Genomic DNA, 57,671 nt, shown 5'->3' on the forward strand with positions numbered 1-57,671 from the left:
CTCTTATCTTATTTGCCTCTTCTATGGCATTCGCTGCTGAGAAAGTAAACCCGCTAAAAAACATGAACACAGGGGCCATTATTGCGGTCTATCTAGACGCCACAGCACTGGGCAATGTTGAGTTTAACGAGCGACTATTTGCTACCGATTTCGAATACCACAACACCGCAAGCGACAGCAAACACGGCAAAAAGGCATATACGAAATTCTTAAAAGAAAACAAAGGATTGCAATACAACTGCAAAACGACTTACAAAATACTGGATGAAAGTGGGAAATCTTGTATAGCGAAAGCTACAATGGAGTTCGAGAATTTCACCCGTGTAGACCACATTACACTGAGCAACACCAAAAATGGCTGGCAGGTAAGCAAAGTGGTAACGACATACCCCTAAAACCGGGTATTTTTGTTTCTTAGGGATCTATATGTTTCAAAGGTCCTAAGGATTATCTAATGATAATTCAACCTAGGCCTGCAGGAGTGCAGGCCTTTTTTGGGTTAATACATCTGGTTTACCCAGCCCGAATAAGTGTAAATATCTTACAAAAGACGTTTTTTTAAAAAACATACATTTTTCTTAACTTAGGATTAGTTATTAACTGGAAATCAATTATCTAAAACACACATGAAAGTAGAAAAATTCATTATTTTGATTGTAGGACTATTTGGGAATCTATTCGCTTTTTCTCAGACTGATTCTTCAAATATGGACAATATCTATGTTGGCTTGCTAAGTCAGAACGTAGACAAGAGTGTATATACTGCTATGCAGAATATCTGGTTTGCGAATGAAAAAATTTCTTATCTAGCGATCCCTATTCCCGGAAAACCTCAATATCTTGAACGTGTTAGTCCTACGTTAAGAGACGGAGAAGGAAGGAATGGTTACATTTTCGAAGGTAATATATATCATCAAACTCCAATAATGATGGGCAGAAACCATGGCAAGCACTTTTGGCAAACATCTCGATTGACATTTGACTATGGTTTTAATGTGAGGATGACAAAGGATGGCTCTAGTCCACTTGTCCCGAACAACAATATTTTTGGACTCACAGTCGACAAAATAATCTGGAATACGGAATCTAAATTTCGCATTATATATGCTGACTCAACGCTACCTTTTCAAAACTGGGAAAAACTTGACAAACCGCTGAGCACGCTTTCTTTGAATGTTACCGCTCACCATTTCTCCAATGGACAGCCGGATGGCTTCTTCTATACGGAATCAAATGATGAGACTACAGATCGTAGAAACGACTATCTAAAAGGAGATTTCTCTACAAATTATATACAGACAGGGCTAACGTACTCTCATCTTTTTAGATCCCGAAATATGTTTTCTGCAAAATTAGCGTATCAACACGATGCTACTTGGTTTGGCCCGTTCAAATATTCAGATGAACAACGGAATGCCTACGGCACAGATCGAATAGTTGGATTTTTACAATTTAGAAAACTATTCAATGTATTAAAAAACAGGAAGGTAATAGACGCTATAGAGAAAACGCCTTCTGGGGAAAGGCCAATAAAAGTTCGTCCATATAATAACAGAGAGTTAATCACACGTCTAGAGTATGAATATATTTTCGGTAATATGACCAATTATCCGCATGAAAATAAATACAGAATGAATAATAGTCTCTTTATCAAATACACGCAACAAAACTGGCGGGCATTGGGTATAGTCGCCAGAATACACTACGGCCGGGATTACTCCAATATTAGATATGATTCACCGATATGTATGTTCCTGATTGGTGGTAGCGTAGATTTTAATAAGTTTTTTATTCCCTTGTCGTCTGGTAGAAGGTTTTCGTTGATTGATTAGTAAGTGCATTATGGGCGATGAGACATTTTATGATCGCTATCTACTGAATAGGTACACCAAGCGGTCCCAACTCTCTCCGAGAATAGTCGGCTATACGCTAATTGATATCTGGGATGAGTTTGGTCTAGGGAAAGGTACTGGAGACAGTACCTATATTATAGACTGAATGTAAATGGTGAGAAGGATCCTGGAACATTCGTTCCAGGATCCTTCTCACCATTTACAAAAACAATCAGATGATAATTATTTCATTGAAAAATAAAGTCCATCTCTGGTAAATATCCGTTCTTCTTTTTCAATTCTACCTTAAACTTCTCAAAATTAACTTTTGAAAGTGAAGTGGAAAGTAAACCTTTACTCTGCATCAAATGATCAAATTTATTTTCGGCACAATCGAATCTAACCAGTATTAAATCTTTAATTCCTTCTTCAAAATATGCCTTTTTTAATGCTGACAAATAGGTATTGTAATCACTGTCCGATTTCGTTTTCAGATACTTTCTCTTTAGCTTATCTAACGAATTCGTATCTGTCATAATCCCCCTAACAATATTAAGCCATTTTTCAGCATCCATGGTTGAACCTCTTCTATCCATTACTTCTCCTTCGTTATTTATAAAAAAGAAGGTTGGATACGAATTGACATAATACATATTCCTGAACTCTTCCGCTGCAACACTTTCCATATCGAATTTTATCGAAATGAAGTGATCATTAAAGTAGTCTCCGACTTCTTTCAACACGAAAATATTATCAGTCATGTATTTGCATGGTCCACACCAGACCGTATAACAATCTACAAAGACACTTTTTTTTTCTGCTTTAGCTAATGCCAACGCTTCTTTGTAACCTATATTTTTAAAATTGATACCTTGTGCGTTAACCATAAAGGAAGTACACAGCATCAAAACGAATGCTATTATGGTTCTCATTATATATTTTTCTTAAAATAGTCATTTAATCCTGTTTCAAAAGCTGTTATATACTGCTCTGGCATCCCTTCAATGGATTTGAAGAATTTGATCATATAGTTTCTATCAGCCTCTTCAAGTGAGGCCACCTTCTCCGCGCTTAGATAAGAGGCTATTCCTTCGTAAGCGGACTCCTTAGCACCTTGGAACTGCATATTCCTCTGATTGAATAACTTGAAAGCGATATTTATATAATGACTACTTGCACTATTATCATCTACTATCGCTAACCAGCTAACAATCGGCCCGGCTATTTGAATAGGATCTTTCCCTTTACCTGAAACATATTCTAATGCATAGTTACGAATTGATTGTGCGATGACCTTATCCAACGATGATTTACCAATGTAACTATTCGCTATGTATTTATCACTTAAAACGGCATAAAAGATCCTTGAATTTGCCTTTCTCATTGCAATTTTCAAGTATTTCCATGATTGCTCAGAGTACTTGTCCACAGGCATAAATGCGTAGAGATAGGACTCTACAAAATCTGTCAATTGGTCATATTTTAACTCTCTATGCAATACTTCGGCATAGTCACAGTAATTTTTGAACGAGTGGTCATTATCAAAAGCTTCTTTCTTTACTTTAGCTGAATTGTCCGGATCCATCACCACTTTGGTCTTCTCAATGAAATTATATGCTTCTGAGTATCCCGAAAAACGACTTATCTCAGCTCCTTTTGAATCCAGTATGATGTAAGTAGGCAATACGCTAATTCTATATTCTTTCAATACACTATTGTTGGAAATATCCGCAACATCGACATTCACACTCGTAAAGTTGTCGTTAACAAAATTAATCACCTTGCTTAACCTGAAAGTTAAGTTGTTCATCTTACTTGAACTTTCCTCTTTACTATTATTGACATAAAGTAAAATTGGAGTGTTCTTTTTATTGCTTTGTGCAATTGCAGTGTTAAGATCTTTCGAATAGATAATGGTGCTTGCTGTTTGTGCATAGGTTATATAGGACACAAAAATGCTTAAGGCTAAAATCAATGATATTCTTTTCATTATTCTCTATTTAATTATATGTTATTAAGAATTTAAAAATTTAATACGTAAATGGAAAGCTCGTCCCCATTATAGCTGGAAACACAAACGCAATATCCCCAGCTATCCCCTGACCGCTCAATATTTTTTCTGGCGTGCTACTTATAGGAAGACCAAGTGTATTTAATGGATAAAAATAAATTTTATAATTCCCGTCGATGCTTGTGCCAATCAATAGATAATTATATCCATTCATGGGATAGGTTAAATGTTTGATAAAGGTAGGCGTTTCTCCTGTTGGGATTTTTGCGGTGGTCATTTCGCTAGTCCCGGGAAAGCCGGCGACGCTCCTCGTGTATACATTCGTGCCGGAAATAAAGTACATCATTTTTAAGGCACTATGATTTAACGTATAAAAACTCGCTGTATTTGCGGGATCATTGGCATCCAACTTATCCACCATTATCTTGAGTCTCCGCGTACCTTTTATTTCCGCAATTAATTTTTCACCTGATGTCTTATTTTGCATGACTGCATAATAAGTATCATCAAAGACCGCCTTTGCTCCCCCGAACAGTAGCTGCATGTTATTATTTTCTACACTTAATTCATTGCTTGGGTCATTTTCCGTTGGGGCCAGATATGAACCATTTGTTGGGAGATCAAAAAATGTGCTACTCATTTCATCAAACCCCATAGGTGTATATATCCCGTTACAAAATATAAATTTAGACAGTTTATAATCTGTAAAATCGCTCTTAGTAAGCTGTGGTCCAAACCTACTTAACAGCGAGCTATAATTGAAAAAGAAATAGGCCTTACCTGCATTTGTGATATATTGACCACTTCCTGTCGCAAAGTACATACCTGGCGCAGGTACACCTGAAGGAGCCTCTTGATATAGCTGATCATAGCTGTTTAAAATTTTGCCTGTCGATAATTTAATGGCGACCGCATCCGTATTGGTATTCGGCACGATTACAACCGTTTTTTCAAAGGAATTATATTGTGGTATGAATCGGTTAGGATCTGAATAATTATTATTGACACCTATCCGTTCGGCAATATTTCCGGCAAGCTTCCTCCCGTTTATTCCAAAGATGACATTTTCCGATTTTTCTCCAGCCAAATTAAAATAGTCCATATCCGAACTATCACGGTCACTTTTCAATACATACCAACCATTATTCAACGTAGAGGATACTGTCAATTTGGATGTGTGAAATGCGGCTACACTTGTCGTCTTATTAAACACCTTAAAGACAAGTGTGTACTCTCCTGACTCCAGTGCCACCGGGTAATTCAATAAATCTTTCTCTCCTGTCCCTAGTGTATCCGCAAGCTGGTCTCCCAGCGCATTATTGTACACATAATAACAAAACTCCAGATCTGGATTCGCTACATTGGTTTGCACGTCGGGCGTGATATTCAGCAAATCTTTAAATTGGATAACGGGATACTCCTTTTCTATACCTAGAATTGAAATCTCCTCGGATTCCGAATAATCATAGTTACCAATGTCCTTGGTGCAGGAACTGGATACAGCTACTGCTATATATATTAATATTAAATAAACTCTTCTCATCGTCTAAAACTTAAAATGTAACTACCCTGTTATTTTCGTCCATCAAAGGGGCATCTCCCTTATCGATATTTTCTTGGTTCGTATTGAACTCGTGCAACAGCTGTCTCAATTTCCCCTGCCAGTATAAATTCATCGTGACATCCGTCTTAATCACGTTGAAATAAAGCTCATCCCATTCCATACCTGTCTGTTGCATCATAAAACGATGTTTAACCCGGCTATAGGTACCATAATACCCTACGACCCATGAGCTCGGTACAATCAATACATCGGCTATTATTACTTTCCGCCAGTTCAACCTCGTATCTCCAATTTTAAAATTCTCATTTTCAGCAATCTTAAACCTAAGTTGATAATCGCTCTCTGACAGCGTAGCATCTTTAAGAAGGACAACGGGAACCTTTACATGAGCTTTATTGGCCGGTAATACATATAAATGCTTGATCGACGGATCGTCAAAAGGTACAAAGTGTATCCCTGGAATAGCGTTTTCTACCTCATTTACTTGTGCCTGTTTTAATTGATAGGCCCTGTCTGTACTAGCGACATTGCCCAGCAGATAGAGATCAAAATACAGGGTATCCCGTTCGACATCAGCCGGTCTGGTCAAAAAGGTAAAAGCTTTAACTGTATCATGCAGATTAGCCGACGTGTTATACATCTTGTCCGGCGTAGGTCCAAACTGTAACCTTGCATCATCTTCAAAGTGCAAGTAACTATCTTTACGGCAACTGCTGAAGAGCAGTAAAACCGCGAAAAAGGAATATAATACTTTCATAACGTTAAGATTATTTCTTGATTTCTGTTATTGGTAAAGGCAAAATATAATTGGGCAGCAAGGAAGGATTTGCAAACAGGATGTCAACCCGAGGTGAGTTATACCTTTTATAAAGATAAAATAGCTGTCCTTCCGCATAAAACTCTTTTCTGAACTGCAAAAGTATTTCTTTTCTTAAATCAACTTCGTTTTTGAACACGGGTCTTGCATCTAATGATCTAACTTCCAAAAACTTGTTATACAGAAGTTGCGCCTGACTGGTCGGACCACATTCGATTGCAATCAAATACAGTTCGCTTAACCGTATCATAGGTATCTGCCGGTTCATTCCCGATGCTTTATATTTATTCGTTGTATATCGTGTACTTGCATCACCTAATGTCTTCAGCTCCCATTGATTCAGTTCGCGAATATCCTTCCCTGTATTTCCAAACAAGGTTGTTTTTATATTCGTACTATTTGCTCCCTTATATAGATTTGCATTCGAGAAATACTGTGTAAACTTATCCGACAGGTTATAGTCAAACAGACCAAAGATCTGTTCACATACCAATAAATTATCTGATTTGTCGAGCAATGCTTTACGGATACCGCTAATATCAAACTTAGCTGTTCCATTTTCATTTTTCGCATTGATCACTTCCGTAGCTGCCTCATAGGCTAACTCCTTGTCACCATACCACACCGCAACCCTAGCTTTAAGGGCATGTACCGCATAATAATTCATTTTAACTGTCCGGTTTGCAAAGAAATCATCTAACTCTTTTATTTGTGCAAATTCGGTAGGCGTTCTAAGGGCTTCTATGGAATACTGCCTAATAGGATCGTTACTTAGGTACTTTTCAGCTTCGGTAATATCTTGGTTTATCGCTACTCTGTATTCCTCAAAACTAACAGGCATCTGAATCGAAGAAGTGACCGATTTCATATAAGAAAGCTTTGCCCCGGCACCTTCAGGCAAAGAAGGTATTGGTCCGAAAAGGCGCATCAAGTCAAAATGTAAGTAAGCACGCAAAGCAAAACATTCTCCTCGAATTGCATCGTACAATCCAGGGGTTTTTATTACGTCCTTATTTAATTCAATATATTTCAGAATATTATTCACATTGGCAATCGCATTGTACAGCTTACCGTATATTTGATCGACTTGACCGGTCACGCGTGAATACTGATGAAGATGAAATCCCTCCTCAATAGAAGATGCCGTCACATCCCATAAGCTAGCCATGTTATCGATATAACTGTAGCTTAGGTTTGCCCCATACAGCCCCCCATCTTTCATAAGAACGTACACCCCAGCTAATGCGTCCTTGATACCTAACTCTGTTTTAAAGGTTTCGTCTGCAGACATCTCTGTGTCTGGTGTTACTGTCAACCACTTATCACACGAACCTAAGCTTAGGCATGAGGAGGCAACAAGCAGTGACAAAAGATATTTTTTCATACTAATTTGCTTCATTTTGATTAGAATACTAGATTAAAATTAAGACTAAACTGTCTCGCAAAAGGATAAGAAATCCCTCTTTCCTGCTTGATAGTAGAGATATAAAACACATCGGAAGTACTGGCAGCTACCACACAGTAATCCATGCCTAGATTCGTCAAAAATTTAGGCTTGATATTATATTGAACTGTAATATTTTGACACTTAAACAGGTTTTCTTTTTGTACGAACCTTGACGTTTTATTCGTCGGTGTAAAGTCATCAAGGCCTTTAAACATGGCTTGATCGCCTACATTTTTCCATCGCTCATAGTAGACTCTTGAGTCTACATTCCAACGTATAGCTTCTCTTCCGACCTCGACTTTACTCGCTAGTGTACTGTTGTATACATCCGCACCAATCCGATAACCAAAAGATGCATTAAGTGTCAATTTCTTATAACGCAGCAAAGTAGACACATTACCTTCTATTTGGGGTTCATTCACCCCGGTCGAAACTACATCATTTCCATTCCAAACCAATGTTCGCTCTCCAAACCTATTAATAAACACCTCTCTTCCATCAGCTGGATTGATACCTGCTGACTTTACTGCCCAAATCGTATTGCTCGAATAACCCGGGATGTACTGTTTATTAGGGTTAACCTGATCTGTAGACTCAAGGGCTTTCTGTGCATTTAGCAAAGCAGGTGAAAGTTCAAGCATCTTATTCTTATTATGAATAGATGCAGTACTAATGGACCAATATAAATTTGGGTTGTTGACCACCTGAAAGGACATTTTTAACTCAAAACCTGTATTTTGAAGTGATCCAATATTTTCAATGTAGTATGTAAACCCATTTGCTGCCGGTGATGTAGCCGATGAAATCAGACGTTCAGTCTTTGCACGATACAAATCTAGATTCACACTTACAAAGCCTAAAAACTTAGCGTCAAGTCCGAGATTAATATCTCTTTTCTGTTGCCATTGTAAGTTTTCGTTGCCCAAGGCCATCAAATAGCTGGCATTCGAGTTGTAATACCTATCATTTAAGAAGTACTTGTAGGTCGGTATTGCTTGATAGGCTCTGAAATTTTGAGATCCTGTCGTACCGACAGATCCTCTCACTTTCAACTGATCCAACCAATCCAGCTCCTTCATTATGCTCTCGTTATGGATATTCCATCCAATACCAGTGGACCAGAATGGTGCAAAACGTCTCTTCGATCCAAATTGCGAAGAACCGTCAATTCTCCCGGAAAGGTCCATGAAGAATCGGTTATCGTACGAATAATTGACGGTAGAGGTCATCCCTATCGCTCTAGTTTCTGATTCTCCCCCAGAAGGACGGCCATTCTGCTGATATTGCATAGCATTGGAGATATCATCTAGCCTTTCATTCAAGAAACCTTCGGCCTTAACGCCCAAACCGCTATACTTACTCGTCCTGATGTTATAATCCAGACCTGCAGAAATCACGTTCTTACCGATAGATTTGTTATAGGACAGATTGATGCTTCCCTCCATTCCAAACGTTTTCGTTAATCCATAAGCATAGGAACCTTTACGGTACATATCCTCCTCTGCATACCCCGCAAAATCAGTATGATCGGCAGGTTTGAAGACATCTGTTTCGGAGATATTTTTCGTAACGCCCAGGCGTGCTCTCATATTCAGGTTGTTCATGATGCTATAGTCCATCATAAAGTTATTATTGATAGCCAAACCATTACCTTTATCGAAAGCATTCAATGTGGTATTGTACAAAGGGTTTACAGGCAACTGCCCCCATCGGTAGATATAGTCATATTCTCCGGAATTACCTAAATATTTCAATACGTTTCCATTCAGGTCATGCGTTCTCCAATACGGGTTCATCGATGCGTATGTTCTAAACTCGCCATACTGGGACTCTTGCTGATTATTTGATGTAAGCATGAAATTATTCGAAAATTTAACCTTATTCATAAAATAAGAAAAGCCTAATGAACCATTCCAGGTATCTCTGGAAGAGCCTTTCATCGCTCCTTTAATTTCATTATACTGAACAGATCCCGAATAACGAAAAACCTCATCCCCTCCTTCTAACCTTAGATTCTGCTTATGTCCTACCCCTACCTGCAGCGGCTTAGAAAGCCAATAGGTATCCACACCGCTATTCACCTCATTCATCAGGTAGCTATAGTACCGTTGCAAATGCCAGTCAGCCTCTGGATTATTCGGTCTTCGATACAACCCCACACGATCTTCCAACAACAACTTATCTTTAGCATGCAGTAAATTATAAGCGGTTAAATCCGCGGCCTCCACGCTAACATCACTCCTATAAGAAATCCTCAACTTACCGGGCATCGGTGCTTTCAAGGTGATCACAATAACGCCATTCGCTCCTCTAGAACCATATATTGCCGTAGCAGACGCATCCCTCAAGATCGTCACCATGTCAATCTCATTTTCGTTCATATCCATCAGTCGCTGTAAAGAAGCCTCGAAACCGTCAATGATGACTAGAGGTGTATTGAGTGCTACATTCGTCATATCTTTCAACTCGTTGACGTTGGGGACACTATTTGTCCCGCGGATTTGAATTTCGGGTAATTTGTTCGGATTGGATCCAAACACATTACTTTCGATGATATTCATTGTAGGGTCTATATTGTGGATCGATTGTAGGATATTCCGAGTCCCGGCACTTCTTAATTGATCACCTGTTATTGTAGAAGCAGATCCCGTGAAAGTGCTCATTCTCTTATTAAAAATACCAGTGACTACTACTTCTTCTGTAGTAAGCTGATCCTTTTCAAGCTTGACGATAATTTCAGAAAAGTCTTTAACAATTACCTTTTGTGTCTTAAAACCGAGAAAAGAAAACAATAAGACATCTCCTTTTTGGACAGCAATCGAGAATAAGCCATTATTATTCGTCACCGACACATTTCCCGTGAAGCTATTATCCAACTTGACAGTGACTCCAGCCAATGAAACTCCATTATTATCGAGTACTCTTCCATTGATTTTTTCTTGCTGCTGCAGCTCGGCCGCTTTTATCTTGGCTTCATCCTTCTTCGGCACAATCGTAATGGTCTTATCCACTATAGAATAGATAAAAGGCTGATGCCTGAATAGAATAGTCAATGCTTCGTCAACGCTTTCATTTTTGAAATCAGCGGTTATGAGGTGTGCCTTTTTCAAAAAAGAACTGTTATACAAAAATGCATAATCGCTTTGTCTACGAAATTCCTTAATTACCTTTTCAAGCGAGACATTTTTAACCGACATTGAGATTTGTTGGGCTTTCACATTTGCAGTAACCTGGAAGCTGAAAACCAAAATCAGAATGGTGATAAGTTTCATAATTATTAGGACTCTAAATAGTTCGCCGAAAGATCGTTGTGGCTTACCAGATAAAGCCACAGACTCTTTGGCATGAAAATATAAATTCATACATTTGTTTTAAGTTGTTTACTGATAGTATTAATTACGTAACGGTTTTTTTTATCTGTAAGCTTAAAATTTAGGCCGGAGATGTTGTCGCATCTTCGTCCTTCTTTAAGTTACTCTTTGGTTAATTTCTGATCATATGCATCCTCCTCTTAGTTTTTGATTTTTATTCTCTTAATGTTGCCGGATTAATGGTTGGCTTAGGCAAACCAAGGGCAGCCATCTCCGGATATACGCTTTCTACTCCAACCATCCCCCACTCCTTAAAGAAGTCAGTTAAATCATGTCCCGAAATGGTACAAGCCTTTAGCATGAAATATCTTTTCTTCAATAAATCGGTATGATTATTAGGTAGTTCCTCTCTGGTTTGCTTATGCAATGTCTTATAAAAATTGTCTCCATAGGCCAATGTCAGTTGATGAAACATGGCGAGCTTATCCACATTATCTTTATCAAAATCTCGGTCCGCTAGATTTTTATTCATATATGTATCGATATTATCCCATGCATTGTCTTTCTTATACCTCGGAGTCAATCCTAGCTTTTTCTCTGTGTATAAGCTATAAATATTCACTGTTACCTCCATCATTCCATTCCATAAATAGGCATTTTGCTGGTGATGGTGTCCTAACTCATGCCAAGTCCCCCAGCCACTTATCTCTGTTGCACTAGCAATTAATTGAGCCGCGTCGGTTTTCCTATAGATGGTACCGTAATTCGTAGCCGCCATATAATAGTCATCGCCATCATACTCTGTCATTAAATGATTATGCACATTTTTAATGTGTTTTGGTGAGGAATCATCCAGCCCACTGATTTCTTCTTCGTAATTCCAGATCCTGTTCATGACATCAAGCATGCCGTTCTGGTTCTCTTTTACCTTATCGTATGCCCTATCTCTGTTCATCACAATCATTATTTTATCTTTATACATTACGACATCAGGAACCTGATCAAATTCAACAAGCATTTTACGCCAAATGTCATTTGTCGTCTTACCTCCTTGAAAAAATGGTGCAGGTTTCAGGCCGTTGACAACAGAAACAATACTCTCACTCCCGTCACCTTCATAACGAATAAAAAGAAGTCCTCCTTTTCCTGTATTAATGGTATTGTCCCCGACCACCAGCGAGATGACCTGAGGCTGATATGTATATGGTGGCTGTGTTATTCTTTCCCGATTATAAGTTCCAATGATTAAAACCGGAGTTGTGTTCCCTTTTAGTCTTTTAACATTAACTTTAAACTTAGAATTTGGAGTAGCATACCATCCGATAGGTATAAAATCGGATGGGGCAAAAGACTGGTTTAAACGCACTTTTTCCGATTCGGCAGATGTTTTACCTTGAACAACAAAACTACTATCAACATGATCATATATCGGATTACGTGGGGGCAATACCTGTTCCTCCCCGTCTTCCGCTGGATCCGAGTTAGGAGTATCTCCCTTACTACAGGCAACGAGGCTGAATAGAACAGCTAAACAGATAGGTAAAAAATTTAAAGCTAAGGTTTTCATACTTTTGTTCATATTAGATTCGTAAAATTTGAAAAAAAAGAGACCATTCCCCTTATCAAGGAGATAACTCAAAATGCTCATAATTGATCTTTTTTAGGTTTTAGTTCAGCACCATCAACTTCCTTTCTGTCTCATTCATTTTGAATTTGAGATTACTCGTCAATTCAATCACTTTAAGGACTTCACCAAGCTTGACATTTCTAGGAACTTCTCCATTAAAATACTCTTGTGGAATATTGGTGTAGTCCACTTTTACATCATACCAGCGCTCTATCTCTCTCAAAATTTCTACCAAGGGGGTATTGTCGAAAACAAATAATCCATCTTTCCATGCTATTATGGATGCCGGATCCATAGCCAAAATGGCAAGTTGATTGCTATCACGGGTCATACGGCTTTGTTGATTGGGTTTCAAAATCTTGCGATCCAGCACTTCTCCACCTTTGCTTACTGTCTCCACTTGTACACTGCCTTCCAATAAAGTCGTCAGTATCTCAGGTTGATTCGAATATGCACTAATGTTAAAATGTGTACCTAATACCTGAACACGATGTCCTTGATTCTCAACTACGAAAGTCGACTTTATATTGCTCTGCGTTCTATTGGCAACCTCAAAATATGCCTCTCCCGTGAGCTGTACCTTGCGTTCAGAACCTATAAAACGTGACGGATAAGTCAAAGAAGATCCTGCATTCAGCCACACCTTAGTACCATCGGCCAGTACGACCTGATATTGACCGGCATTGGGAGTTGTTATCGTGTTATAAGAAGTAATTAAAGTCGAATTGTCTGTGTCGCCAATACTATAGATCAATTCTCCATCTGCTGTCTTTCTGATCTCCATTCCTGACTCCTCAGCAAGCTTCCCCTGGGCTACTTCTGATAAACTAATCTTACGGCCATCTGCCAAAGTGAGTACAGCCTGATTTGAGCCCGGTACGATATCTAGTGTCAAGGCCAGATCCTGTGGTGTTTGCTGTCTTTGTGTCACCCAAACCCCCAAAGTGAGCACCGTGATAAGAGAAGCTGCCACCATCCATTTGACGAGTGAGCGTCGTGGTCTAGTGGCCTTCAAGCGAGCAGTGTTCCAATCCTCCAAAATCCCTTTGCTCATGTAGTAATCGTGACGATCTTGTATCTCCCGCCTTCTATCAACACTTTGTTCCATCCACGAACCCAGCTGTGGAAACTTCTTTTTCCACATAACTAGTTCCTCCTTTTCTTCGGGCGTAATTTCCCCGTTGATATAACGGTCTACTAAATATGCTATTCTTATGTAATGTTCATCCATGTTTATGGTACTCAGCTACTGGTTATATCATAAAGACACGTTGAGCGGTAAAAAGGATGAAAGAAAAATTAAAAAAATAAAAAAAAGGATTTCACGGTCCGCATCTTTGGGACAAGATGCTTTCTCAAAAGTTCTACAGCACGTCTTTTATGGGTTTTGACCGTATTAATAGAGGTTTCTGTCAATTCTGCAGCCTCTTGGTTAGACTTCTCTTCCAGAAAAGTAAGTTTACATATCTGCTGACATGCGGCTGGCAAAGTTTCTATAGCAGCATGCAATTCGCGTATCGATTCACCATAGATCAATGCATCTAAGATATTCTCCTCCCACTGCACCTCCTCCGCAACTGTGCGCTCTTGATAACGTTCGGCCACCTCTTCCCTTCTCAGATAATTCAACGAAGAATTCTTGACCATGGTATATAAATAGGATTTGACCCGATGCTCTTCAGCAGGAAGATGATAATTACTCTCCAATAACTTGACAAATACGTCTTGCACAATATCTCGTCCTGTCTCCTCACAACGAACGATTCGCCAAGAGAACTCGATAAGTCCAAAATAATATGCGTCAAATACTTTCTTTATCTCATTTTCTGATATAGACTTAGGCATGAGTAATCATATTTTTGGATTTATTGTTTTTATATTTGATTGCTAAAAGTAAGCCCAAGGTATATATTAATATTGTAATATCCAACACATGTAATAACAACTGACCTCTACCTTCAACCATATCGATTACTTAAGTCTTACAACAAAAACCGAATGAATATTATAGATAAATTGACTAACTGTACCATTCAAGACTGCATGAATTAGAAAACAGAAGTAAAAATTGAACCTGTCAAGTTTTTTCAGGAAGTTTAGCTAACTTTGTAGATTCGTATTCATTTAAATATTCGCCAGTGTCCTTAGATAAATTAAAGCTTAGTAAACGTCTTCATACATCCATGAATGACCTAGGCTATATTACAGCAAAAGAAATCCAGTTAAAATCACTCTCTCGAATAATCGGTGGCCATAGCATTATTGGCATTGCACCTGAAGGAGCTGGAAAAACAACGACATACGTTATCGGGGTATTGATGCGCTTAAAATATACGCAAGATGAGGCTCCCAAAGTCTTAATTTTAGCGCCTAATGAAGAAAGAATTACTGAAATAGTTGATCGTTTTCTGACCATCAGCAAGAATAAGAACCTCCATATTATAGGACTCAAAGCGAGTGGGAGCATAGAAGAAGAGATCGAAAATCTGGTCCGTGGGGTAGACATTGTAGTAGCAACTCCAAACCGTGCTCGGGCTATATACCTAAAATTAGGGCTTAATTTAAATCGTATTCAGACCTTCATCATTGATGATGCAGAAGAAATAGTGAAGCAAGGAATGCAAACTCCTGTAAGAGAACTAGCACAAAGCTGTGGAAAAGTCCAGTATTTAGCATTTAGTACTGTCGACCATGAAAAATTGCATTTGATGATCGATGACTTTATGCCTTTTGCTACACTGATTGAGACAGAAGACCTTGGTGATAAAATATCTGAAACACATGAACTCATGTTATATCAGGTCCCTAATTTTACTACGAAAATCAATTTGTTAAATGTGTTGATGAGAGACGATGATGTATTTGATAAAGTGGCGGTATTTGTGAATAGCCGACTTACTGCACAAAAACTTAGTCAAAGTCTACATGCTAAAGATGGAGAAGTTGCAGTCTTAAACCCTTTACTTCATGAGGATGCAGGTATTGATGATATCAACGATTTTAAGCAGATCCCCGAATGTCGAATACTCATTATTGCAAACGAAGGCACAAATGATATTGATTTAAGTGGGATTCCTTTTATATTTCATTTTGAAGTACCGGAAAATAGAGAAGTGTTTGTGCAACATGTCGAAAAAACTTCAAATGATGAAGTTATAGCGATTACATTTGCGACAGATCTTGAACTTCCGGCACTCAAAAAAATAGAACAGTCTTTGGGAAAGAAAATCCCTGTGATGCCTCTACCGGATGATCTCATTGTCTATCGCCCACCCAATACTCCAAAAGAAAAGATTGAAGTGGACGAGTCGCTAGGTGGAGCTTTTCATAAAAAGAAAGAAAGCAATAGCAAAAATTACAACCTCGGTGCTGGGGTAAAAGCCAAAATGACACGGAAGAATAAGAAAAGATAATATCATAAAAACCAATTTTTCCAATTGTATAAAATTCACCATTCTATAAATCATGTATAATTCACTATTTTTAATTAATTTAGTTGTCTGCCACTTCAATTTTTAACGTTCATGAAAGATAAGTTAATACTTTGTATTGATATCGGAGGTACACATATAGCTGCTGCAGCTGTACAAAAAACGGATGAAAAAATTTCACCTGTAGCTGACGCAAAGGGAGAAGTAGATAGCTCCGCTGACCGAAATGCTATACTAAACCAATGGGAACAAACGATCAATCAAGTTTGGGATTCAAGCTTGCATAAAATAGATGCTATACTCTTTTCCATGCCCGGCCCTTTTGATTATAAAAACGGAATCTGCTTAATGGATGGTATGCATAAATATCAGGCATTGCTCAACATGGACATCAAATCTTATTTTGCAAAGAAATATGATGTTTTGCCTAACAATATACAGTTTGTGAATGATGCTGAGGCTTTTCTCTTAGGAGAAATACATCATTACGGTTTGCAAAAGAAACAAATTGTCGGGCTAAGTATAGGAACTGGTCTGGGATCAGCCTTTTACAACGGAATCGAGGTAAAGGGGCTAAATTACGGATCGGCCCCCTTTCGTGAGGGAATCTCTGAAGATTATATGTCGACTCGGGGTATTTTGTCCTTCCTTCGACATGAGGGTGTGGATGGAATTCCAAATGTCAAAGCTTTAATAGAAACTGAAGATTTAAAACAACAAAGCGATGCGGCCTTCTACTTTCTGTCGGAAGCTTTGCTGGAGTTTATAGAAATTTATGTTCTGCCACTAAAACCTGATGCCATTATCTTAGGGGGAAATATAGCGAAATCGCATAACAGATTTCTACCATCGGTAAGGAAGGGAATTGATATTCCTATCCTCGAAGCATCATTTAACGAATGGAATTTATTTTTTGGATTAGCATCCACTATTCCTGTTCATCTTGCCTAAGGCGAGATGAACAGGAATAGTGGATTTCAGTCTTAATGCTTTCCATATTTTGATTGTAGAAAATAAATGGTTTCTTTTATCATCATTTTCAAAACGGCTTGATCAATGTCAGATAATTTTTTAACATAAATACAGGCTTTCCCCATTTTAAACTTTCCGAGATCTTTAAGCAGGTGTGCATGTTCCTCCCCCCCCAAAGAAACATATAGAGAAATTGCTGCTTTTCTTGGAGAAAAGCCAATAAGAGGAGCATCGCCTTCGTGCCCACTTTGATATTTGTAATGATAGTTCCCGAATCCAATAATAGAGGGACCCCACATTTTGGGTTCATAGCCAGACAAATCCTTCATCAGCTTTATAAGTTCAAAACTATCTTTCCGTTTTTGTTCAGTATCCGCAAAAGAGTGAATAAACTCTTCAACATCTTTATCGGTTTCTGTAGTTTTATTTTTTGCCATTGTTTATTTGTATTTATCATTCGATCCGACACCTTGCAATATCCACATGGGTTTTATTTCTTCAACATGCTTTATTTTAAGCAACGAAAATGATTATTTTTATCCTTATTTTATTCTTTCCATTACTTCGTAAACGCACAAACTCGGTCATCAAGACGTGTGGAGAAATTAACACCATACCCGGCTTATCTTCTCTTGTCTAGTCCATTATTATGCTTGACTTTGTTTTCCTGCTTATCATACTTTCTTTTAGCATCATACCGGCGATTGTCTCTCTTATGATCATCTCTCCTATATTCGCGATCCCTATGCGAATCTCGAAGTATTGCCTGCGAGTAATTATTGGCGTATCTCGAATACGTAATACGGTGTGTTCGGTGATGTTGCCATGGACTGCGATCGTTTATTACAACTTTATACGTGCGGTATAAATTAATTTTTTTGTACCTAGCAGGAAGCTTCGACTTGGTAACCCATCTATTACCCTGATAATATGTATACCTTCTATGTACCACATCATAATACACATCCATTTCGGGTATGTAATAATAACGGGCATAAGCGTGCCCTACAGGACCCCAAAGTGGTTGGCTGCCTATATTGATGCTGACATTCACCTGAGCTTTACCGACCTGAACAAAACCAATTCCTAAAAATACGAGTACAAAGTAAACCACTTTTTTCATAATAACCTCCTTTAAATTAAATGCCCCTAAGAGAGCGTACATTTTTAACTAAGTTTGTTATTATGACTACATCGTATCACAAAGGGATTAACAGGTTAAATATTAAAATATGTAAAGAAAATGCGACAATTAGAAGGTAAATCCGACTTTAAGCCCCCAATTAAACAGATGCAATTCTTCCCTACGCTCAACCGCCACATCTCCAGCACCTAACTCAAAAATTTGTCTTTCAGTGTGTTGATATTCAAGGTACGGACCTGCAACGAGCCCCAATCTATTTTTAACACGAATACTTACGCCAGTGGATACATCAGCGATAAAGCCCGATTTGAATTTGGGGTCATCTGATTTGAAATTAATTTTGTAAAAATCTTTAACGTCAGAATTCAAATTCACCCCAAACGCATACCCCAAAGATGTACTAATAAAAGGTGATGCTTTCTTATCTAAGAACCGAACATTAAGATGCCCATATAACGGGATCATTAATTCTTGATTAAAGTCGATGTCGAACCAATTATCTTTGGAGCTAGAATAATCAAAATCCAGGTAATGCCGAATACCTGTACCGGCTCCTATGGACACATACGGACTTAGTGTAACCTGACCAACGTAGTCAAACTTTAGTTGCATCATCTCTATCTCCTCATTCAAAACTGTAAACGCTGAACCAAATGTTACTTTACTCTGAAAGCCAGGTTTATAGCCAGTCTGGCCAAATGCTGTAAAAGAAGCAAAGGTCAATAATAAAAGGAAAAATTTCTTCATAATTTTATTTTTTTTGATAAAGATAGTTTTAATTGAAGAAATATCAAATACACTTATTCCTATTTAATTAGCATCATTTTCCTATCTTTGTAGAATTTTAAAATTATCAGCAAAAACTAATGGCTTTACAATGTGGTATCGTTGGTCTACCAAATGTAGGTAAATCAACATTATTCAACTGTTTGTCTAATGCAAAAGCGCAGGCGGCTAACTTTCCTTTTTGTACTATAGAACCTAATGTCGGTGTCATCACTGTTCCTGATGCCCGCTTAAATAAATTAGCCGAATTGGTAAACCCACAGCGTATTGTACCCAATACGATCGAGATCGTGGATATAGCAGGCTTGGTAAAAGGAGCTTCCAAAGGAGAAGGGTTAGGTAATCAATTTCTAGGTAACATCCGGACGACGAATGCGATCATACACGTACTACGTTGTTTTGACGATGGCAATGTCATCCATGTTGACGGATCAGTAGATCCTATCCGCGATAAAGAAATAATCGATACGGAACTTCAACTGAAGGATTTGGATACTGTGGTAAAACGTATCCAAAAAGTGGAGAAAATGGCAAAAACAGGTGGGGATAAGGATGCAAAAAAAACGTTTGAAATTCTTTCTATTGTAAAGGAACACCTAGAAGCTGGTAAATCGGCCCGCACGGCTGCTATATCAGAAGAAGATTTTGTGTATATCGAGGATCTGACCTTACTAACTATCAAACCGGTACTGTATGTATGCAATGTGGATGAAGCCTCTGTAAACACGGGAAATGATTATGTAGCGCGCGTGAAAGAAGCTGTAAAAGAAGAAAACGCAGAGGTATTGATTATTTCTGCTCAGATCGAATCTGAAATTGCACAGCTGGAGAGCTATGAAGAACGTCAGCTATTCTTGGATGACCTAGGCTTGACCGAATCAGGAGTACACAAGTTAATTCGTGCAGCCTATTCGCTGTTGGATTTAGCCACCTACTTTACTGCCGGGGTACAAGAAGTACGTGCCTGGACGATAGAAAAAGGATTTACAGCACCTCAGGCAGCTGGTGTAATCCATACCGATTTTGAAAAAGGTTTTATCCGTGCCGAAGTAATTAAATACAACGATTTTGTAAATTTGGGTTCAGAAGCAGCCGTGAAAGAAGCTGGAAAACTCGCTGTAGAAGGAAAGACATATATCGTTGAAGATGGCGATATCATGCATTTTAGATTTAACGTATAAGGATAAAGGATTATATAAGGGGGGATATACCCCTTTATATAATTGGTTCTTTGCAAATTAATTTTGAGTTTGTTTAGAACGAATTTCTAAATTGATAATAATATCACGTTTACGGCCTTCGATCACCGATAAGTTTCCGGCCACAAATACGCCCTTATGACCTGAAATTGTATTCCGTATCCCATACACAGATGACTCATCGCCGGGATCAGTTATCCCTTCATACCGATACAGATAATCAATCGTGAAATCATCAGATTCTGAAAATAATTCATCAAATTCTTGGTTGTAATCGATTGTATAACCCTCCTTATTTAATTTTGCTAATGCTATGACAGGTGTGTCATAATTGAAAACAGTCTCCATAAAATTTAATTCTTGTTATACATTTATAACAAATAATGGTGCATTAGGTTTCTATGATTTATATTTTTAAAAATTGCTGTACCTTTGTACTTCAATAATACGTATATCATGCCACATACTCCACCCGAAACAAAACATACCTCGTCAGAAGCTTTTGATCGATTGTTACAGGTTCTGCATACACTACGCGAAGAATGTCCTTGGGATAAAAAGCAAACGATGGAGAGCCTACGGCTTCTTACAATAGAGGAAATGTACGAATTGACGGATGCTATATTGGATAAAGATACAGAAGAAATCAAAAAAGAACTTGGCGATGTCATGATGCACTTGGTCTTTTATGCACGTATTGCAGAGGAACAAAAGCAATTTGACATTGTGGATGTGCTAAACGCCGTTTGTGATAAATTAATCACAAGACACCCTCATATCTACGGCGACATCCAGGTAGCCAGTGCCGAAGAAGTAAAGCAAAATTGGGAAATAATCAAGCTAAAAGAAGGTAACAAATCCGTATTATCCGGTGTTCCGAACGGATTACCTGCCCTAGTAAAAGCGTACCGTATACAAGACAAGGTGCGGGGCGTAGGATTTGATTGGGAAGATAAAACACAGGTATGGGAAAAAGTAGAAGAAGAGCTTGCTGAATTTAAAGCCGAATTTAACCTCGAAAACGAAGCCGAAATAGATTACGCTAAAGCCGAGCAGGAATTTGGTGATCTGCTTTTTTCATTGATCAATTACGCCAGGCATATCGGTATCAATCCCGAGAATGCTTTAGCTCAAACAAACAAAAAATTTATATTCCGGTTCGCCCATCTTGAAAAAAGAGCAAGTGAAAATGGGCAGCAACTTAAGGATATGACGCTAGCTGAAATGGATGTATATTGGAACGAAGCGAAAATGCTGAAATCGTAAAAAGCACACAGTTCATCCACAAAAACAACCGACTATTCTTATGCATCGGCAAAATTAATACATAACGCTAAATCACGCAGTGTATATAAATTTCTTCCCCATTACACTACACTTTGCCGGTACACCTAAATAAAGTAAGATTAATAAATTAACGAATTAATATGTAAATTCGCAGGTATATGGAAACTGTTGTCAGCGGTATCAGAAGTACCGGAAAATTACATTTAGGAAATTATTACGGAGCGTTGGGGAATTTTGTTAAGATGCAAAATGAATACAATTGCTTCTTTTTTATAGCGGATTTGCATTCTTTAACGACCCACCCTACTCCACATGACTTGCAATCTACCGTTCGGCAAGTGGTGGTGGAGTATTTAGCCGCAGGAATCGACCCCGAAAAATCCACTATATACGTTCAATCAGATGTACCGGAAGTTGCGGAACTGTACCTCTATATGAATATGAATGCTTATCTAGGTGAATTGGAGCGCGCAACCTCCTTTAAGGATAAAATCCGTTCAAATCCGAATAATGTAAATGCCGGATTACTGACTTATCCGGTATTAATGGCCTGTGATATCTTGATACATCACGGTGTCAAAGTACCTGTAGGAAAGGATCAAGAGCAGCACCTCGAAATGACCCGGACATTTGGAAATCGTTTTAATCGCATGTATGAGGTGGATTATTTCAAAGAAGCATTTGCGTTTACCTATTCCGATAAATTGGTGAAGGTGCCGGGATTAAGCGGACAGGGTAAAATGGGTAAATCTAATGGTGAAGGCGACTGTATTTATTTATCGGACACACCGGATGTGATACGTAAAAAAATCATGCGTGCACAATCTGATTCCGGGCCTACGGAAATGAATCAGGTAAAACCGGACTCCATTCAGAATCTATTTGATCTTATGAAAGTAGTGTCTACTCCAGATACGCTCCAACACTTTGATAATCTCTACAACAACTGTGAGATACGTTATGGTGATTTCAAAAAACAATTAGCGGAAGATATGGTTTTAGCTACAGAGCCGGTGAGGTCTCGCATAGAAGATATATCTAATGATAATGAATATATTAAGAAAGTACTTAGATCAGGAGCTGAGAAAGCACAGGCTAGTGCACATAAAACGATTAAAGAAGTAAGAGAGATTATTGGACTAAAAAAACTATATTAAATTTAGATATGCATATAGCGATAGTAGGAAATATAGGTGCTGGAAAGACTACATTGACCAAATTGTTGGCACATCATCTGAATTACGAGCCTCAGTTTGAAGCCGTAGACAATAATCCCTATTTGGAAGACTTCTACAGCGATATGAAACGATGGGCGTTCAATCTCCAAATCTTCTTTCTAAATAGTCGATTTAGGCATATAGTCGAATTACAAAGTAAGGGGATTAAAATGATTCAGGATCGTACTATATATGAAGATGCTTACATCTTTGCAGAAAACCTATACGATATGGGATTGATGAGTGCCCGTGACTTTGAAAATTACAGCAATATTTTTCAAAGTATCATACACTATATCAAACCGCCGGATCTCTTAATTTATCTGAAAGCTTCTGTACCTACGTTGGTAAATAATATACAACTTAGAGGAAGAGACTACGAATCCGGCATTCGCCTCGATTATTTATCCAAATTAAACGACAAATATGACAAATGGATAGACAGTTATGACGATGGTAAATTGCTGGTATTGGATAAAGACAATCTAGATTTTGCTAATAATCCGGAAGATCTGGGAACTATCATCCGAAAAATCGAAACAGAACTGTTCGGACTTTTTTAATACGTATTTTTTCAATAAATAATACCCCTAAAAGGCAATTATTGAATAAATAACTTTATACAGATGAAAATAATAGGCATAATTCCCGCTCGATACGATTCTTCCCGCTTCCCGGGTAAGCCTTTGGCAGATATCGGAGGTACATCCATGATCCGGCGGGTGTACAATCAGGCAAAACATGCTTCTGCACTTAGTGAAGTAATAGTAGCTACAGACGACCAGCGTATCTATGACCACATCAAAAGCACTGCTGGTAATGTCGTGATGACCAGAAAGGATCATCAATCCGGAACTGACCGCTGTGCCGAGGTAATAGCGTCACTTGAGGGGTTTGATATTGCCATCAACATCCAGGGTGATGAGCCTTTTATTGACCCTCAGCAAATAAATCTATTGGCTTCTTGTTTTGAAAATCCGACAACCCAAATCGCTACTCTCGTACATAAAGTATCATCGAATGAAGAATTATTAAATGAAAATAAACCAAAAGTGGTATTGAACAAAAATGGAGAGGCTATTTATTTTTCCAGACAAGCTATCCCTTTTTTAAGAGGTGTAAAAATCGAAGATTGGTTAACTAAGAGGCCATTTTATAATCATATAGGTATCTATGGCTACCGAACAGAAGTTCTAAAAGAAATTAGTGCCCTGCCTGTATCTCACCTCGAACAAATGGAAGCTTTAGAACAGTTGCGTTGGCTGGATAATGGATATAAAATTCAGACGGCAGTATCTGCACATACTAACGATGCCATAGATACACCGGAAGATCTAACATATATTATGAACAAATACTTTAATAGCTAAACGTCTATAACAACATCTCCGAAACTTATTATTTACACCACATTCTTCACTTTGATTTCTAAAAGTTCGACCTCAAATATCAAGGTGCTAAAAGCAGGTATTTGCCCCGTTCCACGCTCGCCATATCCTAGATGCTGTGGAATGTAAAACTTGTATTTTGAACCAACTTTCATCATCGGTATACCAATCTTCCATCCTTCTATTACACGGCCAAGATCCAAACTAAGAGGTTGGCCACGGTCGTGTGTACTATCAAACTGATTGCCATCAATCAATGAACCTATATAGTGTACAACGACTTCATCTTCAACAGTAGGTTGTGCGCCCTCTCCCTGCACCAAAATTTCATATTGTACACCTTCAGGTGTTACCTTTATATTGGGATTGGTTTTATTTTTGGCTAAAAACTCTTCACCTGATTTCCTCAACACCGCATTACGCTCGTCCGCTAACTTTTTGATGGTTCCTTGAATAATTTGTAAATTTTGCTCTTTACTAAACAAACCTTCTTGCTCTACTAAAGAAGAAGAAATAGCCTGACTAAGTATCTGGATATCTATATCAAAACCTGCTTTTTTCAGTGAAGAACCAATGTCCCTTCCAAGTGCATACGACAATGAATCTTTAGGTGTCACAAGACTTTGGGCATGAGCCGCAGAAACAGCCAGGGAACTTATAAAAATCAGGTTCAAAAATTTGTTCATATTAATTCTATTGATGTTTATTGATAATTTGTTCAACGATCTGTAGCGTATTGTCTTGATAATCCACCTGAACAGTAGCTTTGCTATTAAGCCAAAGCGCTATATCGTATTCGTATTTCTTTTTTAAGCTCTTTATCACTGGTACGCCCATTTCCTCCAATGCGGCAGAATTCAGATGCTGTTCGTATTGATTCTTCATGGGAATGACAAGTAATTTTTTTCTAAGATACAAAGCTTCTGCCGGAGTTTCAAAACCTGCCCCACACAATACCCCTTCCGAAGAAGCCATACTTTTCACAAAGGCCTCACTATTAATAGGATTGATGGATATATTTTTATAATGAATAGCCTTCATATTATGCTTTGAAAATACTTCCCACTTAATATTTTGGAACTTCGAAAGATGTTTCAGGATATGTGCATCATCATAAGAAGGCAAGTACACCGTATAATGTCCTTCATTTGTCGGTTTCAACTCGCGAATAGGTTTACGGATAACGGGAGTAAAAATATCGTCGTGGTAGCTTTTAAAATGAAAACCATACGAGTGTGTACAAGGAGCATAGTTTTTCATAATAAACTTCCCCATCATATCACTATCTTCCGGTTTCGGACTACTTTTATGCATGGCTCCGATCTGATGGCTCAATCCGATGCAGGGTATATCCCGTGTATGACAGGCCCAGGCAGTAATGGGTTCAAAATCATTAATCACCAAGTCATACTTTTCTACCGGAATAGAATTTATTTCCTGAATGAATTTACGCAAAGTAGAACTCATAAATGTTTTCCAAATATCTACGCCTCCGGATTTACCAAAAATAAAACTCATTCCATGAAGGCGATATCTGATCTCAAAAGGAAGACAGATGTCCGCTTGAATACCACTGATAAGTACGTCTACCTCACCAAATTTTTGAAGACAAGGTATAACATCCATTGCCCGACATAGATGTCCATTTCCAGTACCTTGAATTGCATAAAGTATCTTCATGTGGTTTAATATATTCATCCGAAAGTACGCATTTTTTTAAAATGATTCTGTTAAACCTGATTTAATAAAATTTAGTTAACTTTAAGTTTACAATCAACTAATTATAAAGTAATCATATACACATGAAATTCATTGCGACTACACTTCTTTGTTTAACCCTTTTTCTACTCCTTACCTCTTGGGGATTCTATGCGCACAAACAAATAAATGAGAACGCAGTCTATACATTACCCACCTCATTAGCCCGATTCTATAAAAAGCATCTTAAAACTATAACTGAAAAAGCAGTAGATGCCGATAAGCGCTGCTACATCGATACCTTAGAAGGTCCCCGGCACTATATCGATCTTGATAAATACGACGAAGGCACGGATTCTATTCCCATACACTGGAGCAAAGCAGTAGCAAAATTTACAGAACGAAAATTACTCGCTAATGGGATGGTACCGTGGCAAATTTGGAGAACTTACCTAAATCTAGTGAATGTGCTTAAAGAACGGGATTATAACCGCATCATTCAGTTCAGTGCTGATCTTGGCCATTACGTGGCAGATGCACATGTTCCTTTGCATACGACTAGCAACTACAATGGTCAATTTTCAGATCAAATAGGAATCCACGCATTCTGGGAAACAAGATTGCCCGAGATGTTCGCCCATGAGTATGATTATTTTGTGGGTGCCGCGACCTATATCAATGACCCATTACAATTGGGGTGGCAGATTATAAAGGAAAGTAATGCCTTAGTCGATTCTGTCTTACATATCGAAAAGGAACTTTCAAACACCATAAAGAAAGCCGATCAAAAAAGTTACATTACACGCAATAATCAACTGACATTAAACTATTCGGACACCTATGCGACCTCCTACCACCGCGCCCTAAATGGCATGGTAGAGAGAAGATTCAGGTCTTCTATCTATTATGTCGGATCATTGTTGTATTCAGCGTGGATCGATGCCGGTCAACCTAATCTTGTTCGTGAAGCGGGTTCAACAGAACCAGTAGAAGATAAAATAGAATACACTGACAAAAAAATATTAGGCAGGGAAGAATGGCACTAAGAAAAAGGGTATAAAGCATAAAAAAGAGCGAATATTCGCTCTTTTTTATGCTTTTAAATAGGCTAACTACGACAATTGCTTGTCTAGCTTTTCTACCAATACAGATTTAGGCACCGCTCCGATTTGCTTATCTACAATCTCACCATTTTTGAAAAACAATAATGCAGGAATGTTTCTGATCCCAAAGCGCACAGAAATATCCGGATTATTATCCACATTAACTTTTCCTACCACTGCTTTGCCTTCATACTCATTTGCAATTTCGTCAACCAATGGCCCTACCATACGACATGGTCCACACCATTCAGCCCAAAAGTCAATTAGTACGGGTTTATCTGATTTTAATACAACTTCTTCAAAGTTGCTATCTGTAATTTCTAATGCCATAATATACTCTCTTTTTAAAATTGATCAAACTTATGTACAAATATAAATAAATCCAGACAAATGAATTCTAATCGCGATGTAAAATATCTAAACCTTATCAATTTAATCTATAATTGACCCCCTCCATCTCCTCCAAGCCGTCTAGTAGTTCGTTAGTAATATGTATTTTTGTTGTCTTGGCTGGCATCTCTACTACAAATTCGTCCTGAACATCCATTACTTTAAACTTCAACTGGCAGTTAGCGGGGTTGGCTTCGTCGATAGTAGACTGCACCAGATTGTTGATTTCGTTTACCATCTCATTATTCAATTTATGCAATGCGATCTGAATGGTGAAACTCTTCGCCAACTTGTCACGGAGATCAGATAATAACTGAATACCCTTTAACTCGAATCCCCAATTCCCAACCTGTTTAAAGCGTTCCTGAACCAAACCCCTTATCTGCACAAAATAACCTTCCTGCAGGTAACCTTTAAATTTGACGTAGTCTTCTCCAAAGACGGCAATTTCATAGGAATCGTAATAATCTTCAAGAATAAAAGAACCAAATGGTTTGCCAGATTTAGCTACTTTGTGGGCTGCACTGGCAATAATACCCCCAATGATAACTTCTTTATTCTTGATCCGGTTGAAATCCAATAATACCTCTTGTTCAACCTCAGAGGCTTTCACCTTATTAATAAGCTGCAAATCAGTCACATTATTCTGACAGAAATGTTTAATTTCAAACTTATAATTGTCCAATGGATGGCTAGTCAAATAAATTCCGATAACATCCTTTTCGTATTTCAATTTTTCGATCAAGCCCCATTGTGGACAAGGTGTCAAAATAGGTTCCGGCAAGTCGGCCGCCGCTCCTCCACCAAACAAACTGGCCTGCGCCGACTGCTCATTTTCTTTGAAACGCTGACCAAATTTCACTGCTTTTTCTATACCCGTCGAACCATCTCCGTCCCTAAAGAAATATTGTGCACGGTGGGTATCGGTAAATCCGTCAAATCCACCTCCATAGGCTAGGCTTTCGAAGGCTTTTTTATTCGCTGCACGAAGATCAATCCGTTTAGCAAAATCAAAGATCGATTTGTACGGACTTGTCGCCCTAGTCTGTACGATAGTATCTACCGCCCCTGCTCCAACACCTTTTACGGCCCCTATTCCAAATCGTATCGCACCTTGCTCATTTACCGTAAATTTGTAGTGAGATTCATTTACATCGGGGCCCAGCACCTGTAATCCCATCCTTTTACATTCTTCCATAAAAAATGTAACCTGCTTGATATCATTCATATTATTTGAAAGTACCGCAGCCATATATTCTGCCGGATAATGGGCTTTCAGATACGCAGTTTGATAAGCGACCCACGCATAGCAGGTAGAGTGAGATTTATTGAACGCATACGAAGCAAAGGCTTCCCAGTCTGTCCAGATCTTTTCCAATACTTTTGGACTATGCCCTTTCTCCGCTGCTTGCTCAACGAATTTGGGTTTCATCTTATCCAACACCGCTTTTTGCTTCTTTCCCATCGCTTTCCGCAACACATCGGCATCACCCTTTGAAAAGCCTGCTAATTTTTGAGACAAAAGCATTACCTGTTCTTGATATACCGTGATCCCATAAGTTTCTTTCAAGTACTCTTCACATGCGTCTAAATCGTAGATGATTGGCTCTATCCCATGTTTACGTTTAATGAAAGATGGAATATATTCAATAGGCCCCGGGCGATACAGCGCGTTCATCGCTATTAAATCGGCAAATACCGTAGGTTTTAATTCCTTCATGTATTTTTGCATACCCGGGGATTCGTATTGGAATACACCTATCGTCTCTCCTCTTTGAAATAACTCATAGGTCAATAAATCATCAATCGGGAATTCATCCGGATTCAATTCTACACCATGTCTCAGTTTCACATTCGTAACCGTATCTTTAATAAGAGTCAATGTCTTCAGCCCCAAAAAGTCCATTTTCAACAAACCTGCACTTTCTACAACCGAGTTATCAAACTGAGTGACATATAAATCTGAATCTTTGGCAAGCGATACGGGCACGAAATTGGTGATGTCGCTCGGTGTAATAATCACTCCGCAGGCATGGATCCCCGTATTACGCATTGAGCCTTCCAACACCCTAGCTTGTTTGATGGTCTCGGCTTCCAAACCTGCACCTTCTGCAATTGACTTCAATTTGTTGACCGCCTCTAATTCTTCCGAGCGTAGTACTTCCTTAAGTGCTTTTTCTTCCATGGAGAAAATTTTACTCAGTTTGAGATTCGGAATAAGCTTGGCAATTTCGTTGGAATCTTGTAAAGGCAAGTCCAATACACGTGCCGTATCTTTAATGGAAGATTTAGCCGCCATGGTACCGTAGGTAATGATCTGCGCAACCTGAGATGCACCGTATTTATCAATCACGTACTGCATTACTTTTCCACGGCCTTCATCATCAAAATCGATATCTATATCGGGCATGGATACACGATCGGGGTTTAAGAACCGTTCAAAAAGTAAATCATATTGAATAGGATCCAGATTGGTAATACCTAAGCAATAGGCTACCGCGGAACCTGCTGCAGATCCACGACCAGGCCCAACTGAGACACCCATACTTCTAGCAGCAGCTATAAAATCCTGCACAATCAAGAAATATCCGGGATACCCTGTACGTTCGATTGTCGCGAGCTCAAAGTCTAATCTTTCCCGAATTTCTTCGGTTATCTTTGGGTATCGTTTTTCGGCACCGACATAGGTTAAATGTTTTAAAAAAGCGTTCTCTCCGCGCTTACCGCCATCTTCATTATCCTCGGCATGCTGAAATTCTTCGGGGATTTCAAATTTAGGAAGCAAAACATCGCGATTCAGCGCATAGATTTCAATCTTTGCCAATATATCCTGTAGGTTAAAAATCGCCTCAGGCAAATCTGCAAAAGCCTTTTTCATTTCATCCGGAGATTTGAAATAGTACTCTTGATTAGGCATTCCAAAACGAAATCCACGACCTCGTCCTACAGGAGTAGTCAGCTTTTCGCCATCCTTCACACACAGTAAAATATCATGAGCGTGCGCATCGGCTTTGTTTAAATAGTATGTATTGTTTGTTGCAACGAGCTTTACCTCATGTTTTCTTGCAAGTTGGATTAAAGATTGGTTTACCCGATCTTCATCTTCTTGCCCATGCCGCATGACTTCCATATAGAAATCTTCACCAAACAAGTTTTTCCACCAGATCAAAGCCTCTTCTGCCTGATTTTCACCTATATTAAGAATTTTATTAGGAACTTCCCCCTGTAAATTTCCAGACAAGACGATGATATCCTCTTTATATCGTTCTACCGTCTCTTTGTCGATACGCGGCACATAATAAAACCCTTCGGTATAGGCTACCGAAGCCATTTTGGCTAAGTTATGATAACCATTCTTATTCTTCGCCAGCATAACAATCTGGTATCCATTATCTTTACGAGATTTATCCTTTCGATTTTCACAGACATAAAACTCGCATCCTACTATCGGCTTTATAATCTGCTCGGATGGTTGCTTCCCCGCTTCGATCTGCTCTTGATTCCTAGCTTCGACCTCTTTGTTATGACCAATCACTTTACTTACAAAATGAAAAGCTCCCATCATATTTCCGTGATCTGTAAGCGCTACAGCAGGCATATTATACTTTGATGCAGCGGACACCAATCCGCCGATTGAGATTGTTGATTGTAACACCGAGAATTGAGAATGATTATGTAAATGCGCAAATACAGCGTCTTTTAAAGCTTCCGCTGCTTCACGATCTACAACATGAGTTACATCTTCTTTCTTTTTACTTCTTATTGCGTCGGAAGCCGCTTTGAGATTGATATGCTGTAACCCAACAGTCGGGATTACGTCTGGATTTTCTCTTCGGAATTCAATAAAATATCCCGTATCTACCTGAAGTTCTTCAGATGTGAATACTTCCCGACGTACAAGCTCAAAAAAACAGCGTGTAGTCGCTTCCACATCGGCGGTCGCATTGTGTGCTTCGGCAAAAGGCACTCCAAATAAATACGAATGGAGTTCGGTTAAGTTAGGTAACTTATATCTTCCGCCACGACCTCCCGGAAGTTGGAGCAACTCTGCGGTAACTTCCGTACAGGTATCCAATATTGGTTTATCATTCAATGTTGTTTTTACCCCATAACGATAATATTCTGACCCCATAATATTGAGGTCGAAACCGATATTCTGACCGACTACAAACTTGGCTTTAGCTAAAGCTATATTGAATTTATCCAATACCTCTACCAACGGCACACCTTGTTCTATCGCTAATTCTGTAGAAATACCGTGAATTTTTTCGGAATCGTAGGGAATATTGAACCCATCGGGCTTAATTAAATAATCCTGATGCTCGATCAGATTACCCATTTCATCATGCAGTTGCCACGCTATTTGAATACAGCGAGGCCAATTATCCGTATCTGTAATCGGTGCGTCCCAGCGTTTTGGCAGCCCTGTTGTTTCCGTATCAAATATTATATACATGCATTCTTTCTTTTATCGAAAACAAATTTAATGAATATAATTAAGTCGTTTTCCACATTATTATCACAATCTGTAGTGACGTTGATAATGTGGATTATATTTATTATTTTAGAACAACTATAATAAAAATTATGAATGTATTTATAAATCTCGGAAGCCAAGAAATTGTATTATTACTCGTGCTAGGAATAGTGTGGATTATTCCTTTTGCGCTGATCATCTATACACTAATAGATCTCTTCAAAAGGGATTTCACGAATAAATCTATGGAGCGGATTTTAATTATATTTTTAATCGCTTTCGTCCCTATATTAGGATCACTAATCTACTTATTGGGACTTAGAAAAGAGTATCCGCTGAAATAAAACCTACGTGTCCCTTAAACATCAAAAGCTATGAAACACACATGAAGGTTCTTGATGTACCTGTACACAGGCGCTTTTATACAGACACTTTCCTAAAAAAAAACAAGCAGCAACATATTGAACATGTTGCTGCTTGTTTATAAATTTTTTCTTCCGATGTCTATCTAGTCCAGAATAACCACTTCTACTCTTCTATTCTGTTGTCTGCCTTCCGGGGTTTTGTTATCACCTACCGGCTTGGTTTGTCCCAGGCCTTTAATTGAAATCCGTGAAGCGGAAATACCTGAATCTTCTAAAAAATTCTTCACAGAAGTTGCTCTTTTTTCGGATAGCCATTGATTATACCCCGCTTCACCTGTAGCGTCAGTATGTCCATCTACCCTTATTTTTTTCTTACTGTCTTCTTTTAAGATCTTAGCTAATTTACTGATTTCGACTTTCGCTTTATCCGTTAAATACGAAGAATTAGATGGGAATAATAAGTCAGAGGATAACGTAAACTTAATTCCCTCGTTGATACGTGCTGCATCGTCAAATTCTGATTTCACATTTTTTAAACCATCATCTGTACCGTCTTTTGAAATAACTGCTCCTGGCAATGCTGTTATTTTTTGTTGCTTACAGCCAGTAAATCCTAAGGTGATGGCTGCAACAGATAATAAAAGTACTTTATTCATATACATTATGATCATTAATCCGCATAAAGATAAACGAATCTTTTAAATTATTCATTAACCGGTTCAAGATTTATGGCAAATAAACTTTCGCGTACGGCTTTTAATTCAGGAATTTGTGCATATAATTTCCAGATCAAACCCGAACGATAATTTTCCAAAGCAATGGATAATGTAGATTGATTGGTAGCCAAATATTCATCCGAGACGTCATCATTACGCAGGTCCAACCAAGATCTAAATCCATATTCTGTAAACAGCACATTTCCATATTGATGATAGAGTGCTAAAACTGCCTGCAATCCGACCTCTTTATCCACAAAAATAGATGAAGGTGCGATAGACGGATTTATGCGATAATTACCTATACTATCACGGTGTTGATAAAACCCCCATATATCGCTATCGGTGGAACCTACCCCCATTTCATTGTCACGCCGCTTTACAAAATGGACGTAAGAATTCAGTACTTCTTTAAAATCAAGAACCGTATCCTGTACAAGGTCGGGTGATACCGTCAAAAAGGTCTTATACAGTTCCATCAAGCTTCGATTATATTCTCCGAGTTTGAGTGGACTACCATACAAAAGCGTATCTTTCAAAATTGATGTTTGAATAAATGTGTCTATTAAGGTCACCAATTTTTGATTTTCTGACAACAAGAGGGTATCTGAAGCTAAACTATCTGCATGTATATCTACCTCACCCTCTTCTATCGGATCAGGTTTATAAGAACTATAATTGTGATACACTGCATTGTAATAACTTGTTAATGGCAACGGAAATTTGGGAGCCGCCATTGCTAAAAAATAGGTATTGATCGATTCATTAATACCATGCAGTGTAAGTTGCAACGGCGTATTTAGATCCCCGGCCGCTGGCAACGAAGATCTCAATATATCATTAGTCCCTTCCAACGTGAGCTCCTGCCAATTAATGCCTTCATAAAGTTTAGTAATCCGCTTTCTCAAATCCACTTCTTCTACCGAATCGCCTGAAAAATATTCCCGTGCAATCAACAGTGCTTCCAGTATATTGGAAGTGGCCGACACATCATATTGAGGACTATCATTTCGATATTCGGGAACTCCCCCCCTCCCATTAAAATAAGAAGGGAATATACCCTTATTGTTTTGAGCTTTCAACAGGAAATAGACAATTTTTGATATCCGTCCATACACCGCTTGCCGCGAAATAAACTTACGTTCAGCTCCAATCAGTAATGAAATAATAGCCCCTCCCGTTTCTTTTGTAGATACAACGGCTTTATCTTTCATCCGGAAAGGCATATACATCCCACTGTTAACATCATAGTTTTCTACAAAATAATTGACATGCGCCAATTGAATCAAATCCAACAATTGACTCTCTTTCAACTCTTTGGCCATAATTTCCTTTACCGCGGAGAATGGTGATTCTTGATAATTGTAATCAACCCAAGCGATTTTGTAATAGTATTTTCTACCCAAAATCGGCACCATATCCAAACAAGACTGCATTTGAACCGGGCGTATTCCAATTGGCTTAAAATTTTCTCCATCTTCTGAACGATAGATTTTAATGTAATGTATACTTGGTGTCAGGGGCAATTGCCATTTTAAATGTACCTGCCTGTCGTAAGGAACAGCATCAGTAAGGATTGCCGGTGAAGACAATTTTACCTGCGGGTAATTCTTTGCCAAAAATTCGATCTGATCGATAAAAATATGCTGTAAGCGATTAGAGCTTTTGTGTTGTTGAAATCCAATAGCTCCAATGGGCTCGTTGAAATTGATATCCCGAATAGCACTTATCGGAATCTTCACCTGAACCCATTTATTAACCTCATAATCGATAATAAACTTTTCGAGTGAAAATGACATAGAGGTGCTATTGGGTTGTTTTACATATAGCTTTGGTAAATCTTCCACCCCTGTTTCCGTACTTTTTACAAAAATTCGAATGCTTAAAAAATCATCATTATCAAACTTGTAGTGATATTTTTGACGGCTGTATTTAATTTCAGCTTTCCAATTCCCCTCTTCTGCCGAAATATATTTCAACGATAAGGCATTACCGGGTGTAAAAAAGAGTGTGTCGGATACCAACAAATGATGGTTTACATTTTCTACCCAACTCTTTCCACTATAATTTATCGTACTTTTTGCATAAACACCCTTTACCAGACTATTGTCAAAAATGACTTCGGGATAGGTATTTGCCACAAGGAATGTAGGCACAAACACAATAAACGAAAATAACAATTTAAAAATCTTCATACGATCAAAATGACTCAACGGCAAAAATAGACAAAAACAAGACCAAATTCACTTCAGAATGACATAATAGTGTAGAGATTAAAAATTAATTTACACAGATTGAGCATTTTATCCTGACATAGCAAAAAATAAATTGCAATAATTTTAGAATTTAATTTTTCTCCCTATATTTGCACCACGTCAAGCGAAAGTAGCTCAGTTGGTAGAGCACAACCTTGCCAAGGTTGGGGTCGCGAGTTCGAATCTCGTCTTTCGCTCAGTTGCCTAGGTGGTGGAACTGGTAGACACGCAGGACTTAAAATCCTGTTCCCGTTAAGGGAGTGCGGGTTCGATTCCCGCCCTAGGTACTTTAAAAACCTTCTCTATTGAAAATAGAGAAGGTTTTTCTGTTTTAGAGAGTTTTCCAGCTCATAAAATTTTGTGATACCCCCCTTAGCTCAGCCGGTATATTCAATGAGATTATAATTGCGTATGATTCCAAATATCTCTAAGTTTGCGTCATGAATAATTATGCGGTGATCTTTGATATGGACGGTGTAATCGCACATACGAATCCGTACCATGCTAAAGCCTTTGAAGTCTTCTTCAATAAGCACAAAATTCCTTATAGCGATGTAGAGTTTGAGCATCACATGTATGGCAAACATAATTCATATATTATGAGCCATTTTTTCAAAAAACCTATTGTCGGTGAAGAGCTTTTACAACTGGAAAACGAAAAAGAGGGATTATTTAGGGAAATATATAAATCAGAGATAAAATCTATTCCAAATTTTGTAGCTTTTTTGGAGGATTTGAAAGATGGCGGTTTCAAAACTGGCGTAGCCACTTCCGCTCCGAAGGCCAACATGGACCTTGTTATCGACGGATTGAGTATCCGTCCGAAAATGGAATCCTTATTGGCTAGTGAAAATGTTACTAAACATAAACCCGACCCTGAAGTGTATTTAACATCCGCTCAAAACTTAGGTGTAGATCCAAGTCGTTGTGTCATCTTTGAAGATTCGTTTTCTGGAATATCTGCAGCAATTAATGCAAATATGAAAGTTGTGGGTGTATTAAGCTCACATACAAAGGAACAACTTCCTCCCTGCAATCTTTACATTCAGGATTACACAGAAATAGATGCTTCAAAAATCTTGGCCCTACTGACGAAATAATGTTTGACGAAGCACTAGCCCTCCTACCAGACACATCGAGTTGGGTACTGTATTTTACATGTGCACTACTGATAGGGATGTCCAAAACGGGGATTCAAAACATAGGTTCGTTGGCGGTACCTCTATTTGCCATACTTTTTGGCGCAAAATACTCAACCGGTATCGTACTTATATTGCTCGCCTTGGCAGACTTGATGGGTGTGATCTACTACCGAAAGCAGCTGGTATGGGCTGAAGTTCTGAAATTGTTACCGATGGCGTTGATTGGGTTAACTGCAGCTTTAATCATCGGAAAGTATATTGATGACACGGCCTTTAAAATAACAATGGGAGCATGCATTATTTTGGGAATAGGTATTATGTTGTGGATGGAAAAGCTTGGCAAAACCAAACAACTTACCATCACCAATGGAAAATGGTATTCACCCCTTTTTGGTTTTATCATAGGATTTTCGACTATGATCGGTAATGTTGCAGGGCCGGCAGTATCCGTTTATCTATTGACCAAGAACTTAAATAAATATGCTTTAGTAGCCACTGGAGCGTGGTTTATCATGATCTTAAACTACATCAAAATTCCCTTACAGTTCTTTGTTTGGCAGAATATAAGTTGGGCGGGTGTGTTACTGAATTTCATAGCACTTCCATTTATTGTATTAGGAGGAGTGCTTGGCATAAAACTCGTGAAAATATTACCTGAAAAAGAGTTCCGAATTACTATTACGTGTATGGTCATCATTTCCTGTGTCTTGATGATTTTGATCTAGCTACTGCGCGCACCTCTTACATTCGATAGTTAAAATTTAACAAAAAAACTGTGTATCTTTGTTCTAATGGATGTAAATTCTTTATTGGAACGCGCCTTAAATTTTGATTTTTTATCAAAAGAAGAAGGTATTTACTTATATCGTCATGCAGCTACCGCCGATCTGACCTATGTGGCCAATGAGCTTCGTAAAGTTCAGGTTCCGCATGGTAAAGTAACCTGGCAGATAGACCGGAATGTAAATACAACGAACGTATGTATTGCAAACTGCAAATTCTGTAATTTTTTCAGACGTCCGGGGCATGAAGAAAGTTATATTACAGATATAGAGACATACACGCAAAAAATTGAAGAGACCTTTAAATACGGAGGTGATCAACTTTTATTACAGGGAGGGCATCATCCAGATTTAGGCATCGAATTCTATGCTTCGTTATTTAAACAGTTAAAGGATTTGTACCCTACCCTTAAACTGCATTCGCTAGGTCCACCGGAAATTGCACACATTGCCAAGTTAGAAGGCATGAGCCATATCGATGTGCTTACCGTTCTCAAAGAAGCAGGATTAGACTCACTACCCGGCGCCGGTGCGGAGATATTAAATGATCGCGTACGCCGTTTAATTTCTAAAGGTAAATGTGGGGGGCAGGAATGGTTGGATGTCATGCGTGCTGCACACAAAATTAATCTTCCCACTTCGGCCACAATGATGTTTGGGCATATCGAAACAATCGAAGAACGTTTCGAACATTTGGTCTGGATACGAGAAGTACAAGATGAAAAGCCGGAGGGGCATCATGGATTTATCGCCTTCATACCTTGGCCATTCCAAGATGATGGAACGCTCCTAAAGCGTCTACGCGGTATTACCAATGATGTAACAGGAGACGAATATATACGAATGATTGCATTAAGCCGTATCATGTTGCCTAATATCAAAAATATTCAGGCATCCTGGCTCACTGTAGGGAAACAAGTGGCTCAATTGTGCCTGCATGGCGGAGCAAATGATTTTGGTTCCATTATGATTGAAGAAAATGTGGTTTCGGCGGCAGGAGCTCCTCACCGCTTCACTTCGCAAACTATTCAGGATGCAATTGCAGAAGCTGGGTTCGAACCCCAGCTCCGTACCCAGACATATCAATTCAGAGAGATCCCCGAATCAATGGTAGAACAAGTAATTAATTATTAGATTTGAAAGATATCATCTTAAATATTGAAGCGCTGATCTTTGCTTCCGAAGAAGGAATATCTGCTAATGATATTAAGCAAGTATTACAAGATGCGCTTGCTATTGACATCAACAAAGAAGAGGTTTTAGATTTTTTAGGTAAAATAGAATTAAAATATGAAAGCGAAGACACTGTCTTTTCGCTTTCCTTAATTAATAATCAATACCAGTTTTTGACAAAGGAAATCTATCATGAAGCGATCAATCATTTACAGGCTCATCGCGACCGAAAAAAACTGAGTCAATCGGCACTTGAGACACTAGCTATCATAGCCTATCGGCAACCGATTACAAAAATAGAGGTGGAACAGATTAGAGGAGTGAATTGCGATTATTCCATCCAACGCTTATTGGAGAAAGATTTAATCAAAATAGGTGGAAAAGCCGAAAGCATCGGTAAGCCTTTGCTTTACACAACAAGTGATCAATTTATGAATCACTTTGGCATTAACAGTGTCAAAGATTTACCACAGTTAAAAGACATAGTAGCTGAAGAAAACAGTATAGGAGACACGGTGGAATAAAATTTTCCGGGAAGAGTTTTATCTTTTTTAACATACTGAAAAACAATACTATAATTTTTAAAAAAAGTTTATAGTTTCAAATATCTTCTCTAATTTTACGTTTGATATAACAACAGTAAGAATACTATAGCTATGATTAACGAGACTGTAAAAAGTAGTGAAATTGATGAGCGTTTAATCAATTTTAACGGTCCTGAAGATGATTCAGAAGATGTTTATGATGATGATTTTGATTTAGAAATTGATTCTGTAAGCGGGTTTGATGATTTTGATGACGAGGACGAAGATTTCTAGGGAAATACTGTAAATCTAATCTACATAATCATTTTAGAGGTTACAAAAAAGGCAGCGTAAAAATAAACGTCTGCCTTTTCTATTTTTCTGAAAGTTTAAGAATCTTGTTTTCAACACTCATCAATAACCACCATCAAGAGAACCTTCATAAAAGTATTTATTTCTTATGAAGTTGTTCGTAAAGATCAATTACTTTTTTTTGCAATTCGATAACTTCGGCTTCCCGTTGTTGAAGCTTTTTATTGAGCTCATTCACTTCATCAACTTTAGCTTTATCTTCTTCGGAATCTGAAGTTGATAATAACTGGACTAATGTTAAACCAAATAGCTTTGAAATTTGATTCAAACGAGACAAGTTCACATCGGTAATACCTGTTTCGATTTTTGAAAATGCAGGAATAGATATATCTAATCGCTTTGCTACATCTTCTTGGCTCCACCCCTTCTGGTGTCTAAGTAATCTAATTTTTTTTCCTAATGCATTCATCGGCAAAATGTATGTTATTATTTCAAAAGTAAAAAAAATATATTAAAGAAAACAATATTTAATAAATGTTTTAGATCTTTTTTTGAAGAAATTTATCAGCAAAACCTAATAAATTTAAACCAGTATAGTTATTCGAACTCATAAAAAGCATATTAACACCCTCACTATCAAACTGTTCAAGAGTGTCGTATAATCCGTCTAATTCAGTAATGATCTGCAAACCAGAATGATCAAACACCTCCATCACCTTTTCAATAATATTACCCAATAATATATTTTTTTCTTTAATACTGTTTTTATTAATGAATACTATAGAAAAATCAGATTCATCCAAACTTCCATTGTACTGAACAACTTTAGCATCATCGATGACTTCATACGGATTTAATTCAATTACCGTCAGTAATTTGGAAGCAGAAAATTGTTCCTTAATCGCATGGATGCTGGATTTCAGCTTGGAGGGTGTGTGGGCAAAATCCTGATAGACAACGCTCCCATTCTCGCTCGCTACGAATTCCAGATAACGGATAGAACTTTTGAAGTCCTTAATCGCATCATAAAAATCCTCTCGTTTGATCCCTAACCATTCACATACGGTAAAGGCACCGGCAATATTAGATAAATTGTGCTTCCCTATTACTTCCAACGGAATTTCGCGCTCCCCTACCTGCAAAAATGTGACTCCTTTGTTGATGGTGTACGAGGGCAATTTGTATCCATGACGATTTATCTTACAATCCATAGTTTCTTCAACAATCTTACGGAGGTTATGATCGTCCTTGTTATAAATCAGAGTACCTTTAACAACAATGGTATCAATAAAGGTTTCAAACTGTCTATAATATTCTTCTTCAGAAATCAAGGCCTTAAAATTATCCCAATAAATATTGCTGATAAGGGCGATATTCGGATGATAATAGTGGAATTTAGATTGATGATCTATTGATGATGCAAAGAATTCATCACCTTCAATGATGATAATAGGCGCCGAAGGCGTGAGCTTTATCAGTGAATCGAAGCCTTCTAATTTGGCACCAATAAGATAATCAAACTCTTTGCCTATTTTTTTCAATACATGCATTATCATACTGGTTATGGTTGTTTTTCCATAACTACCGGCTATCACTACACGTGTTTTCTGAATACTCTGTTCGTAGACAAATTCGGGGAACGAATAGATTTTAATATTCAGTTCCTGAGCTTTTTTGAGTTCAGGATTATCCGCTGACGCATGTTTCCCCAAAATAATAGCATCCAAATCAGATGATATCACTTCAGGGTGCCAGCCCAATTCTTTCGGCAGCAGTCCTGATTGGCTTAATCTGGATTTAGAAGGTTCAACGATCTGATCATCAGATCCCGAAACCTGATGACCTGATTTGGCTAAGCTAATTGCCAAATTATGCATTACACTGCCACCTATTGCTATAAAATGAATACGCATGAACTATTTCTTAATAAATTTTGCAGAACACCAAGCATCCAGCTTTTTACTTTCTTTAAAGAATAAGTTTAAACTTTCACATTTTTGTCGAATAATCATTAAATCCTCTTCGTAATAGAATCCGCTCATATATAATTCACCATTTGCTGCCAAGGATCCTGCATACACGTCTAATTGATCCAATAGAATATTACGATTAATATTTGCCAATATCGTTTCAAAGGCACTATCACCAATGACTTCTTTCGATCCTAAATACGAAGTAATATTCGAAATTCCGTTCAACTTTTTATTCTCCTCAACACTTTCAACACATATAGAATCAAAATCTACCGCCATAATAGATTCCGCTCCTTTCTTGGATGCTAAAATAGCGAGGATCCCTGTACCACATCCCATGTCTAAAACCCGCTTACCTTCAAAATTGTTTTCTAAAATAAAAGAAAGCATCATGGATGTCGTTTGATGATGACCGGTACCAAACGACATTTTAGGATCTATTACAATTTCGTATGCGTATCCGGGCTGTGCTTCGTGAAAGGTAGCACGCACATAACATTGGTCATCTACGATAATGGGATTAAAGTTGCTCTCCCACAATATATTCCAGTTCTCTTCCCCTAATTCGTTAATTTCATAGTCTAAATGAAATCCGTGCGCTTGCGTCAAAATAAGCGTTTCTAAAACCTGGACATCAAGATTAGCAGAAGGTATATAGGCTACAAACCCATTTTCGGTATCTTCAAAGGTATCAAAACCAATTTCACCTAACTCGGCAATAAACAAATCTTTCTGCCAATCTTCAATATCAGAAGAAATAAAAACTACTGAAGCATACTTCATTTTATGTATTAAAAACTTTTACAATTTCCAAGAAATCACGGGATTTTAACGAAGCTCCTCCAATTAGCCCCCCATCAATATCAGGTTGCGAAAATAAAGTACCCGCATTAGAAGGATTGCAACTTCCGCCGTAAAGGATAGTCGTATTATCAGCAATCTCCGGGCTGTATTGATTAGCCACAGTTTCACGAATAAAGGCATGTACTTCTTGAGCTTGTTCCGGAGAAGCGGTCAACCCTGTACCAATCGCCCACACCGGTTCGTACGCCAATACTACTTTAGCGAACTCTTCGTTTGACAGGTGGAATAACCCTTTTTCCAATTGAGCTTGTATCACATCAAAAAAACGTTCCGATTCACGTTCATCTTTTGTCTCTCCAATACAGAAAATAGGAACTAAATTACACTTTAATGCTGCATTTACTTTTTCTGACAAAAGCTCATCTGTCTCCCCAAAATAAGCACGCCGCTCAGAATGACCTAAAATCACATGGGAAGCCCCAATTGATTTCACCTGAGAGGCTGATATCTCACCTGTATAAGCTCCTGATTCTGCCTGATGAATATTTTGCGCTCCTATAGCCACGTTAGATGATGTAGAAGCCAGTTTCCCTAAACTTGACAAGTGGATGGCCGGACTACAGACAACAATCTCCTGAGTGCCTATTACCTCATCTTTGACCATATTAACGATTTCCGAAAAAAGGCTTACCCCTTCTTCGTAATTCAAATTCATTTTCCAGTTTCCCGCAACAATGTTTTTACGCATGATTATTTATTTAGTATTGATTATTCTGTTTCTTAATTCTCGGGCATCATCAAACACCCATCTATAACATTTTTTATCTAAGGACGTTATATCCTGCTCGTGTTTAACTGCCGCTTTTCGTTCAAGCATCATACCAAAATCCTCAAATCTATAAGCCTCGATTTGTGTATCGGTAAGCCATAAAAAGTCCGGGACAAATTTGGGAATAAATTTTGAAATTGCAACTTGTACCCCAACGCCAATTACCGTTCCGGTATTAATTTTAGATTGAATCCCCAACATACTTTGGTCTCCAATTATAACTCCACATTTCAATAAACCTGTATCCCGAAAATCATCACAAACATAATCATACACCTTTACATTTCTCCAGTCGTTCCTCAGATTTGAATTCGTCGTTCCCGCACCCAAATTACATCCTTCGCCGACTACTGCACAACCAAGGTAGCCTTCGTGCCCTTTTGCAGCGTTACCCCAAATAACAGTATTGCTTATTTCTCCTCCTACTGTACTATTGTCTCCAATTGTCACGTTCGGATATATCCTTGCCCCAGACTTTACCCTACTGTTTCGACAGATCGCTACAGGTCCTTTAATCGTGACATTACCCTCCACTACTGCCCCACTAGCAATATAAATTGGTCCAAAAGAAGAATCTAAATGTGCGTGTTGTACATTCGCGTCCTTTTCAATATATAACTGATCACCAACAATGTGATTCGAGCTTGCTGCCTTCTCCAACTTTTCCTGCTTCTTAATATATCCCAGGTCAAAAATAATCTGATCTGCATTAAATCTAAATATATCTTCCGGATAGCGGATCCTTCGAAGCTCTTTATTAAAAACCACAACATTTTCCCAGTTTCCTTCCAGATCACCGAATACTGTCAGATCCCGTGCATAACTCGCTATCCATTCCCCTTTTTGATCTAACAGACATTCCCCTACCTTAAGATCAAGCAGTGCGTCTATCAGATCTGTATCAGGCAATATATTGGAACTCAATACCAAAACATTAGCCGAAATAGTAATGTTCAACGGAAATTTTTCCTTTAAGTGATCTACCGTCCAATGACTTACTATACAATTAAAGATAATTTTCCACTTATCTTCCAGGGTGTGAATTCCAACCCGTAAATTACCAACCGGCCTAGTGGCTACCAACGGAAATAAATGTCGGCGACTATCCATACGGTCGAATAAAACGAGTTGAGAAAACATAAGGATAAAAATACAAAAAATCCCGATAAGAGACTTATCGGGACTTTGATATACTGAAATATAATCTAAGTGATTATTTTTTGTTGTAACGTGTACGGAATTTATCGATACGTCCAGCAGTATCAACTAACTTCATTTTACCTGTATAGAACGGGTGAGACGTATGAGAAATCTCTAATTTCACTAATGGATATTCATTACCATCTTCCCAAGTAATTGATTCCTTTGTGTCTACACAAGATTTAGTTACGAAAGCATAGTCATTTGACATATCTTTAAAGACAACTAATCTGTAGTTTGATGGATGTAAATCTTTTTTCATTTTATCTTATGATTACTATATATTCAACAATTGAGGTGCAAAGATAATTTATTCCAAACACAAAAGCAAGATAATATTTAATTTATCACCTGTTTTTTGCACCAATATCTTATTACCTTATATTTTAGCAATATTGCTTCACAAAGATAGATAGAATTTGGTAATTAAAACAGCGTTAAAGAATAAAATATCACTACTTTTTTCTATTTTTGTCGATTATTCGAAAAATACAAAATCATGAGTATTGCATTATCCGAACAGGAACAACAACGCAGACAAAATCTTCAAGGCATCATCGATTTAGGGATCAACCCATTTCCGGCAGATGAATTTGAAGTGAACGCAACTGCCGGAGATATATTAGAAAATTACGAAAGAGATAAACTTAATTATAAGAACATACGGATTGCTGGCCGAATTATGAGCCGTCGTATTATGGGAAGTGCTTCTTTCATTGAAATCCAAGACGCTACCGGACGCATTCAGGCCTATGTAAAGCGCGATGAAATATGTCCTGAAGACGATAAAACATTCTATAATACCGTTTTCAAAAAGCTGCTAGACATTGGTGACATCGTAGGTATTGAGGGATATGTTTTTACAACACAGACAGGAGAAATATCTGTTCACGCACAAAAGCTTACTATCCTTACCAAATCTTTACGCCCTCTACCCATCGTAAAAGAAGCCGATGGCAAAACTTTTGATGCTTTTACAGATCCGGAGTTACGGTACAGAATGCGTTATGTGGATTTAATTGTCAATTCGCAAAATAAAGATATTTTTGTAAAACGCACCAAGTTATTCAGTGCAATGCGTAATTTCTTTAATGAAGCGGGTTATATGGAGGTAGAAACCCCAGTACTTCAAGCTATACCTGGAGGAGCTGCTGCCAGACCATTCATCACCCATCACAATGCACTAGACATGCCCTTATACCTTCGCATTGCCAACGAATTGTACCTGAAACGACTTATCGTTGGTGGATTTGATGGTGTATACGAATTTTCTAAAAACTTCAGAAATGAGGGCATGGATCGCACCCACAATCCTGAATTTACAGCGATGGAAATATATGTAGCCTATAAGGACTACAATTGGATGATGAATTTCACCGAGCGCCTATTAGAACATTGTGCGATTGAAGTAAATGGTACAACAGAAGCAATATTTGGAGATAAAGAGATTGACTTCAAAGCTCCTTATCCACGCGTTTCTATGACCGATGCCATCAAACATTTCACAGGTTTTGATATCACCGGCAAATCGGAAGCGGCATTACGAGCTGCAGCTACAGAAATGGGAATAGCCGTAAATGAAACGATGGGCAAAGGAAAATTAATTGATGAAATTTTCGGGGAAAAGTGCGAAGGCAACTTCATCCAACCTACCTTCATTACCGACTATCCTATCGAAATGTCGCCACTTACTAAAAAGCACCGTGATAATCCTACACTTACAGAACGATTTGAATTGATGGTCTGTGGTAAAGAAATTGCAAATGCGTATTCCGAATTAAATGACCCTATAGATCAACGTGAGCGTTTTGAAGATCAATTACGCTTGTCCGAGAAAGGAGACGACGAAGCGATGTTTATTGATCAAGACTTCTTACGTGCGCTTGAATATGGTATGCCACCAACATCGGGCTTAGGGATCGGTATGGACAGACTGATTATGTTCTTAACAAATAATCCGTCTATTCAAGAAGTATTATTCTTTCCACAGATGCGCCCGGAAAAAATCGTTAAAGTGGCATCGGAAGAGGATTATCTTGTGCAAGGTATCCCGGCAGAATGGATTCCGGTACTTCAAAAAATGGGTTTTACAACCATTGAAGCTCTTAAGGAAGCCAATCCAAACAAAGTATTTAATGATTTAGGTGGAATGCGTAAAAAGATGAAACTAGAGATTCAAATGCCAGCTAAAGAAGATGTATTAAATTGGTTTAACTAAATGTATAAAGCGAAAGGTCTGGGAAATTTCCCAGACCTTTCGCTTTATATTTCCAATCAAATACTTTACGCTGACATAGATGTATCGCCTACGTCTTTTAACATCTCTTCTGTCGCATCTTTCTCTACTTTCTGCCATGTAATATAAGAGTGTACCAGCCGACCAGACGCTAGAATAGGATCTAAAGATTTCTGATACAAAATATCTCCTTCAAAATCAATCTTCCTCAGTTGTTCCCCTCCTTCCCAATTGGGAAACAACGAGGTCTGGATCGTATACATAACACTTGCTGCTTTATTATCGACATTGTATTTTCCACTAAAAGCAATATAGCCTCGCATTCTTTCTGCCATTTCAATTTCTGTTGCATTCATCCGATCCCCGGAAACATATTTTTGTACCTGAGAACCTGATATCTGAACAGACATATGACCATCCGGAGCGTAAATTAACAGACCCTTTGGGGACGTTCCCATTGGAAAACCTGAATCTCCGCCATCTAATGGAACTTCAATATAAGATAGTAGACGCCATGTTCCTACAAGTTCATTTTTTAGTGATGTCATATTCTTTTATTTTTACTACAATAACGTTCAAATAGATCAATTAGTTTGTCACAAAATTATGGTATTGTCATTTTCTTTATTTAAAAATTTAGTGCATTTAAAATGGTTTTAACTGTTACGATTGTATCACGTCATAAATGCTGTAACACATATTTCCAAAGAAGATTTTAAAGAAAACTATTTCTAAAACATCAATTTTGATCAAGGGATTAGCAAAGCAATGGGAAGGTTGTGATAAATGGATTTAGAATGGTAATATATAGAACGTATATTAATAAATTAACTGTTAACATAAACTTAATCTTATTTTTATAGCAGCCTAATAATAGCCTCATACATTTGAATAAATAAAAAAATATGTTATGATAAAAGATTTAGAACTAACGCCTTTAGAGATCTTCTTCGAGAAAGCAGAACTGCTGTACGATGGAGATGATTATGTCGTATTAGAAGACTAAAAGGCCTGCTTACTTAAACACATCTGTTTAAGTAATTAAATTTAAAACAAGCACAATCCATATATATAAGAAAGAGGGTATCTCAGTTAATATTACTAAATATTCAGCAAATACTCATAATTTAAACTGTCTACTGAAGATATTAAAATGAAAAGAGGTTGCTTCTACTCTTGAAACAACCTCATTCCTATTGAAATACCTATTTACTAACTACTGAAATATGCACGGACATTTTTACCTTCCATCCAATTCATGAAAGCTTTGTTCACAACCTTGTTTCCACCCGGAGTTGGATAATCGCCTGAAAAATACCAATCTCCTTTATGGCTAGGACAAGCCACATGTAGGTTATCCAACGTCTGGAAAATCACTTCTAACCCTGCTTTCAGATCATGCGGTCTTACAATAGCTGCAATTTCTTTAGAAATTTCATCATCCGTAAAAGGTTCGTAAATCGCCTTAACATAGTTTTCTACTTCATCTTTTGGTTTGGTAATAGAAGCCAAACACTTTTGGTATACTTCCTCAATAATATGAGACATCCCTTTTTGTTTCAATAAAGAAATCGCTGCCTCGAATGCAACGAACTCCCCCATACGGGACATATCAATACCGTAACAGTCAGGGTAACGAATCTGAGGAGCAGAGGATACAATAACAATTTTCTTCGGATTGAGGCGGTCTAAGATCGTCAAAATGGATTGTTTAAGTGTCGTACCTCTCACAATGGAATCATCGATAGCCACAATCGTATCTTCATGATCCTTTACTATTCCATAGGTTGTATCGTACACATGCTGTACCATATCCTGACGGTCAGCATCTTGTGTAATGAAGGTACGCAATTTTGCATCCTTAACATTCAGTTTTTCAAAACGAGGATGAAGATTTAAGATTTCTTCCAATTCTTCGTCAGAAATTTTGTCATCACGGTTTAAAAGTGCATTTTTCTGAAAATCCCGAACATATTGGTTGATGCCCTCCATTACTCCATAATAAGAAACTTCTGCCGTATTTGGAATAAAAGAAAACACCGTATTATTTATATCTTTATTAATTGCCTGTAAGACTTGAGGACAAAGCAATTGTCCCAAAGATTTACGTTCCTTATAAATATCTGCATCCGAGCCGCGAGAGAAATAAATACGTTCAAAAGAACACGATTTCTGTTCTGCCGGTTGCCTGAACATTTCCTCCGTTACCGTACCATCCTTTTTCGCAATCAGGGCGTAACCAGGCTTTATCTCTTTAACCGTATTTAATGGGATATTAAAAGCCGTTTGAATTACAGGTCTTTCTGAAGCGACTACCAAAATCTCATCATCTTGATAATAAAATGCCGGACGTATACCCGCTGGATCACGCATTACAAATGCATCTCCATGACCAAATATACCGGCAATAGTGTACCCACCATCCCACGTCTTTGCAGAACGGGTTAAGATTTTGGCGACATCCAGATTTTTACCTATCTGTGCACTAATCTCAATATTAGAATATCCCTCTTCTTTAAACTGATCAAAAAGCTCTTGATTCTCATCATCTAGGAAATGTCCGATTTTTTCTAATACGGTAATAGTATCAGCCTGTTCTTTCGGATGCTGTCCCAGATCATATAACTGCTGTAAGAGCTCGTCAACATTTGTCATATTGAAGTTACCTGCTACCACTAAGTTACGTGTCATCCAATTATTTTGGCGTAAAAACGGATGGCAGCTTTCAATGCTATTCTTACCGTGGGTACCATAGCGCAAATGCCCTAGTAAAACTTCCCCCGTAAAACTAACATTATCTTTTAACCATTGCGTATCCTTTGATTCTTCCGGATAAGCCTTATTGACAGCAGCAAATTTTTTCTGAACGTATTCAAAGATATCTGCCACCGCAGTTGATCCCATCGCCCTATACCTACTGATATAACGATGGCCCGGCTTCACATCAAATTTAATAGTCGCGATTCCCGCTCCGTCCTGACCACGGTTATGTTGTTTCTCCATAAGGAGATACAATTTATTAATTCCGTAATAGGGCGTACCGTATTTTTCTTGATAATAAGACAGGGGCTTTAATAGTCGAATAAGTGCAATACCACACTCGTGTTTTATAGCGTCACTCATAGCTTGAATTGATGCTGCAAAGGTAATAATATTTTAAAGATTATTCGCACAGTAAAAAGTGTCAATTTATGATATATGACATTTGGTACATAAAAACAATACCACGGCTTCCCTTGAGGCCATGGTATTAATTTAAGTAAATACAACGGAACCTTATAGTTTTTCTCCGTGTTGTGATAAATCTAAACCAATTTCTTCTTCTTCATCCGTAACACGCAGCGACGTAACGGTATCCGTAAGCTTCAATAAAACTAAGGCCATTACTAAAGTAAAAATAGTAGCCCCTATCAAACCGATGACATGCGCGACAAATAAAGAAGTTTCGCCAAAAAACAAACCATTTGATTCGACGGCTGAATTAATGGATTGATGCGCAAACACCCCTGTAAGCAACATACCTACCATACCCCCTACACCATGACTTGGAAACACGTCCAATGTATCATCCAATTTTGACTTTGTTCTCCAATCGATCACCAAACGGCTAACAATTGCTGCTACCGCCCCGATAACGAGCGAATGCGGCACCGTAACAAATCCAGCTGCGGGTGTAATAGCTACCAGACCGACAACAACTCCTATACACACTCCCATCGCTGATGGTTTAATACCCCTAGCCGCATCAAAAAAGATATACGTAAGCGCTGCCGCTCCCGAAGCAGTGGAAGTAGTTGCCAGTGCCGTGGCTGCCAACTGCGATGCTCCAAATGCAGAACCCGCATTGAAACCAAACCAACCGAACCATAACATACCCGTACCCAATAGCACATATGTTATACGTGCAGGTGTATGTTCTTTGAAATGTTTACCCTGTTTAAGGTAGATCGCTGAGGCTAATGCAGTAAGGCCTGCCGACATATGTACTACAGTACCACCCGCAAAATCCAATACTCCCATTTTAAACAGAATACCATCAGGGTGCCATGTAGCATGCGCTAATGGTGCATAAATAAATACGAAAAACAACCCAATAAATAAAACATACGAAGTAAACTTAATACGTTCGGCAAATGCTCCGGTAATTAAAGCCGGCGTGATAATCGCAAATTTTAACTGATACATTGCAAACAACGTAAAAGGAATAGTAGGTGCTCCCCCCCAGGGCTGTCCATCTAAAACTCCGTTAAACATAAAATAGGTTGTAGGATCTCCAATAATACCCCCCACAGAATTTCCAAAAACCAATGAGAATCCAAATACTACCCAAATTACCGCTACAACAGCCATGCAAATAAAACTTTGCAGCATGGTTGAAATAACGTTTTTCTTCTTGACCATACCTCCATAAAAGTAGGCTAAACCCGGTGTCATTATCAACACTAAAGCAGTTGACGCTAACATCCAAGCCACATCAGCACCATTATATTCATATTCCACTCCATCGTTTGGCAAAGAAGGATTAAAAAAAGCCAAAACAACAATCAAAAACATCAATAAAATTGGTAAAAATGATTTCTTTCCTGATAAACTCATAACATATTACAATTATTTTAAACAAAAATACATTTTTATTGATAAAATAAAATAAAACACGTTATTTTTTTAAAAAAAATAAAAATTTAAACCAAAAAACAGATAAAGATCCACTAATATTCACACATAAATCATTTAAAACAAACACAACCAACATTAAACAACGAATTATCTAAAAATTCTATCCCATATATTCTCCTTTAGACCAACATAAAGTACATCATCCACTTCTTTGAGTGGATAAATCTGTATATAATTACCCTGTCCTACTGCCCCCCTTCCATCTATCAAATTAAATCGATGTCGATGATAGGGACAAACCACTTCCCTACCTTCACACCATCCATGTGCTAGATTCGCCCCTGCATGCGGACATTTTTTGGAGAATGCAATCCACCGATCCTCATTCCATACCAAACAAAAGGATTTTTCGGGTAACTCGACAAGTTGGATTACTGCTTTTTGAGAAAGATAATAGTGGGGTATTTCAATCCATTTCATATTATGTATATAACATGTTTACAACTTCGCATCAGACAAGATGAATATTTCATAGGAAACCTATTTAGATAAAAATCCTCTTGGCAGTAACAATTAAATATTATCTTTAAACTTAGATAAAATGCGCTGTATTCACAAACCGAGCTTGCGATCTCATCAATACGCTATAAAGCAAACTCAAATGAATGATACTTAATAAAATTCTAATAAGGGCTCTATTTGTCGGTGAATTAAAATAATTACGGATGAAATACACAAAACAAGAGAAACGTGCCTAAAGATTTAAAGAAAAGATTTGACAGAATAGTAGAAATCCTTATACAATTACAATCCAAGCGCATCGTTAAAGCGAAGGAGCTTTCGGATCGATTTGAAGCAAGTCCCCGTACAATATACGGTGATATAAAAAGTGTGGAACAGGCCGGTGTACCCATTATTGGCGAAGCGGGCACAGAGTCTTAAAAACAATAATTTATAGCAACAAATGCGCAATAGAAACGTTGACTTTTTGAACGTTTGATTTCCCGCTATCATGACAAACATAAATAACGCACGCATCTTATCAGGAGAATATCCAATAATCCACAGCATATATGATCATTATTGATAAAAACATTCATTTAGCACGGAGCAGTGTATCACATGCTGAAGCTTTATTTGAGGCAGTTGATCGGAATCGAGCACATTTATCTGGCTTTTTGCCTTGGGTGCACAGTATGAAAGACATCGATGACCTGTCGAGCTACTTAGCGAAATGCAATACGCTTATTGAAGAAGGCACCGAAATCAGCTATGAAATTATCGTCAGCAACCAAATCGTTGGGCGAATAGGCCTCCATCACATCGATAGATATAATCAACACGCCTCTATTGGTTATTGGCTTACAGAGCAAGCACAGGGTCGGGGAATAATCATTCGGGCCTGCCGGCGTTTAATTAGCTACGCATTTGATACTCTTCATTTAAACCGAATAGAAATATTAGCCGCAAAAGAAAATATAAAAAGTCAAGCTGTTCCCCAAAAACTGGGCTTTACCCAAGAAGGGGTATTACGACAGGTCGAAAAAGTGAACGACAAACTACATGATCTGGTTGTATATGCTGTACTGAAAGAAGATTGGGATAAAATGGAAAATCAACAGCACCACGAGTAATTTAGCGGTGCCGTTGATTGCTATCTATCCCAAAAAAATGGAGGTTCAATATTTAAAGCTCTCAAGTACACATAGCCTTGTGCCCGGTGATGGATTTCATTATCGATGAAATACTGGATATTTTGAATTATCGGAAATTCATATTCACCAAATAAATTAAAATTTTCATGAAAGCGCTCCTCCGGTATTTGACGGTATAATTCGTTAATCCGGGGAGTCTCCAAATCCCATTTCGCCAACAGTTCGTCTTTTGTATTTAAGGGGAGATTATGGTTATAATGATCGGTCGAATTATTTACAATCCCCTCAAGTCCGGGCCCAGCTATAGACAATAGTTCTTTTACCAATTCAGCAAATGTGCGCATCCCTCCTATGGAAAAAGAGAACAACTCCTGTTCTGGAAACTTCTCGATCGTTTTACGAGTTAACGTACGGTGACCTTGCCAATGACTTAATAACTCCTCTTTTGAAATAATTGCTGTGTTCATGTTCTTTTATAATTTAATTGTATCGCTATTGATAAATCAAAGTTACTCATAATGACAGCCTACTGTCAACAGCGATTTCTATTATAAAAAACAAGAAAAAAAATCCCCGTACTTTTCAGTTCGGGGATTCGCTATCATTTTATAAAAGCTAAGTTTTAGTTAGCCTGGTTTCTACGAATGATGTTTAATGCACCACCAGCTTTGAACCATTCAATTTGTTGTACATTATACGTATGATTTACCAAAATTTCTTCTGACGAACCATCAGTATGGTGTAATACAATCGTCAAAGGTTTGTTTGGCGCAAATTCTGTCAAACCGATGATATCAATCGTATCATTTTCCTGTATTTTATCGTAATCATCTTTATTCACGAAAGTCAATCCCAACATACCTTGTTTTTTCAAGTTTGTCTCATGGATACGTGCAAAAGATTTTACTAATACCGCACGAACACCTAAATGACGAGGTTCCATTGCGGCATGCTCACGTGAAGAACCTTCACCGTAGTTTTCGTCACCTACAACGATTGAACCTATATCAGCTGCTTTGTAAGCACGCTGAGTCGCGGGTACCGGACCATACTCACCTGTTAGCTGGTTTTTAACAAAATCTGTTTTATCGTTGTAATAGTTTACCGCACCGATCAACATGTTGTTGGAGATATTATCTAAGTGACCACGGTATTTCAACCAAGGGCCAGCCATAGAAATGTGGTCTGTAGTACACTTACCTTTGGCTTTGATTAATAATTTCAAGCCTTTTAAGTCAGTGCCTTCCCAAGCTGCAAACGGTTCCAACAATTGAAGACGATCAGAGGTAGGAGACACTTCAACAATAACTGATGAACCATCCGCAGCCGGAGCTTGATATCCCGCATCTTCAACTGCAAACCCTTTTGCAGGTAATTCGTCACCAGTAGGCGGATCTAGTTTAACCTGTTCACCATTTTTATTCGTCAATGTATCCGTTACCGGATTAAATCCTAAATCACCTGAAATGGCAATAGCGGCAACCATTTCGGGCGATGTTACGAAAGCATAGGTATTTGGATTACCATCGGCACGTTTTGCAAAGTTACGGTTGAAAGAGTGAACAATAGTGTTCTTCTCTTGCTTATCCGCACCTGCACGATCCCACATACCGATACATGGACCACATGCATTTGTAAAGATCGTCGCATTTAGATCCTCGAACGTTTTCAATAAACCATCACGGTCTGCCGTATAACGCACTTGTTCAGAACCCGGGTTAATACCGAATTCAGCTTGTGTTACCAACCCTTTTTCAATGGCCTGTTTGGCAATTGAAGCAGCGCGGGATAAATCTTCGTAAGAAGAATTGGTACACGACCCAATCAATCCCCATTCCACTTTTGTAGGCCATCCATTTTTAGCAGCCTCCTCACGCATACGTGAAATTGGTGTATATAAATCCGGTGTGAAAGGACCGTTCAACGAAGGCTCTAATTCGGATAAATTGATTTCGATTACCTGATCAAAATATGTTTCCGGATCAGCATATACCTCGGCATCAGCAGTCAGATGTTGTTTGATCGCATTGGCCGCATCAGCTACATCAGCACGATCAGTAGAACGTAGGTAACGCTCCATGGATTCATCGTAACCGAATGTAGACGTTGTAGCACCAATCTCAGCCCCCATATTACAGATTGTACCTTTACCTGTACATGACAACGATTCCGCACCGTCACCAAAATACTCGACAATACATCCTGTACCACCTTTTACCGTAAGAATACCAGCTACTTTTAAGATCACGTCTTTAGGAGCAGCCCAACCACTTAATCTACCTGTAAGTTTTATACCGATTAATTTGGGAAATTTAAGCTCCCAAGGCAATCCTGCCATCACATCACACGCATCTGCCCCCCCAACTCCGATAGCCAACATACCCAGACCACCAGCATTCACAGTATGTGAATCAGTACCGATCATCAAGCCACCTGGGAAAGCATAGTTTTCTAGCACAACCTGATGGATAATACCAGCTCCTGGTTTCCAGAAACCAATACCATATTTATTTGATACGGAACTTAAAAAGTTGAATACTTCCGAACTCTCTTGTTTTGCCCGCGTTAAATCTTGCTCCGCACCATCACGAGCTTGAATCAAGTGATCACAGTGAACGGTAGAGGGAACAGCCGCTTGCGGACGACCCGCTTGCATAAATTGCAACAAAGCCATCTGAGCCGTTGCATCCTGCATAGCCACACGATCTGGAGCAAAGTCCACATAGGATTTACCACGCTCATAAGCATCAGAAGCATTACCGTTCCAAAGGTGGGTGTACAAAATTTTCTCCGAAAGTGTCAATGGCTTATTTACAATCTGACGAGCCGCATTTATACGCTCATCGTATTGAGAATAAACCTTTTTGATCATGTCTATATCAAAAGCCATTTATATAAAATTTTTAATTTACTAAGTTTAACGACATACTCGAATTAAGCTATCGATTTAATATTGGACACAAAAATACGAAAAATCAAAGTTTTAACGCAATTAAATACCGCTTTGATTCAATTTGGAAAAGTTCTAAACAAGAATCAAGTCAAATAATAACTAGCTGCAATTCAGAAAGTTAAAATTAAAAACAACAATTACCTCAAATATAGATTGTAAATGCAAAGTCAATAAAAAAAGGATACACTTTATTTAAGCATACCCCTGTTCAATAGCAATGTATATACCATTAAATGACCTGTATATCCGTATCGATCGCCTTAAGTTCCTTTATCGTCTCCTTCGGAGTATCTGAATTAAACACAAAAGAACCGGCCACTAGTACATCTGCACCGGCACGGATTAATTTTGCAGCATTAGCTGTAGTCACCCCACCATCTATTTCTATCCGCAGATTGTCGTTAGTTCCAGCAGCCAAAGCACGTAATTCCCTAATTTTTGTATATGTATGTTCTATGAACTTTTGTCCTCCGAACCCGGGATTGACAGACATCAAACATACCAGATCAATATCTTGAATTACATCTTTCAAAAGCTGCACGGATGTATGTGGATTTAGCGCAACACCGGCTTTACAACCTAGCTCTTTTATCTCTGCAAGGGTACGGTGTAAATGTGTGCACGCTTCATAATGCACGGTGATAATTTCCGCCCCATTGTCTTTACACGTCTTCAGATAACGATCGGGGTCGACAATCATCAAATGAACATCTAATGGCTTTGTAGCATGTTTTGAAATAGCATGCATTACTGGAAATCCAAAAGAAATATTTGGGACGAAAACGCCATCCATGATATCAATATGAAACCAATCCGCTTCGCTTTCATTGACCATCTGAATATCCTTGCTCAGGTTTGCGAAATCTGCCGCTAATACAGACGGGGCAATAAGGTGTTTTATAGCTGACATAAGTCTTTGTTTTTGTACAAAGATAAGGATATTCCACTTTTTTAGGAGATAACTTTTTTATTTATTATCATGCCGATCCTATTCCCCTCAATCTATTAAGACATCAAAATTCAACAAACACTAATACTTAATATAAAAACAAAATAAACACTCATTAACAGAATGTTAAAACTATAAGTTAAAAGACAGCACGCAGATTATCAAACCCGAAACAGCACTTATTGAATACCACTACAAGGCGACAAATCAGCTTTGTAAGATCTACACCCCATGAAATTGAAGTATTTTTAGTCTATATCAAGGAAAAAGCTATGATATCATTTCATTTTTTGAATTCGATACTACATCTCATTATAACAATATTAAGTAAACATATAATACATATAAACATAATTATATATTGATTTTTAATACTTTAAAAAATAAAAAATTGGAGTTATAACCAAAATCTATATCTTGATTTGGGTAATATCGCCCCTATTCTTCTATCATACACGAGATCGCTTCGCTAAGTTATGTATTTGTGTTTGCTCTCAATGGCACACATGAGCTCGCTAGCTCAGTTTGTGAATGCAGTGCATTTTGTCTAAGTTTGTTTAAGAACTATTTACATTGCTTTTTTATAGTGGCTAAGCTCAAAATAAATTACGTTAACTCGAAACTACAGCACAACTCTACGGTGTTAAAATACGGTATGGTTATCCTTACCATTGTACTTATCTGTGTCTTCCTACCCAAGCAGCCTCGCTTCCGATACGAGTTTCAAAAAGGAAAAGCGTGGAATCATGAAAACCTTATTTCCCCCTATAATTTTGCTATCCTAAAAACCAAGGAGGAACTTGACAAAGATAAACAGCAAATCTTAAAGACCGTTCAGCCTGTATACAATTTGCAGATATCTATTAGTAAAGAACAAATCGATCAGTTCGTAACAGATATTGCGGAAAAATGGCAAGCATCACAACTAGATACAGTTGAAACACTCCATATCGAAGACTATAAAGATATGGGCTTAGCGCTCCTCAATTACATTTATAATAGGGGGATAATTTCCCTTAACAATCGATATCAGACGAAGGGAAAGGAATCAGATAAATTAGATCCCACGGAATCTAATTACAATTTCACCCTGATGAATGGCAATGTGGCCCAACAAAAGAATACCGCTGACTGTTTCACTATTGAAATGGCCAATAACTACATCAGCCAAACATTGGCTAAGAGCAACAAAATAACCCATAAAGCTTGGCTAACGGAAGTTTTGAAAAATTATGTCACGGTAAACCTTATCTACAACGAAACCCTTACCGACAAGATCGAACAAACTGCTCTGGCAAACATCTCTACAACGAGAGGAATGGTTCAAAAAGGAGAACTGATAGCCGAAAGAGATAAAATCATCAATGGTGAAACCTATCAAAAATTGGAGTCCCTGAAGAAGGTATTTGAAGATGAAGCCAAGATAAGCGGAAATCAGAACTATGTTGTACTCGGACAATTTTTAATTGTAGGATTAGCGATGAG

The 57,671-nt window shown here is 38.1% G+C and carries 53 protein-coding genes and 2 tRNA genes (2 of these 55 cut by a window edge); 23 read left to right on the top strand and 32 right to left on the bottom strand.

Annotated features, from left to right (window positions below; genetic code table 11):
• The 3 genes from E4F24_RS11465 to E4F24_RS13830 all read left to right on the top strand — a co-directional run.
• A protein-coding gene (locus E4F24_RS11465) for a nuclear transport factor 2 family protein (protein WP_140938891.1) crosses the window boundary here: on the top strand, nucleotides 1-395 show its 3' portion. It extends 34 nt beyond the left edge of the window; 395 of the gene's 429 nt are visible here — the last part of the coding sequence; its start codon lies beyond the left edge, outside the window; the stop codon is at nucleotides 393-395.
• A gap of 231 nt (nucleotides 396-626) precedes the next feature.
• Entirely contained in the window at nucleotides 627-1,832 is a 1,206-nt protein-coding gene (locus E4F24_RS11470; protein WP_140938893.1) for a hypothetical protein, read from the top strand.
• Nucleotides 1,833-1,842: 10 nt separating this feature from the next.
• A complete protein-coding gene (locus E4F24_RS13830) occupies nucleotides 1,843-1,998 on the top strand; it encodes a hypothetical protein (protein WP_181182456.1) in 156 nt (51 codons plus the stop codon).
• Between the two features lie 82 nt (nucleotides 1,999-2,080).
• Here E4F24_RS13830 and E4F24_RS11475 read toward each other — a convergent pair whose 3' ends face one another.
• The 9 genes from E4F24_RS11475 to E4F24_RS11515 all read right to left on the bottom strand — a co-directional run bounded on the left by E4F24_RS11475 (nucleotide 2,081) and on the right by E4F24_RS11515 (nucleotide 14,454).
• Nucleotides 2,081-2,764 (bottom strand): thioredoxin family protein, encoded by a 684-nt coding sequence (locus tag E4F24_RS11475; RefSeq protein ID WP_140938895.1) that lies wholly within the window; start codon nucleotides 2,762-2,764, stop codon nucleotides 2,081-2,083.
• Entirely contained in the window at nucleotides 2,764-3,822 is a 1,059-nt protein-coding gene (locus E4F24_RS11480) for a hypothetical protein (protein ID WP_140938897.1), read from the bottom strand. The genes E4F24_RS11475 and E4F24_RS11480 overlap by 1 nt, the downstream gene beginning before the upstream one ends.
• Nucleotides 3,823-3,862: 40 nt before the next feature.
• On the bottom strand, nucleotides 3,863-5,386 hold the full coding sequence (locus tag E4F24_RS11485; RefSeq protein WP_140938899.1) for a PKD-like family lipoprotein: 1,524 nt from the start codon (nucleotides 5,384-5,386) through the stop codon (nucleotides 3,863-3,865).
• A 10-nt stretch (nucleotides 5,387-5,396) separates the two neighbouring features.
• Nucleotides 5,397-6,164 carry a DUF4843 domain-containing protein gene (locus E4F24_RS11490; protein WP_140938901.1) on the bottom strand — a complete coding sequence of 256 codons (768 nt, stop codon included), beginning with the start codon at nucleotides 6,162-6,164 and terminating at the stop codon, nucleotides 5,397-5,399.
• Nucleotides 6,165-6,174: 10 nt separating this feature from the next.
• A complete protein-coding gene (locus tag E4F24_RS11495) occupies nucleotides 6,175-7,608 on the bottom strand; it encodes a RagB/SusD family nutrient uptake outer membrane protein (protein WP_181182457.1) in 1,434 nt (477 codons plus the stop codon).
• Between the two features lie 20 nt (nucleotides 7,609-7,628).
• Complete coding sequence (locus tag E4F24_RS11500) at nucleotides 7,629-11,033, bottom strand: SusC/RagA family TonB-linked outer membrane protein (protein ID WP_140938906.1); 3,405 nt, start codon at nucleotides 11,031-11,033, stop codon at nucleotides 7,629-7,631.
• Nucleotides 11,034-11,196: 163 nt separating this feature from the next.
• Nucleotides 11,197-12,549 (bottom strand): M60 family metallopeptidase, encoded by a 1,353-nt coding sequence (locus E4F24_RS11505; protein WP_181182458.1) that lies wholly within the window; start codon nucleotides 12,547-12,549, stop codon nucleotides 11,197-11,199.
• Nucleotides 12,550-12,649: 100 nt separating this feature from the next.
• Nucleotides 12,650-13,840: a FecR family protein gene (locus E4F24_RS11510; RefSeq protein WP_140938911.1), complete on the bottom strand. Its 1,191-nt coding sequence runs from the start codon at nucleotides 13,838-13,840 to the stop codon at nucleotides 12,650-12,652.
• Between the two features lie 68 nt (nucleotides 13,841-13,908).
• Nucleotides 13,909-14,454, bottom strand: coding sequence for an RNA polymerase sigma-70 factor (locus tag E4F24_RS11515; protein WP_140938913.1), 546 nt, complete (start codon nucleotides 14,452-14,454; stop codon nucleotides 13,909-13,911).
• 293 nt (nucleotides 14,455-14,747) lie between these two features.
• On the opposite strand from E4F24_RS11515, the gene E4F24_RS11520 reads away from it, so the two are divergent.
• Complete coding sequence (locus tag E4F24_RS11520; protein WP_140938916.1) at nucleotides 14,748-16,022, top strand: DEAD/DEAH box helicase; 1,275 nt, start codon at nucleotides 14,748-14,750, stop codon at nucleotides 16,020-16,022.
• A 111-nt stretch (nucleotides 16,023-16,133) separates the two neighbouring features.
• Complete coding sequence (locus tag E4F24_RS11525; RefSeq protein ID WP_140938918.1) at nucleotides 16,134-16,991, top strand: ROK family protein; 858 nt, start codon at nucleotides 16,134-16,136, stop codon at nucleotides 16,989-16,991.
• Between the two features lie 32 nt (nucleotides 16,992-17,023).
• Here the strand turns inward: E4F24_RS11525 and E4F24_RS11530 are convergent, their stop codons facing one another.
• The 3 genes from E4F24_RS11530 to E4F24_RS11540 all read right to left on the bottom strand — a co-directional run bounded on the left by E4F24_RS11530 (nucleotide 17,024) and on the right by E4F24_RS11540 (nucleotide 18,903).
• On the bottom strand, nucleotides 17,024-17,449 hold the full coding sequence (locus tag E4F24_RS11530) for a DUF1801 domain-containing protein (protein WP_140938920.1): 426 nt from the start codon (nucleotides 17,447-17,449) through the stop codon (nucleotides 17,024-17,026).
• Nucleotides 17,450-17,634: 185 nt separating this feature from the next.
• The gene (locus E4F24_RS11535; RefSeq protein ID WP_140938922.1) at nucleotides 17,635-18,135 is read right to left on the bottom strand and encodes a hypothetical protein; all 501 of its coding nucleotides are present in this window, start codon (nucleotides 18,133-18,135) and stop codon (nucleotides 17,635-17,637) included.
• A gap of 129 nt (nucleotides 18,136-18,264) precedes the next feature.
• Nucleotides 18,265-18,903 carry a hypothetical protein gene (locus tag E4F24_RS11540; RefSeq protein WP_140938924.1) on the bottom strand — a complete coding sequence of 213 codons (639 nt, stop codon included), beginning with the start codon at nucleotides 18,901-18,903 and terminating at the stop codon, nucleotides 18,265-18,267.
• A 119-nt stretch (nucleotides 18,904-19,022) separates the two neighbouring features.
• Between E4F24_RS11540 and ychF the strand changes: the two genes are divergently transcribed.
• Complete coding sequence (ychF, locus tag E4F24_RS11545; RefSeq protein ID WP_140938926.1) at nucleotides 19,023-20,123, top strand: redox-regulated ATPase YchF; 1,101 nt, start codon at nucleotides 19,023-19,025, stop codon at nucleotides 20,121-20,123.
• Nucleotides 20,124-20,180: 57 nt separating this feature from the next.
• Here ychF and E4F24_RS11550 read toward each other — a convergent pair whose 3' ends face one another.
• The gene (locus E4F24_RS11550) at nucleotides 20,181-20,489 is read right to left on the bottom strand and encodes a hypothetical protein (protein WP_140938928.1); all 309 of its coding nucleotides are present in this window, start codon (nucleotides 20,487-20,489) and stop codon (nucleotides 20,181-20,183) included.
• Between the two features lie 108 nt (nucleotides 20,490-20,597).
• Here E4F24_RS11550 and mazG point away from each other — a divergent pair, with 108 nt between their 5' ends.
• From mazG to kdsB, 4 genes are all read left to right on the top strand, one after another.
• Nucleotides 20,598-21,407: a nucleoside triphosphate pyrophosphohydrolase gene (mazG, locus tag E4F24_RS11555; protein ID WP_140938930.1), complete on the top strand. Its 810-nt coding sequence runs from the start codon at nucleotides 20,598-20,600 to the stop codon at nucleotides 21,405-21,407.
• 179 nt (nucleotides 21,408-21,586) lie between these two features.
• The gene (trpS, locus tag E4F24_RS11560; protein ID WP_140938932.1) at nucleotides 21,587-22,585 is read left to right on the top strand and encodes a tryptophan--tRNA ligase; all 999 of its coding nucleotides are present in this window, start codon (nucleotides 21,587-21,589) and stop codon (nucleotides 22,583-22,585) included.
• 8 nt (nucleotides 22,586-22,593) lie between these two features.
• Nucleotides 22,594-23,208, top strand: coding sequence for a deoxynucleoside kinase (locus E4F24_RS11565; protein WP_140938934.1), 615 nt, complete (start codon nucleotides 22,594-22,596; stop codon nucleotides 23,206-23,208).
• Between the two features lie 63 nt (nucleotides 23,209-23,271).
• The gene (gene kdsB, locus E4F24_RS11570) at nucleotides 23,272-24,015 is read left to right on the top strand and encodes a 3-deoxy-manno-octulosonate cytidylyltransferase (RefSeq protein ID WP_140938936.1); all 744 of its coding nucleotides are present in this window, start codon (nucleotides 23,272-23,274) and stop codon (nucleotides 24,013-24,015) included.
• A gap of 32 nt (nucleotides 24,016-24,047) precedes the next feature.
• Here kdsB and E4F24_RS11575 read toward each other — a convergent pair whose 3' ends face one another.
• The gene (locus E4F24_RS11575; RefSeq protein WP_140938938.1) at nucleotides 24,048-24,719 is read right to left on the bottom strand and encodes a BamJ family beta-barrel-assembly machinery protein; all 672 of its coding nucleotides are present in this window, start codon (nucleotides 24,717-24,719) and stop codon (nucleotides 24,048-24,050) included.
• Nucleotides 24,720-24,726: 7 nt separating this feature from the next.
• Entirely contained in the window at nucleotides 24,727-25,713 is a 987-nt protein-coding gene (locus E4F24_RS11580) for a glycosyltransferase family protein (RefSeq protein ID WP_140938940.1), read from the bottom strand.
• A 122-nt stretch (nucleotides 25,714-25,835) separates the two neighbouring features.
• Here E4F24_RS11580 and E4F24_RS11585 point away from each other — a divergent pair, with 122 nt between their 5' ends.
• Nucleotides 25,836-26,777, top strand: coding sequence for a zinc dependent phospholipase C family protein (locus tag E4F24_RS11585; RefSeq protein WP_140938942.1), 942 nt, complete (start codon nucleotides 25,836-25,838; stop codon nucleotides 26,775-26,777).
• A gap of 66 nt (nucleotides 26,778-26,843) precedes the next feature.
• Here E4F24_RS11585 and trxA read toward each other — a convergent pair whose 3' ends face one another.
• Nucleotides 26,844-27,164 (bottom strand): thioredoxin, encoded by a 321-nt coding sequence (gene trxA / locus E4F24_RS11590; protein ID WP_140938944.1) that lies wholly within the window; start codon nucleotides 27,162-27,164, stop codon nucleotides 26,844-26,846.
• Nucleotides 27,165-27,261: 97 nt separating this feature from the next.
• Nucleotides 27,262-31,680, bottom strand: coding sequence for a DNA polymerase III subunit alpha (dnaE, locus tag E4F24_RS11595; RefSeq protein WP_140938946.1), 4,419 nt, complete (start codon nucleotides 31,678-31,680; stop codon nucleotides 27,262-27,264).
• A gap of 131 nt (nucleotides 31,681-31,811) precedes the next feature.
• Here dnaE and E4F24_RS11600 point away from each other — a divergent pair, with 131 nt between their 5' ends.
• A complete protein-coding gene (locus tag E4F24_RS11600) occupies nucleotides 31,812-32,045 on the top strand; it encodes a PLDc N-terminal domain-containing protein (RefSeq protein ID WP_140938948.1) in 234 nt (77 codons plus the stop codon).
• Between the two features lie 164 nt (nucleotides 32,046-32,209).
• Here E4F24_RS11600 and E4F24_RS11605 read toward each other — a convergent pair whose 3' ends face one another.
• Both E4F24_RS11605 and E4F24_RS11610 read right to left on the bottom strand, forming a co-directional pair.
• Nucleotides 32,210-32,722, bottom strand: a complete 513-nt coding sequence (locus E4F24_RS11605; protein ID WP_235891210.1) for an OmpA family protein — start codon at nucleotides 32,720-32,722, stop codon at nucleotides 32,210-32,212.
• Between the two features lie 47 nt (nucleotides 32,723-32,769).
• On the bottom strand, nucleotides 32,770-34,977 hold the full coding sequence (locus E4F24_RS11610; RefSeq protein ID WP_140938952.1) for a glucoamylase family protein: 2,208 nt from the start codon (nucleotides 34,975-34,977) through the stop codon (nucleotides 32,770-32,772).
• A 184-nt stretch (nucleotides 34,978-35,161) separates the two neighbouring features.
• Between E4F24_RS11610 and E4F24_RS11615 the strand changes: the two genes are divergently transcribed.
• From E4F24_RS11615 to E4F24_RS13835, 7 genes are all read left to right on the top strand, one after another.
• Nucleotides 35,162-35,234, top strand: a tRNA-Gly gene (locus E4F24_RS11615).
• Nucleotides 35,235-35,239: 5 nt separating this feature from the next.
• Nucleotides 35,240-35,324: transfer RNA gene (locus E4F24_RS11620), tRNA-Leu, on the top strand.
• A gap of 153 nt (nucleotides 35,325-35,477) precedes the next feature.
• Entirely contained in the window at nucleotides 35,478-36,137 is a 660-nt protein-coding gene (locus E4F24_RS11625) for an HAD family hydrolase (RefSeq protein WP_140938954.1), read from the top strand.
• Nucleotides 36,137-36,904: a sulfite exporter TauE/SafE family protein gene (locus E4F24_RS11630; protein WP_140938957.1), complete on the top strand. Its 768-nt coding sequence runs from the start codon at nucleotides 36,137-36,139 to the stop codon at nucleotides 36,902-36,904. Before E4F24_RS11625 ends, E4F24_RS11630 begins: the two co-directional genes overlap by 1 nt.
• A gap of 66 nt (nucleotides 36,905-36,970) precedes the next feature.
• Entirely contained in the window at nucleotides 36,971-38,095 is a 1,125-nt protein-coding gene (gene mqnC / locus E4F24_RS11635; protein ID WP_140938959.1) for a cyclic dehypoxanthinyl futalosine synthase, read from the top strand.
• Between the two features lie 2 nt (nucleotides 38,096-38,097).
• Nucleotides 38,098-38,658: an SMC-Scp complex subunit ScpB gene (scpB, locus tag E4F24_RS11640; RefSeq protein WP_140938961.1), complete on the top strand. Its 561-nt coding sequence runs from the start codon at nucleotides 38,098-38,100 to the stop codon at nucleotides 38,656-38,658.
• A gap of 132 nt (nucleotides 38,659-38,790) precedes the next feature.
• A complete protein-coding gene (locus E4F24_RS13835; RefSeq protein ID WP_181182459.1) occupies nucleotides 38,791-38,952 on the top strand; it encodes a hypothetical protein in 162 nt (53 codons plus the stop codon).
• A gap of 157 nt (nucleotides 38,953-39,109) precedes the next feature.
• On the opposite strand, the gene E4F24_RS11645 is transcribed toward E4F24_RS13835, so the two are convergent.
• From E4F24_RS11645 to E4F24_RS11670, 6 genes are all read right to left on the bottom strand, one after another.
• Nucleotides 39,110-39,439 (bottom strand): helix-turn-helix domain-containing protein, encoded by a 330-nt coding sequence (locus tag E4F24_RS11645; protein ID WP_140938963.1) that lies wholly within the window; start codon nucleotides 39,437-39,439, stop codon nucleotides 39,110-39,112.
• A gap of 70 nt (nucleotides 39,440-39,509) precedes the next feature.
• A complete protein-coding gene (locus tag E4F24_RS11650; protein ID WP_140938965.1) occupies nucleotides 39,510-40,883 on the bottom strand; it encodes a Mur ligase family protein in 1,374 nt (457 codons plus the stop codon).
• A gap of 3 nt (nucleotides 40,884-40,886) precedes the next feature.
• Nucleotides 40,887-41,726 (bottom strand): 50S ribosomal protein L11 methyltransferase, encoded by an 840-nt coding sequence (prmA, locus tag E4F24_RS11655; protein ID WP_140938967.1) that lies wholly within the window; start codon nucleotides 41,724-41,726, stop codon nucleotides 40,887-40,889.
• A 1-nt stretch (nucleotide 41,727) separates the two neighbouring features.
• Nucleotides 41,728-42,495, bottom strand: coding sequence for a triose-phosphate isomerase (gene tpiA, locus E4F24_RS11660; RefSeq protein ID WP_140938969.1), 768 nt, complete (start codon nucleotides 42,493-42,495; stop codon nucleotides 41,728-41,730).
• Nucleotides 42,496-42,501: 6 nt separating this feature from the next.
• Nucleotides 42,502-43,716, bottom strand: coding sequence for a putative sugar nucleotidyl transferase (locus E4F24_RS11665; RefSeq protein ID WP_140938971.1), 1,215 nt, complete (start codon nucleotides 43,714-43,716; stop codon nucleotides 42,502-42,504).
• A gap of 73 nt (nucleotides 43,717-43,789) precedes the next feature.
• Nucleotides 43,790-44,038 carry a type B 50S ribosomal protein L31 gene (locus E4F24_RS11670; protein WP_136821761.1) on the bottom strand — a complete coding sequence of 83 codons (249 nt, stop codon included), beginning with the start codon at nucleotides 44,036-44,038 and terminating at the stop codon, nucleotides 43,790-43,792.
• Between the two features lie 237 nt (nucleotides 44,039-44,275).
• Between E4F24_RS11670 and lysS the strand changes: the two genes are divergently transcribed.
• Nucleotides 44,276-45,994, top strand: a complete 1,719-nt coding sequence (lysS, locus tag E4F24_RS11675; RefSeq protein ID WP_140938973.1) for a lysine--tRNA ligase — start codon at nucleotides 44,276-44,278, stop codon at nucleotides 45,992-45,994.
• A gap of 65 nt (nucleotides 45,995-46,059) precedes the next feature.
• On the opposite strand, the gene E4F24_RS11680 is transcribed toward lysS, so the two are convergent.
• From E4F24_RS11680 to E4F24_RS11695, 4 genes are all read right to left on the bottom strand, one after another.
• Nucleotides 46,060-46,560 carry a lipocalin-like domain-containing protein gene (locus E4F24_RS11680; protein ID WP_140938975.1) on the bottom strand — a complete coding sequence of 167 codons (501 nt, stop codon included), beginning with the start codon at nucleotides 46,558-46,560 and terminating at the stop codon, nucleotides 46,060-46,062.
• A gap of 664 nt (nucleotides 46,561-47,224) precedes the next feature.
• Nucleotides 47,225-49,135 carry an amidophosphoribosyltransferase gene (locus tag E4F24_RS11685; protein WP_140938977.1) on the bottom strand — a complete coding sequence of 637 codons (1,911 nt, stop codon included), beginning with the start codon at nucleotides 49,133-49,135 and terminating at the stop codon, nucleotides 47,225-47,227.
• Between the two features lie 153 nt (nucleotides 49,136-49,288).
• Nucleotides 49,289-50,608, bottom strand: coding sequence for an ammonium transporter (locus tag E4F24_RS11690; protein WP_140938979.1), 1,320 nt, complete (start codon nucleotides 50,606-50,608; stop codon nucleotides 49,289-49,291).
• A gap of 168 nt (nucleotides 50,609-50,776) precedes the next feature.
• Nucleotides 50,777-51,109: a Rieske (2Fe-2S) protein gene (locus tag E4F24_RS11695; protein ID WP_140938981.1), complete on the bottom strand. Its 333-nt coding sequence runs from the start codon at nucleotides 51,107-51,109 to the stop codon at nucleotides 50,777-50,779.
• 270 nt (nucleotides 51,110-51,379) lie between these two features.
• Between E4F24_RS11695 and E4F24_RS11700 the strand changes: the two genes are divergently transcribed.
• Entirely contained in the window at nucleotides 51,380-51,571 is a 192-nt protein-coding gene (locus E4F24_RS11700; protein WP_140938983.1) for a helix-turn-helix transcriptional regulator, read from the top strand.
• Nucleotides 51,572-51,702: 131 nt separating this feature from the next.
• Entirely contained in the window at nucleotides 51,703-52,263 is a 561-nt protein-coding gene (locus tag E4F24_RS11705) for a GNAT family N-acetyltransferase (RefSeq protein ID WP_140938985.1), read from the top strand.
• A gap of 20 nt (nucleotides 52,264-52,283) precedes the next feature.
• Here E4F24_RS11705 and E4F24_RS11710 read toward each other — a convergent pair whose 3' ends face one another.
• From E4F24_RS11710 to rpe, 3 genes are all read right to left on the bottom strand, one after another.
• Nucleotides 52,284-52,751 (bottom strand): DinB family protein, encoded by a 468-nt coding sequence (locus tag E4F24_RS11710; RefSeq protein ID WP_140938987.1) that lies wholly within the window; start codon nucleotides 52,749-52,751, stop codon nucleotides 52,284-52,286.
• Nucleotides 52,752-52,906: 155 nt separating this feature from the next.
• Nucleotides 52,907-55,174 carry an aconitate hydratase gene (locus E4F24_RS11715; RefSeq protein ID WP_140938989.1) on the bottom strand — a complete coding sequence of 756 codons (2,268 nt, stop codon included), beginning with the start codon at nucleotides 55,172-55,174 and terminating at the stop codon, nucleotides 52,907-52,909.
• Between the two features lie 292 nt (nucleotides 55,175-55,466).
• Complete coding sequence (gene rpe / locus E4F24_RS11720; RefSeq protein WP_140938991.1) at nucleotides 55,467-56,147, bottom strand: ribulose-phosphate 3-epimerase; 681 nt, start codon at nucleotides 56,145-56,147, stop codon at nucleotides 55,467-55,469.
• Between the two features lie 625 nt (nucleotides 56,148-56,772).
• On the opposite strand from rpe, the gene E4F24_RS11725 reads away from it, so the two are divergent.
• Nucleotides 56,773-57,671: the start of an HD family phosphohydrolase gene (locus E4F24_RS11725; protein WP_140938993.1), read on the top strand. The gene runs 1,237 nt beyond the window's last position; only the first 899 of its 2,136 coding nucleotides appear in the window; its start codon is at nucleotides 56,773-56,775; its stop codon lies off the right edge, out of view.

This window comes from Sphingobacterium lumbrici, assembly GCF_006476045.1.
Classification (GTDB): domain Bacteria; phylum Bacteroidota; class Bacteroidia; order Sphingobacteriales; family Sphingobacteriaceae; genus Sphingobacterium; species Sphingobacterium lumbrici.

Bases quoted from the DNA above. Each gene is read 5' to 3' on its own strand.
- E4F24_RS11530 (WP_140938920.1), bottom strand. From the start codon at position 17,449: ATGGCAAAAAATAAAACTACAGAAACCGATAAAGATGTTGAAGAGTTT.
- E4F24_RS11690 (WP_140938979.1), bottom strand. From the start codon at position 50,608: ATGAGTTTATCAGGAAAGAAATCATTTTTACCAATTTTATTGATGTTT.
- rpe (WP_140938991.1), bottom strand. From the start codon at position 56,147: ATGTCAGCTATAAAACACCTTATTGCCCCGTCTGTATTAGCGGCAGAT.
- E4F24_RS11580 (WP_140938940.1), bottom strand. From the start codon at position 25,713: ATGAAGATACTTTATGCAATTCAAGGTACTGGAAATGGACATCTATGT.
- E4F24_RS11665 (WP_140938971.1), bottom strand. From the start codon at position 43,716: ATGTTTTCTCAACTCGTTTTATTCGACCGTATGGATAGTCGCCGACAT.
- E4F24_RS11485 (WP_140938899.1), bottom strand. From the start codon at position 5,386: ATGAGAAGAGTTTATTTAATATTAATATATATAGCAGTAGCTGTATCC.
- E4F24_RS11600 (WP_140938948.1), top strand. From the start codon at position 31,812: ATGAATGTATTTATAAATCTCGGAAGCCAAGAAATTGTATTATTACTC.
- E4F24_RS11505 (WP_181182458.1), bottom strand. From the start codon at position 12,549: ATGAAAACCTTAGCTTTAAATTTTTTACCTATCTGTTTAGCTGTTCTA.
- trxA (WP_140938944.1), bottom strand. From the start codon at position 27,164: ATGGCATTAGAAATTACAGATAGCAACTTTGAAGAAGTTGTATTAAAA.
- E4F24_RS11490 (WP_140938901.1), bottom strand. From the start codon at position 6,164: ATGAAAGTATTATATTCCTTTTTCGCGGTTTTACTGCTCTTCAGCAGT.
- ychF (WP_140938926.1), top strand. From the start codon at position 19,023: ATGGCTTTACAATGTGGTATCGTTGGTCTACCAAATGTAGGTAAATCA.
- trpS (WP_140938932.1), top strand. From the start codon at position 21,587: ATGGAAACTGTTGTCAGCGGTATCAGAAGTACCGGAAAATTACATTTA.
- E4F24_RS11630 (WP_140938957.1), top strand. From the start codon at position 36,137: ATGTTTGACGAAGCACTAGCCCTCCTACCAGACACATCGAGTTGGGTA.
- E4F24_RS13830 (WP_181182456.1), top strand. From the start codon at position 1,843: ATGGGCGATGAGACATTTTATGATCGCTATCTACTGAATAGGTACACC.
- dnaE (WP_140938946.1), bottom strand. From the start codon at position 31,680: ATGTATATAATATTTGATACGGAAACAACAGGGCTGCCAAAACGCTGG.
- E4F24_RS11605 (WP_235891210.1), bottom strand. From the start codon at position 32,722: ATGAATAAAGTACTTTTATTATCTGTTGCAGCCATCACCTTAGGATTT.
- kdsB (WP_140938936.1), top strand. From the start codon at position 23,272: ATGAAAATAATAGGCATAATTCCCGCTCGATACGATTCTTCCCGCTTC.
- E4F24_RS11575 (WP_140938938.1), bottom strand. From the start codon at position 24,719: ATGAACAAATTTTTGAACCTGATTTTTATAAGTTCCCTGGCTGTTTCT.
- E4F24_RS11475 (WP_140938895.1), bottom strand. From the start codon at position 2,764: ATGAGAACCATAATAGCATTCGTTTTGATGCTGTGTACTTCCTTTATG.
- E4F24_RS11540 (WP_140938924.1), bottom strand. From the start codon at position 18,903: ATGAAGAAATTTTTCCTTTTATTATTGACCTTTGCTTCTTTTACAGCA.
- E4F24_RS11565 (WP_140938934.1), top strand. From the start codon at position 22,594: ATGCATATAGCGATAGTAGGAAATATAGGTGCTGGAAAGACTACATTG.
- E4F24_RS11610 (WP_140938952.1), bottom strand. From the start codon at position 34,977: ATGAAGATTTTTAAATTGTTATTTTCGTTTATTGTGTTTGTGCCTACA.
- E4F24_RS11525 (WP_140938918.1), top strand. From the start codon at position 16,134: ATGAAAGATAAGTTAATACTTTGTATTGATATCGGAGGTACACATATA.
- E4F24_RS11515 (WP_140938913.1), bottom strand. From the start codon at position 14,454: ATGCCTAAGTCTATATCAGAAAATGAGATAAAGAAAGTATTTGACGCA.
- E4F24_RS11500 (WP_140938906.1), bottom strand. From the start codon at position 11,033: ATGAATTTATATTTTCATGCCAAAGAGTCTGTGGCTTTATCTGGTAAG.
- tpiA (WP_140938969.1), bottom strand. From the start codon at position 42,495: ATGCGTAAAAACATTGTTGCGGGAAACTGGAAAATGAATTTGAATTAC.
- E4F24_RS13835 (WP_181182459.1), top strand. From the start codon at position 38,791: ATGATTAACGAGACTGTAAAAAGTAGTGAAATTGATGAGCGTTTAATC.
- E4F24_RS11550 (WP_140938928.1), bottom strand. From the start codon at position 20,489: ATGGAGACTGTTTTCAATTATGACACACCTGTCATAGCATTAGCAAAA.
- E4F24_RS11535 (WP_140938922.1), bottom strand. From the start codon at position 18,135: ATGAAAAAAGTGGTTTACTTTGTACTCGTATTTTTAGGAATTGGTTTT.
- E4F24_RS11685 (WP_140938977.1), bottom strand. From the start codon at position 49,135: ATGAGTGACGCTATAAAACACGAGTGTGGTATTGCACTTATTCGACTA.
- E4F24_RS11510 (WP_140938911.1), bottom strand. From the start codon at position 13,840: ATGGATGAACATTACATAAGAATAGCATATTTAGTAGACCGTTATATC.
- E4F24_RS11585 (WP_140938942.1), top strand. From the start codon at position 25,836: ATGAAATTCATTGCGACTACACTTCTTTGTTTAACCCTTTTTCTACTC.
- E4F24_RS11625 (WP_140938954.1), top strand. From the start codon at position 35,478: ATGAATAATTATGCGGTGATCTTTGATATGGACGGTGTAATCGCACAT.
- E4F24_RS11645 (WP_140938963.1), bottom strand. From the start codon at position 39,439: ATGAATGCATTAGGAAAAAAAATTAGATTACTTAGACACCAGAAGGGG.
- prmA (WP_140938967.1), bottom strand. From the start codon at position 41,726: ATGAAGTATGCTTCAGTAGTTTTTATTTCTTCTGATATTGAAGATTGG.
- lysS (WP_140938973.1), top strand. From the start codon at position 44,276: ATGAGTATTGCATTATCCGAACAGGAACAACAACGCAGACAAAATCTT.
- mqnC (WP_140938959.1), top strand. From the start codon at position 36,971: ATGGATGTAAATTCTTTATTGGAACGCGCCTTAAATTTTGATTTTTTA.
- E4F24_RS11710 (WP_140938987.1), bottom strand. From the start codon at position 52,751: ATGAACACAGCAATTATTTCAAAAGAGGAGTTATTAAGTCATTGGCAA.
- E4F24_RS11680 (WP_140938975.1), bottom strand. From the start codon at position 46,560: ATGACATCACTAAAAAATGAACTTGTAGGAACATGGCGTCTACTATCT.
- E4F24_RS11470 (WP_140938893.1), top strand. From the start codon at position 627: ATGAAAGTAGAAAAATTCATTATTTTGATTGTAGGACTATTTGGGAAT.
- E4F24_RS11670 (WP_136821761.1), bottom strand. From the start codon at position 44,038: ATGAAAAAAGATTTACATCCATCAAACTACAGATTAGTTGTCTTTAAA.
- E4F24_RS11480 (WP_140938897.1), bottom strand. From the start codon at position 3,822: ATGAAAAGAATATCATTGATTTTAGCCTTAAGCATTTTTGTGTCCTAT.
- E4F24_RS11495 (WP_181182457.1), bottom strand. From the start codon at position 7,608: ATGAAAAAATATCTTTTGTCACTGCTTGTTGCCTCCTCATGCCTAAGC.
- E4F24_RS11650 (WP_140938965.1), bottom strand. From the start codon at position 40,883: ATGCGTATTCATTTTATAGCAATAGGTGGCAGTGTAATGCATAATTTG.
- E4F24_RS11695 (WP_140938981.1), bottom strand. From the start codon at position 51,109: ATGAAATGGATTGAAATACCCCACTATTATCTTTCTCAAAAAGCAGTA.
- mazG (WP_140938930.1), top strand. From the start codon at position 20,598: ATGCCACATACTCCACCCGAAACAAAACATACCTCGTCAGAAGCTTTT.
- E4F24_RS11715 (WP_140938989.1), bottom strand. From the start codon at position 55,174: ATGGCTTTTGATATAGACATGATCAAAAAGGTTTATTCTCAATACGAT.
- E4F24_RS11705 (WP_140938985.1), top strand. From the start codon at position 51,703: ATGATCATTATTGATAAAAACATTCATTTAGCACGGAGCAGTGTATCA.